This window comes from Crassaminicella indica (genome assembly GCF_019203185.1).
Classification (GTDB): domain Bacteria; phylum Bacillota; class Clostridia; order Peptostreptococcales; family Thermotaleaceae; genus Crassaminicella; species Crassaminicella indica.
Genome location: NZ_CP078093.1, coordinates 230,687 through 288,357 on the forward strand (window position 1 = coordinate 230,687; position 57,671 = coordinate 288,357).

At 30.2% G+C, this 57,671-nt stretch carries 45 protein-coding genes, 2 CRISPR repeat arrays and 2 riboswitches (2 of these 49 running past the window's edge); of the genes, 12 read left to right on the plus strand and 33 right to left on the minus strand.

Annotated elements, in window-relative coordinates:
* Together KVH43_RS01250 and KVH43_RS01255 are read right to left on the minus strand one after the other, a co-directional pair.
* A protein-coding gene (locus KVH43_RS01250; protein ID WP_218283126.1) for a chromate transporter crosses the window boundary here: on the minus strand, nucleotides 1–493 show its 5' portion. It extends 29 nt beyond the left edge of the window; only the first 493 of its 522 coding nucleotides appear in the window; it begins with the start codon at nucleotides 491–493; its stop codon lies beyond the left edge, outside the window.
* On the minus strand, nucleotides 477–1,046 hold the full coding sequence (locus tag KVH43_RS01255; protein WP_338028368.1) for a chromate transporter: 570 nt from the start codon (nucleotides 1,044–1,046) through the stop codon (nucleotides 477–479). Before KVH43_RS01255 ends, KVH43_RS01250 begins: the two co-directional genes overlap by 17 nt.
* Nucleotides 1,047–1,264: 218 nt before the next feature.
* Between KVH43_RS01255 and KVH43_RS01260 the strand changes: the two genes are divergently transcribed.
* The 3 genes from KVH43_RS01260 (at nucleotide 1,265) to yihA (ending at nucleotide 5,700) form a co-directional block, all read left to right on the plus strand.
* The gene (locus KVH43_RS01260) at nucleotides 1,265–2,152 is read left to right on the plus strand and encodes a DMT family transporter (protein WP_218283128.1); all 888 of its coding nucleotides are present in this window, start codon (nucleotides 1,265–1,267) and stop codon (nucleotides 2,150–2,152) included.
* A gap of 601 nt (nucleotides 2,153–2,753) precedes the next feature.
* The gene (gene lon, locus KVH43_RS01265; RefSeq protein ID WP_255547779.1) at nucleotides 2,754–5,087 is read left to right on the plus strand and encodes an endopeptidase La; all 2,334 of its coding nucleotides are present in this window, start codon (nucleotides 2,754–2,756) and stop codon (nucleotides 5,085–5,087) included.
* Nucleotides 5,077–5,700 carry a ribosome biogenesis GTP-binding protein YihA/YsxC gene (gene yihA / locus KVH43_RS01270; RefSeq protein ID WP_218284046.1) on the plus strand — a complete coding sequence of 208 codons (624 nt, stop codon included), beginning with the start codon at nucleotides 5,077–5,079 and terminating at the stop codon, nucleotides 5,698–5,700. Before lon ends, yihA begins: the two co-directional genes overlap by 11 nt.
* 25 nt (nucleotides 5,701–5,725) lie before the next feature.
* On the opposite strand, the gene KVH43_RS01275 is transcribed toward yihA, so the two are convergent.
* On the minus strand, nucleotides 5,726–7,405 hold the full coding sequence (locus KVH43_RS01275; protein ID WP_218284047.1) for a M3 family oligoendopeptidase: 1,680 nt from the start codon (nucleotides 7,403–7,405) through the stop codon (nucleotides 5,726–5,728).
* Between the two features lie 248 nt (nucleotides 7,406–7,653).
* Nucleotides 7,654–7,763: riboswitch (TPP riboswitch) on the plus strand.
* Nucleotides 7,764–7,860: 97 nt separating this feature from the next.
* Here KVH43_RS01275 and thiD point away from each other — a divergent pair.
* The 3 genes from thiD (at nucleotide 7,861) to KVH43_RS01290 (ending at nucleotide 10,792) form a co-directional block, all read left to right on the plus strand.
* Nucleotides 7,861–8,661: a bifunctional hydroxymethylpyrimidine kinase/phosphomethylpyrimidine kinase gene (thiD, locus tag KVH43_RS01280; protein ID WP_218283130.1), complete on the plus strand. Its 801-nt coding sequence runs from the start codon at nucleotides 7,861–7,863 to the stop codon at nucleotides 8,659–8,661.
* A gap of 1 nt (nucleotide 8,662) precedes the next feature.
* Nucleotides 8,663–9,301 carry a thiamine phosphate synthase gene (gene thiE / locus KVH43_RS01285; RefSeq protein ID WP_255547780.1) on the plus strand — a complete coding sequence of 213 codons (639 nt, stop codon included), beginning with the start codon at nucleotides 8,663–8,665 and terminating at the stop codon, nucleotides 9,299–9,301.
* A 300-nt stretch (nucleotides 9,302–9,601) separates the two neighbouring features.
* Entirely contained in the window at nucleotides 9,602–10,792 is a 1,191-nt protein-coding gene (locus KVH43_RS01290; RefSeq protein WP_218283131.1) for a dicarboxylate/amino acid:cation symporter, read from the plus strand.
* Between the two features lie 31 nt (nucleotides 10,793–10,823).
* On the opposite strand, the gene KVH43_RS01295 is transcribed toward KVH43_RS01290, so the two are convergent.
* The 3 genes from KVH43_RS01295 to glnA all read right to left on the minus strand — a co-directional run bounded on the left by KVH43_RS01295 (nucleotide 10,824) and on the right by glnA (nucleotide 14,334).
* Nucleotides 10,824–12,134: a Na+/H+ antiporter NhaC family protein gene (locus KVH43_RS01295; RefSeq protein WP_218283132.1), complete on the minus strand. Its 1,311-nt coding sequence runs from the start codon at nucleotides 12,132–12,134 to the stop codon at nucleotides 10,824–10,826.
* 68 nt (nucleotides 12,135–12,202) lie between these two features.
* Nucleotides 12,203–12,306, minus strand: a riboswitch (SAM riboswitch).
* A 99-nt stretch (nucleotides 12,307–12,405) separates the two neighbouring features.
* Nucleotides 12,406–12,975, minus strand: coding sequence for an ANTAR domain-containing response regulator (locus KVH43_RS01300; RefSeq protein WP_218283133.1), 570 nt, complete (start codon nucleotides 12,973–12,975; stop codon nucleotides 12,406–12,408).
* A gap of 24 nt (nucleotides 12,976–12,999) precedes the next feature.
* Complete coding sequence (glnA, locus tag KVH43_RS01305; protein WP_218283134.1) at nucleotides 13,000–14,334, minus strand: type I glutamate--ammonia ligase; 1,335 nt, start codon at nucleotides 14,332–14,334, stop codon at nucleotides 13,000–13,002.
* A gap of 329 nt (nucleotides 14,335–14,663) precedes the next feature.
* On the opposite strand from glnA, the gene KVH43_RS01310 reads away from it, so the two are divergent.
* A complete protein-coding gene (locus tag KVH43_RS01310) occupies nucleotides 14,664–15,896 on the plus strand; it encodes an LL-diaminopimelate aminotransferase (RefSeq protein WP_218283135.1) in 1,233 nt (410 codons plus the stop codon).
* Between the two features lie 51 nt (nucleotides 15,897–15,947).
* Here KVH43_RS01310 and KVH43_RS01315 read toward each other — a convergent pair whose 3' ends face one another.
* Nucleotides 15,948–18,524 carry an FAD-dependent oxidoreductase gene (locus KVH43_RS01315; protein ID WP_218283136.1) on the minus strand — a complete coding sequence of 859 codons (2,577 nt, stop codon included), beginning with the start codon at nucleotides 18,522–18,524 and terminating at the stop codon, nucleotides 15,948–15,950.
* 25 nt (nucleotides 18,525–18,549) lie between these two features.
* Nucleotides 18,550–19,536, minus strand: coding sequence for a DMT family transporter (locus KVH43_RS01320; RefSeq protein ID WP_218283137.1), 987 nt, complete (start codon nucleotides 19,534–19,536; stop codon nucleotides 18,550–18,552).
* A 371-nt stretch (nucleotides 19,537–19,907) separates the two neighbouring features.
* Here KVH43_RS01320 and KVH43_RS01325 point away from each other — a divergent pair, with 371 nt between their 5' ends.
* Nucleotides 19,908–21,278, plus strand: a complete 1,371-nt coding sequence (locus tag KVH43_RS01325) for a sigma-54 interaction domain-containing protein (protein ID WP_218283138.1) — start codon at nucleotides 19,908–19,910, stop codon at nucleotides 21,276–21,278.
* Between the two features lie 33 nt (nucleotides 21,279–21,311).
* Here KVH43_RS01325 and clpX read toward each other — a convergent pair whose 3' ends face one another.
* The 4 genes from clpX to KVH43_RS01345 all read right to left on the minus strand — a co-directional run bounded on the left by clpX (nucleotide 21,312) and on the right by KVH43_RS01345 (nucleotide 24,962).
* Nucleotides 21,312–22,586, minus strand: coding sequence for an ATP-dependent Clp protease ATP-binding subunit ClpX (clpX, locus tag KVH43_RS01330; protein WP_218283139.1), 1,275 nt, complete (start codon nucleotides 22,584–22,586; stop codon nucleotides 21,312–21,314).
* 20 nt (nucleotides 22,587–22,606) lie between these two features.
* Nucleotides 22,607–23,188 (minus strand): ATP-dependent Clp endopeptidase proteolytic subunit ClpP, encoded by a 582-nt coding sequence (clpP, locus tag KVH43_RS01335; protein WP_218283140.1) that lies wholly within the window; start codon nucleotides 23,186–23,188, stop codon nucleotides 22,607–22,609.
* A gap of 27 nt (nucleotides 23,189–23,215) precedes the next feature.
* On the minus strand, nucleotides 23,216–24,499 hold the full coding sequence (gene tig / locus KVH43_RS01340) for a trigger factor (protein WP_218283141.1): 1,284 nt from the start codon (nucleotides 24,497–24,499) through the stop codon (nucleotides 23,216–23,218).
* A gap of 322 nt (nucleotides 24,500–24,821) precedes the next feature.
* The gene (locus KVH43_RS01345) at nucleotides 24,822–24,962 is read right to left on the minus strand and encodes a hypothetical protein (protein ID WP_218283142.1); all 141 of its coding nucleotides are present in this window, start codon (nucleotides 24,960–24,962) and stop codon (nucleotides 24,822–24,824) included.
* A gap of 328 nt (nucleotides 24,963–25,290) precedes the next feature.
* On the opposite strand from KVH43_RS01345, the gene KVH43_RS01350 reads away from it, so the two are divergent.
* Complete coding sequence (locus tag KVH43_RS01350) at nucleotides 25,291–26,829, plus strand: ATP-dependent metallopeptidase FtsH/Yme1/Tma family protein (RefSeq protein WP_218283143.1); 1,539 nt, start codon at nucleotides 25,291–25,293, stop codon at nucleotides 26,827–26,829.
* A gap of 50 nt (nucleotides 26,830–26,879) precedes the next feature.
* On the opposite strand, the gene thrC is transcribed toward KVH43_RS01350, so the two are convergent.
* The 14 genes from thrC to KVH43_RS01415 form a co-directional block, all read right to left on the minus strand.
* Complete coding sequence (thrC, locus tag KVH43_RS01355; RefSeq protein WP_218283144.1) at nucleotides 26,880–28,376, minus strand: threonine synthase; 1,497 nt, start codon at nucleotides 28,374–28,376, stop codon at nucleotides 26,880–26,882.
* A 147-nt stretch (nucleotides 28,377–28,523) separates the two neighbouring features.
* Entirely contained in the window at nucleotides 28,524–29,102 is a 579-nt protein-coding gene (locus KVH43_RS01360) for a class I SAM-dependent methyltransferase (RefSeq protein ID WP_218283145.1), read from the minus strand.
* 13 nt (nucleotides 29,103–29,115) lie between these two features.
* Entirely contained in the window at nucleotides 29,116–31,515 is a 2,400-nt protein-coding gene (locus tag KVH43_RS01365; RefSeq protein WP_218283146.1) for a UvrD-helicase domain-containing protein, read from the minus strand.
* Nucleotides 31,516–31,673: 158 nt separating this feature from the next.
* Nucleotides 31,674–31,952: a DUF2357 domain-containing protein gene (locus KVH43_RS13150; RefSeq protein ID WP_420829641.1), complete on the minus strand. Its 279-nt coding sequence runs from the start codon at nucleotides 31,950–31,952 to the stop codon at nucleotides 31,674–31,676.
* 167 nt (nucleotides 31,953–32,119) lie between these two features.
* Nucleotides 32,120–33,853: a CRISPR direct-repeat array (repeat unit 30 nt; unit sequence ATTTCAATACATCTAATGTTTCGGTTCTAC).
* A 264-nt stretch (nucleotides 33,854–34,117) separates the two neighbouring features.
* Nucleotides 34,118–34,603, minus strand: coding sequence for a CD3072 family TudS-related putative desulfidase (locus tag KVH43_RS01375; RefSeq protein WP_218283148.1), 486 nt, complete (start codon nucleotides 34,601–34,603; stop codon nucleotides 34,118–34,120).
* Nucleotides 34,596–35,162, minus strand: coding sequence for a CD3073 family putative ECF transporter S component (locus KVH43_RS01380; protein ID WP_218283149.1), 567 nt, complete (start codon nucleotides 35,160–35,162; stop codon nucleotides 34,596–34,598). The genes KVH43_RS01375 and KVH43_RS01380 overlap by 8 nt, the downstream gene beginning before the upstream one ends.
* A 291-nt stretch (nucleotides 35,163–35,453) precedes the next feature.
* Nucleotides 35,454–36,770: a hypothetical protein gene (locus KVH43_RS01385; protein WP_218283150.1), complete on the minus strand. Its 1,317-nt coding sequence runs from the start codon at nucleotides 36,768–36,770 to the stop codon at nucleotides 35,454–35,456.
* A gap of 1,112 nt (nucleotides 36,771–37,882) precedes the next feature.
* A CRISPR array of direct repeats spans nucleotides 37,883–39,940; the repeat unit is 30 nt; unit sequence ATTTCAATACATCTAATGTTTCGGTTCTAC.
* Nucleotides 39,941–40,294: 354 nt separating this feature from the next.
* Nucleotides 40,295–40,780 carry a CD3072 family TudS-related putative desulfidase gene (locus KVH43_RS01390; RefSeq protein WP_218283151.1) on the minus strand — a complete coding sequence of 162 codons (486 nt, stop codon included), beginning with the start codon at nucleotides 40,778–40,780 and terminating at the stop codon, nucleotides 40,295–40,297.
* Nucleotides 40,773–41,093, minus strand: a complete 321-nt coding sequence (locus tag KVH43_RS01395; protein ID WP_218283152.1) for a hypothetical protein — start codon at nucleotides 41,091–41,093, stop codon at nucleotides 40,773–40,775. Before KVH43_RS01395 ends, KVH43_RS01390 begins: the two co-directional genes overlap by 8 nt.
* Nucleotides 41,094–41,471: 378 nt before the next feature.
* Nucleotides 41,472–42,401: an Rpn family recombination-promoting nuclease/putative transposase gene (locus tag KVH43_RS01400; protein WP_255547782.1), complete on the minus strand. Its 930-nt coding sequence runs from the start codon at nucleotides 42,399–42,401 to the stop codon at nucleotides 41,472–41,474.
* A 463-nt stretch (nucleotides 42,402–42,864) separates the two neighbouring features.
* A complete protein-coding gene (locus KVH43_RS01405) occupies nucleotides 42,865–43,599 on the minus strand; it encodes a site-2 protease family protein (protein WP_218283153.1) in 735 nt (244 codons plus the stop codon).
* 109 nt (nucleotides 43,600–43,708) lie between these two features.
* Nucleotides 43,709–43,885 carry a zinc ribbon domain-containing protein gene (locus KVH43_RS01410; RefSeq protein ID WP_218283154.1) on the minus strand — a complete coding sequence of 59 codons (177 nt, stop codon included), beginning with the start codon at nucleotides 43,883–43,885 and terminating at the stop codon, nucleotides 43,709–43,711.
* Nucleotides 43,886–43,943: 58 nt separating this feature from the next.
* On the minus strand, nucleotides 43,944–44,072 hold the full coding sequence (locus KVH43_RS13155) for a hypothetical protein (RefSeq protein ID WP_255547783.1): 129 nt from the start codon (nucleotides 44,070–44,072) through the stop codon (nucleotides 43,944–43,946).
* 140 nt (nucleotides 44,073–44,212) lie between these two features.
* Nucleotides 44,213–45,166 (minus strand): helix-turn-helix domain-containing protein, encoded by a 954-nt coding sequence (locus KVH43_RS01415; protein WP_218283155.1) that lies wholly within the window; start codon nucleotides 45,164–45,166, stop codon nucleotides 44,213–44,215.
* Between the two features lie 304 nt (nucleotides 45,167–45,470).
* Between KVH43_RS01415 and KVH43_RS01420 the strand changes: the two genes are divergently transcribed.
* From KVH43_RS01420 to KVH43_RS01430, 3 genes are all read left to right on the plus strand, one after another.
* Nucleotides 45,471–46,835, plus strand: a complete 1,365-nt coding sequence (locus KVH43_RS01420) for an MATE family efflux transporter (RefSeq protein WP_218283156.1) — start codon at nucleotides 45,471–45,473, stop codon at nucleotides 46,833–46,835.
* A gap of 223 nt (nucleotides 46,836–47,058) precedes the next feature.
* Complete coding sequence (locus tag KVH43_RS01425; RefSeq protein WP_218283157.1) at nucleotides 47,059–47,211, plus strand: transposase; 153 nt, start codon at nucleotides 47,059–47,061, stop codon at nucleotides 47,209–47,211.
* Between the two features lie 172 nt (nucleotides 47,212–47,383).
* On the plus strand, nucleotides 47,384–47,602 hold the full coding sequence (locus KVH43_RS01430) for an IS3 family transposase (protein ID WP_218283158.1): 219 nt from the start codon (nucleotides 47,384–47,386) through the stop codon (nucleotides 47,600–47,602).
* 276 nt (nucleotides 47,603–47,878) lie between these two features.
* Here KVH43_RS01430 and rlmD read toward each other — a convergent pair whose 3' ends face one another.
* The 7 genes from rlmD to KVH43_RS01465 form a co-directional block, all read right to left on the minus strand.
* Nucleotides 47,879–49,243: a 23S rRNA (uracil(1939)-C(5))-methyltransferase RlmD gene (rlmD, locus tag KVH43_RS01435; protein WP_218283159.1), complete on the minus strand. Its 1,365-nt coding sequence runs from the start codon at nucleotides 49,241–49,243 to the stop codon at nucleotides 47,879–47,881.
* A 218-nt stretch (nucleotides 49,244–49,461) separates the two neighbouring features.
* The gene (locus KVH43_RS01440; RefSeq protein ID WP_218283160.1) at nucleotides 49,462–49,887 is read right to left on the minus strand and encodes an acyl-CoA thioesterase; all 426 of its coding nucleotides are present in this window, start codon (nucleotides 49,885–49,887) and stop codon (nucleotides 49,462–49,464) included.
* A gap of 92 nt (nucleotides 49,888–49,979) precedes the next feature.
* Nucleotides 49,980–51,737, minus strand: a complete 1,758-nt coding sequence (gene pyk, locus KVH43_RS01445) for a pyruvate kinase (RefSeq protein ID WP_218283161.1) — start codon at nucleotides 51,735–51,737, stop codon at nucleotides 49,980–49,982.
* Between the two features lie 183 nt (nucleotides 51,738–51,920).
* On the minus strand, nucleotides 51,921–52,103 hold the full coding sequence (locus KVH43_RS01450; protein ID WP_218283162.1) for a hypothetical protein: 183 nt from the start codon (nucleotides 52,101–52,103) through the stop codon (nucleotides 51,921–51,923).
* A gap of 100 nt (nucleotides 52,104–52,203) precedes the next feature.
* On the minus strand, nucleotides 52,204–55,698 hold the full coding sequence (locus KVH43_RS01455; RefSeq protein WP_218283163.1) for a DNA polymerase III subunit alpha: 3,495 nt from the start codon (nucleotides 55,696–55,698) through the stop codon (nucleotides 52,204–52,206).
* A 13-nt stretch (nucleotides 55,699–55,711) separates the two neighbouring features.
* Entirely contained in the window at nucleotides 55,712–57,010 is a 1,299-nt protein-coding gene (locus KVH43_RS01460; RefSeq protein ID WP_218283164.1) for a DRTGG domain-containing protein, read from the minus strand.
* A gap of 71 nt (nucleotides 57,011–57,081) precedes the next feature.
* A protein-coding gene (locus tag KVH43_RS01465; RefSeq protein ID WP_218283165.1) for an HD-GYP domain-containing protein crosses the window boundary here: on the minus strand, nucleotides 57,082–57,671 show its 3' portion. The gene runs 481 nt beyond the window's last position; the window shows 590 of its 1,071 coding nt (coding positions 482–1,071); the start codon falls outside the window, past its right edge; its stop codon occupies nucleotides 57,082–57,084.

Sequence of the window (57,671 nt, forward strand, 5' to 3'; positions counted from 1 at the left end):
CCAAAACAATCCCTAATATAGGATGAAGCTTTAATTTATTTAAACCTAAAAATATAATAATCGCAATACATACACTTTTTATATCTATCAGAGCTGTTTTTCCAACTGTTACTGCCGCACTCAATACAAGTCCTAATACAGCAGGTCTTATCCCTTTAAATACAGCCTTTGTTTCCTTAGCATCCTTAATCTTAATAAAGTATTTTGCTAAAATAGTAATCAATATAAAGGATACCATAACAATTCCAAAGCTTCCTGAAAGACCACCTAAAATTCCTGCAACCTTATATCCTGCAAATGTTGAAGAATTTATAGCGATAGGACCTGGCGTCATCTGTGCAATAGCAATAATATCTATAAACTCATTAGATGTAATCCAATGATGTTTATCTACTATCTCCTTTTCAATAAAAGGAAGCATTGCTAATCCTCCACCAAAACTAAAAGCACCTATTTTCATAAATATAATAAATATTTCAACAATTATCTTCATCAGAATTTTCTCCTTTAAAAAGCATATATCCTAATATTCCTGAAAAAATAATTACAAGTATTGGATGTATATGAAATAATGTAATACACAATACACTCCCAATAACCCAGCCTATATTTAAAATACTTTTTGGCAATGTCTTTCCAAGCTTAATAACAGCTGCTAAAATAAGAGCTACTACAGCTGGTCGAATGCCTCTAAAAATGGCTTCAACCCATACATTGTTTTGAAATTGTAGAAAAAAAGCTGCAACGATCAAAATAATAACAACAGAAGGAAGCATCGTTCCTATACAGCCAAGCAAAGCGCCCTTAAAACCGAAAAGTCTATAGCCAATATAGGTAGAAGTATTTATGGCCAACGCCCCCGGTATAGTCTGTGCTAAAGCTATAATATCAATAAATTCATCTTCATCAATCCACTTGTTTTTTTCTACTATTTCATCTTGAATCAAAGGAATCATTGCGTATCCTCCACCCAAAGTAAAGGTGCCTATCTTCATAAAAATAAAAAACATTCTGAGCAGTTGATTCATTCTCTTTTTCCTCTCCATACATTTATTATATAAATTTTTACAAAAGTTAACTTTACTAAAAAGTTTATATAATTTATTCATTCCTGTCAATTTATACATAAACCTTATGATCATTGAAATTCATTATATAGAAATAGATGTATCAAAAGCTTCCATATAATATTCATGGAAGCTTTTGATAGTTTATGTTAAAATTATTGGGGGGAATTACTAGTATATCACAGGAGGAACACTTTATGAACAAGAAATATAAGGCAGATTTGGCATTACTTTTTGTTACCTTAGCATGGGGACTTTCTTTTATCCTTACAAAAAATTCATTAGATGCATTATCTACTTTTAATTTTTTAGCAATTCGATTTTTCATCGCCGCAATATCTGCTGCTGTAATTTTTTATAAAAGAGTTTTAAAATTAAATAAATCAACTTTAAAATATGGAATATTGATTGGTGTAATTATGTTTTCAGGCTATGCTTTTCAAACTGTAGGACTTAACTACACTACAGCATCTAAATCTGCTTTTATAAGCAGTTTATGTGTTGTTTTAGTTCCTATATTTTCATCACTTTTGCTGAAAAAAAGACCAAAGCCTGCTGCTATTTTTGGTGTTATACTTTCTACAATAGGATTAGGACTATTAACGCTCAATGGCAGTCTTAGTTTAAACCTCGGAGACCTTTTAAGCCTTTTATGTGCCTTTTGCTTTGCTTTTCAAATTTTAGCAATCTCAAAGTATTCAGTAAAGGTAGATACAATAAATCTTGCTATTATACAAATTATTGTTGTAGGATTATTAAGTATTATTGTAAGCCTTTTATTTGAAGCTCCTACTCTTCCTAGTAATAAAAAGGTATGGGTCGATATTTTATTTTTAAGCTTTTTTTGTACTTCAGGTGCATTTATTATCCAAAATACTGCACAAAAGCATACTTCAGCCACCCATGCAGCACTAATTTTTACAGGTGAACCTGTATTTGCAGCTATATTTGGATATTTCATATGTGGAGAAATATTGAGTGTTCGAGGCTTTATTGGTGGTTTCTTGATTGTTTCTTCTATGCTTTTAGCCGAGCTTGAAATAAAAATTCCTTTTTTAAAATCAAAAAAATACATGTATAAGTAAACAACTTTAAAATGAAATATAAAAGATAGTTCATTCCAGATAACTTTTGAAAAAACAAAACTTCATTCCATGAAAAAATACTAAACCTTCAAAACTCACTTCGTTCAAACAATGAAGGTTCTTAACGTATTTTTTATGTAATTTCAGTAAGTTTTTTTACAAAAGTTATCGAAGTCATTCACTTATCTTTATATATTTCTTTTTTTTTATGTTGATGTTGTTTACCTATAGATGAACAACGTCAAAATTAAATAATGAAGTGTAAAAAGATAAGAAAATACTACCTTCCATTTTTCACTTTTCATTAACAAATATCTCTCAAGGATAGCTTTGAATGTTGAAAAATCTTTTATAGTATACGATATGCTGCTTTATATAGCAATAACGGAATATATTGAAAAATAACTATGCTTTATATATAATAGTGTATTGTAAAGTCTTACATTGACGAAAAAAGTATTTTTTAAAAAATTATACATAACAAACAAAGACTTTGATATCAAGTATGTAACATAGTTAAGAGAATAAATTCCTTTTAATTACAAAAAATAATGTTGTTATTGTACAAAACAAGGAGTTGATAATCGTGGGAGGTAAAAAATTGAAAAAACGTGAATTACCACTGATTCCACTCAGAGGACTTTCGATTTTTCCATATATGGTACTGCATTTTGATGTAGGAAGAGAAAAATCAATCAATGCATTAGAAGAAGCTATGGTAAATAATCAATTAGTATTTTTGACAACACAAAAAGAAGCGGAAACAGATTTACCAACACCAGAAGATTTTTATCAGGTAGGAACGGTTTGCAAAATAAAACAAATGCTAAAGCTTCCTGAAGATGCAATCAGAGTGTTAGTAGAAGGTATTTCTAGAGCAAAAATTACAAAATTTTTGCAAGAAGACCCTTATTTTGAATGTGAAGTAGAAGAAATAATATACGAAGGTGAAATAGATATCGATAAAGAGCTTGAAGCATTAATGAGAACAGTAACAAATACCTTTGAGGATTACATAAGCGTTAGTAATCGTATTTCTCCTGAAGTATTTATGAATGTTACTACTATTGAAGAACCCGGAAGGCTTGCAGATGTTATGGCTTCTCATATGATTCTAAAAATAGAGCAAAAGCAAGAAATATTAGAAGCCTTTGATCCTAAAGAGCGTTTAGAAGTACTTTATAAAATACTTTTAAGAGAAATAGAAGTATTAGAGATTGAAAGAGATATTAATGTTCGCGTAAAAAAGCAAATCAATAAAGTTCAAAAGGAATACTATTTAAAGGAACAATTAAAAGCAATTCAAGAGGAATTAGGAGAAGAAGGAGATTTTTACGAAGAAACAGAGGAATACAAAGAAAGAATCAAAAAAGCAAAGCTTCCTAAAGAAGTTAAAAAGAAGGTAAATAAGGAGCTTAATAGGCTTTTTAAATTATCTCCAAGCTCCGCTGAAAGTGGTGTAATCAGAAATTATGTAGATTGGATTTTAGAGCTTCCGTGGGCAAAGGAAAGCAAAGACCGAATTGATATTAAAAAAGCAAAAGTCATATTAGATGAAGATCATTATGGACTAAAGGATGTTAAAGAAAGAATTTTAGAATATCTAGCAATAAGACAGCTGTCTAAAAGTATGAAAGGACCTATTCTTTGCTTGGTAGGCCCTCCTGGAGTAGGAAAGACTTCTATTGCAAAATCTATTGCGAGAAGTTTAAATCGAAAGTTTGTAAGAATGTCTCTTGGAGGTGTTCGAGATGAAGCAGAGATTAGAGGTCATCGCCGAACTTATGTAGGAGCTATACCGGGAAGAATAATGGCTTCAATCAAAGAATGTGGTTCTAAAAACCCTGTATTTCTATTCGATGAAATTGATAAATTGAGTCATGATTTTAGAGGGGACCCAGCATCTGCATTATTAGAAGTACTAGATCCTGAACAAAATAAAGAATTTACAGATCATTATTTAGAAGTTCCATTTGATTTATCTAAAGTAATGTTTATTACAACAGCAAATAGTTTAGGAACTATTCCAAGACCTCTACTTGATAGAATGGAAGTTATAGAGGTATCTGGATATACAGAAGAAGAGAAATTAAAAATTGCAAAAAAATACCTACTTCCTAAGCAAAAAAAAGAGCATGGGCTTGAAGAAAATAATCTTCAAATATCAGAACAAACACTTCGAGATGTAATTAACTACTATACAAGGGAATCTGGTGTTAGAAATTTAGAAAGACAAATTGCCACATTATGTAGAAAAGCTGCAAAGAAAATAGTTGAGAAGAAGATAAAAATTGTTCGAATAAATACCAGTAATCTAATTAATTATCTTGGAAGAAAAAAATATAGATATGAAAAGATTAAAGAAAATCATGAGATCGGTGTTGTAACAGGTCTTGCTTGGACAAGGGTCGGTGGAGATACTTTATCCATAGAAGTAACAACTATGAAAGGAAATGGCAAGCTTGTACTAACAGGTCAGCTCGGAGATGTAATGAAAGAATCTGCAAGAGCTGGAATTAGTTATATTCGCTCTAAGATTGAATCATTAAAGATACCAGAAGATTTTTATCAAAAGCTTGATATTCATATACATATACCAGAAGGAGCTATACCAAAGGATGGACCTTCTGCAGGAATTACTATGGCGACCGCAGTTATATCAGAGCTTACTAAAATACCTATTAACAAAAATGTAGCAATGACAGGAGAGATTACACTAAGAGGTAGAGTCTTACCTGTAGGTGGAATTAAAGAAAAAGTATTAGCTGCAAATAGAGCAGGTATTACAAAAATATTATTACCTATTGATAATGAAAAGGATATAGAAGATATCCCAGAAAATGTAAGAAAGAAATTAACATTTGTACTTGTAGAAAATATGGATCAAGTTTTAGAACATGCATTAGTTCGGAAGGAAGAAAATGATGAAGATTAAAAGTGCAGAAATTATTATAAGTGCAGTAAAAGAAGAACAATATCCTCAAGATGATCTACCAGAAATTGCTTTAGCTGGCAGGTCAAATGTAGGAAAATCATCTCTTATCAATCTTTTAGTAAATAGAAGAAAACTAGCTAGAACTAGCTCTAGCCCTGGAAAAACTCAAACTATTAACTTTTATGAGATAAATAAACAGTTTCGATTTGTAGATTTGCCAGGATATGGTTATGCTAAAGTAGCTAAAGCTAGCAAAAAACAATGGGGAAAAATGATGGATACATACTTAAATAATAGAAAAAATCTGATAGATGTTTTTCAGCTTGTAGATATTCGTCATGCTCCTACACAACAAGATAAGCATATGTATAGCTGGATTAAGCATTTTGGCTTTAATGGTATTGTTATTGCTACAAAATTGGATAAAATAAAAAGAGGCCAAAGACAAAAGCAGCTAAATATTATACGAAAAGAGCTTTGCATGGAAAGTGAAGATATATTATTGCCTGTTTCTTCAGATACTAGAGAAGGAAAAGAAGAGCTTTGGCAGTTCATTACTGAAATTTTTAAAGTAAATGGATTTGATTTTGAAGCAGAGCAGACAATTAAGTAAATCAAAAAACACTATGTATTTACAACTACATAGTGTTTTTTAAATATTTTTCTATTTCTTCAGCAACTGACTTTATACTTTCATCTTTAAAAGGAGAATCTAAATTGGCAAGGTCTACTAATTCTAAAAAGGATTTACTTCCTCCAGCCCTACAAAGCTTTAGATAATCTTTCCATGCTCTATCAAAATCATCTCTTGATTTTTTTAAAAATTGGAATGCACAGATTTCTGCTAATACATAATCAATATAATAAAATGGATTTTTAAATATATGTCCCTGTTGGTACCAATACCCCCCATTTTCTAAAAATTCATTTCCATCATAGTCCCTATGAGGAAGATATTTTTTCTCTATTGCTCTCCACATATTTTTCCTTTCCTTCGGTGTTGCATTTGGATGTTCATATACATAATGTTGAAATTCATCTACAACAACACCATAAGGAATAAACAAAAAAGCTTCGGTTAAATGACCAAACTTATATTTCTTCACATCTTCAAAAAATAGTTCCATCCACGGATAAGTAAAAAACTCCATGCTCATAGAATGTATTTCACAAGCATCTAAAGTCGGAAAATGATATTCAGGTATATCATACTGTCTACTTTCATAAACTTGAAAAGCATGACCTGCTTCATGTGTCAATACATCTATATCATCTCCCGTACCATTAAAGTTTGAAAATATAAAAGGAGCTTTATATTTAGCAATATATGTACAATATCCTCCTGGAGCCTTTCCACTCCTGCTTAAAGCATCTATCAATTCATGCTCCATCATGTATTCAAAAAATATTTTCGTTTCATTAGATAATGCTTCATACATTTTCTTTCCAGCTTGAAGTATCGCCTTAGCATCTCCTTTAGGTTTTGCATTCCCATCTAAAAATATAAGGATTTCATCATAATATTTCAAGCTTTCTAAATTTAATCTCTTTCTTTGCTTTTCTCTTAATTTTGTAGCCACAGGCACAATATATGCTTTTACTTGCTCTCTTAAAAATTTAACCATGTCTGCATCATAATCTGTTCTAAGCATACGAATATAACCAAGCTCCACAAAATTGTCATAGCCTAGCTTTTGAGCCATAGTTGTTCTTACCTTTACTAACTTATCATATATTTCATCAAACTTTTCTTCATTTTCCTTGAAAAAGTTATATTTTGCTTCATTAGCTCTCTTTCGCAGCTTTATATCCGATGACATTTGAAAAGGTCTTAACTGTGGAAGAGTTCTCTCTTTCCCTTCAAAATATATTTTAGCTGATGATAAAAGCTTAGTATATTCGCTCATCAGCTTATTTTCAAGCTTTAAATCATCAATAATCTCTGGTGAAAAGCTCTTCACCTTAAGCTTTGCAATATTAAAAAGCTGCTCTCCCCATTTTTCCTTTAAATGCTCTTTATATTTTGAATTCACTAATGCATCATAATATTTGGCAACTAATCCTTCATAAATAGGACTATTTTCATCAAAATAGTTTTGTTCCTCTTCATATGCTTTATCTTGGGTATTTATCGTATATCTGATATAAGCAATCTGCTCCATAGACTCAAATTCATTTCTTAATTCATTAATCTTTAGCATCAAAGCATCTTGTTCTTTGTAATTTTCTGCTTTAATAAAAGCATTTAACAATTGATTAAATTGTTCCTCAAAAGCTTTTATATCAGGTCTTTTGTATTCGTATTCACTGAATTTCATCATTTCACCTTCCTAACCAAAAACTGTATTTATTTTTTACACTCAACACTCATAAAAATAGTTCATTCCATGAAAAAATAATAAACCTTCAAAACTCACTTCATTAAGAAAATGAAGGTTATTATATTATACTTAACAAATATATTATAACATAATAGCTGATACAAAGATTATCTATCCACTTTTTATATATATTTCTAGCTTGTAAATTTTTTGTAATCGTAGTATCATAAAATCAAATAGAATATTCCAAAAGCTAGGGGAGCTGGTAAAACCAGCTGAGAGTAAGAATGTCGATTCTTTGACCCTTTCACCTGATCTGGATCATGCCAGCGTAGGGAAGCAATACATAAAGTAAAATGATTGCACTAATCCTTGTTGGATGAGTGCTTTTTATTTTTATCAATAAAATCGGAATGCTTATTTCTCTTCATTCTTAAGAAAGGAGCAATAATATGAAGCATTGTTTAACTATTGCAGGATCTGATAGCAGCGGAGGTGCAGGAATTCAAGCAGATTTAAAAACATTTTCAGCCCACGCTACATTTGGTATGAGTATCATTACAGCAGTTACTGCTCAAAATACACAAGGCGTCTTTGATGTACAAGATATTACCCCAACTGTAATTGCCAATCAGATCAAAGCAATTTTTGATGATATTCATGTTCACGGTATAAAAATTGGAATGGTATCTAAAACAGAAACTATTGAAATAATTGCCAATACCCTTAAAAAATACGACCTTCCACCATTAGTACTAGATCCTGTTATGATTTCAAAAAGCGGATATAATCTATTAAAGCCAAAAGCAAAAAAAGCACTCATTGAAAAATTACTGCCTATGACCACGTTAATTACGCCAAATCTTCCAGAAGCAGAGGAAATATTAGGCTACAAAATAGAAGATTTAGAAAAAATGAAACTAGCAGCAAAAGACTTACATTATCTAGGTCCTAATTTTGTATTAGTAAAAGGCGGACATCTTTCAAAAACAGCCACAGATGTTTTATATGATGGAAAAGAATTTTATTTATTTGATCAAGAAAGAATCAAAGCCACCCATACTCATGGTACAGGATGCACCTTATCATCAGCTATTACTGCCAATTTAGCAAATGGAATGCATATTTATAAAGCAGTAAAAAAAGCAAAAGAATATATCACAATAGCTATTAAACATGGATTTTCTATTGGTCATGGAGTAGGTCCTACACATCACTTTTATGAACTTTATAAAAAGGCAGGTGTTTTATAAAATGCAAAAATACAGCATATCAAAAACAATGCATAAAACCATTTATTTAGTAACAGATGATGCTAAAATGGATTTTGATACACTTTACCATAAAGTAGAAATGGCTCTTGACGGAGGTGTAAAGCTTTTACAATTAAGAGAAAAAAAATCTTCATCAAGAGAATTTTATAATAATGCTCTCAAAATGAAATATTTATGCAAAAAATATGATATACCACTGATTATCAATGATCGAGTAGACATTGCTCAAGCCGTAGATGCTGATGGTGTTCATTTAGGACAAAGCGATTTACCATTAACCGTTGCTCGAAAAATATTAGGTCCTGAAAAGATTATAGGTATATCAGCAAGAACTGTAGAAGACGCTATGCTTGCTGAAAAAAATAATGCTGACTATCTAGGTGTTGGAGCTGTATTTCCTACCAGCACTAAAAATGATGCAAAGGTCATATCAGAAAAAGTTTTTCACGACATTCAAGCTAAAGTATCTATTCCTATTGTAACCATTGGTGGGATCACATTAAATAATGCATCAACACTTATCAATAGAGGAGTAAATTGTATTGCTGTAGTTTCTGCAATATTAAATCAAGATAACCCAAAGGAAGCTGCAATATACTTGAATAATTTATTCAAATAACTCTTTCTTCATTTATATGAAATTAACATATTTTCTTCATAAAAAAAATCCCCAATATTTTGCATATTCGGGATTTTACCTTTCTTGAATATTTTTTCATTTTGTCTTTATAAAAAATATCTATTATTCAATGATGTTTTAATGATATTTCTTATATTATTACGAAATAGTTTACAATCAAGAAAATAAGTTGTATCATATGCATAGAAAAATAATATAAAAAGTAGAAAATGTTTTTCACTTCAGCTATTCACTTTTTTATTATATTTCTATCAGTATTTAAAAGGAGGTCTTGCAGAAATGAGTAGTAAAAAAGAACTTGGATTAATACCTAAATTATTAATAGGTATTATAGGTGGAATTATTTTAGGTCTAATGGTAAATGAACAAATCATGGGAATTATTACAACTATTAAAGAAATTCTCGGCTCATTTATTTTCTTTACTGTCCCTTTGGTTATATTTGGATTCATTACGCCAGCTATAACAGGGTTAAAAAACAATGCAAGCAAAATGCTAGGAACTTTTCTTTGTATATCCTATTTATCTGCAGTAGGTGCTTCTACTTTTTCAGCTATTGCAGGATATATCATCATCCCTCATTTACATATTGCAAGCCAAGCAGAAGCTTTGATAGAGCTGCCTAAAACAGCATTTGAATTAAATATTCAACCTATAATGCCTGTAATGACTGCATTAATCCTAGCAATTTTAACAGGTATATCAGTTATATGGACAAAGTCTGAAGCAATGGAAAAACTCTTAAATGAAATACAAAGCATGGTCTTATCCATTATTAATAAAATCGTTATTCCTATTCTTCCTTTCTTCATTTCAGCAACATTTGCAGGCTTAGCTTATACAGGTAGTCTGACAAAACAATTACCTATATTCTTAAAAGTGATTGTTTTAGTATTAGTAGGTCATTTTATTTGGTTAACCATTCTTTATTTGATCGCAGGAGCTGTTTCAAAGCAAAATCCTTTAGAAGTTTTAAAATATTATGGACCAGCTTATTTAACAGCAGTAGGTACTATGTCTAGTGCTGCTACATTACCTGTTTCATTAAGATGTGCCCATCGTTCAAAGGCATTAGTACCAGAAGTTGTTGATTTTGCGATTCCCTTAGGCGCAACAACTCATCTTTGTGGATCTGTATTAACCGAAACATTTTTCTGTATGACTATATCAAAAATCCTTTATGGTACATTACCTTCAGTCAGTACCATTATATTATTTACAGTACTATTTGGTATATTTGCAGTAGGAGCACCTGGTGTCCCTGGAGGAACGGTTATGGCATCTTTAGCTATTGTAACAGGTGTATTAGGATTTGATTCATCTGGAGTAGGATTATTAATTGCCATATTTGCATTACAAGATAGTTTTGGAACTGCTTGCAATATTACGGGAGATGGTGCATTAGCATTAATGCTAAGAGGTCTTTTCTACGATAAAACTGGAAAATCTAAAGCACATACAACTGCATAAAAAAATCCTCACTATTTGAGGATTTTTTTATCTATCTTTCAAAGCTTAAATTTTTAACCATACTTTTCTTAACCTTAGGAATACCAAATACAATTGCTAATAATGCACATATTCCCATTAAATATGGATAATATAAATATTTCATAATCGCAAAAGATGACGTTCCAGCAACACTTGCTGCAACCAGTAGCTGTGCTCCGTATGGAATCATACCTTGGCAAAAGCATGAAAAAGTATCTAATATGCTTGCTGCACGTCTTGGGTCTACATCATATCTCTCTCCTATATCTTTTGCAATAGGTCCTGCCATAACAATAGCAATAGTATTATTAGCTGTACAAATATCAACCACGCTCACTAGCATCCCAATACCTAGTTCTGCACCTTTTTTACTGTGAATTCTCTTTGTAATAAAAGCTAGCAAGAAATCTATTCCTCCATTATATTTTATCACTTCAACCATTCCACCAATTAAAAGAGAAATAATAATAATTTCAGACATTCCCATAATACCTTTTCCAACTGCTTGTACAAATCCCCATACATCAAAGGCACCCGTAGCGATTCCTACAGCTCCTGCAAATAATGTTCCTCCAACTAAAACAACCATCACATTTACACCAATCAGTGCTGCAATTAAAACTACTAAGTAAGTAAATACCTTTACAATGCTATAATCATAGCTTTCAATTAATACTGAAGCATCTCCAATTCGCATAAAAATAAATATGATTGCTGTAATAATTGCTGCTGGTACTACAATAATAAAATTCATCTTAAACTTATCTCTCATTTCACAGCCTTGTGTTCTTGATGCTGCAATAGTAGTATCAGAAATCATAGATAAATTGTCACCAAACATTGCACCACTCACTACAGCTCCTAATGCTAGTCCTACAGGAATTCCTGTTTTTTCAGCAATCCCTACTGCCATAGGAGCAATTGCCACAATAGTTCCCACAGACGTACCAATAGATAATGAAATAAAGCATCCTATCACAAAAACTCCAGCTATTAATATGTTTCCAGGTAAAATACTAAGCCCTAAATTTACTGTAGAGTCTACAGCTCCCATTTCTCTTGCTACCTGTGCAAAGCCTCCTGCTAAAATAAATATCAAACACATAATAATAATATTGCTATTTCCTGCACCTTTACAAAATACTTCTACCTTTTTATTAATACTTTCCTTTCTATTCATAGCTATTGCAACTATACTTGCAACTAAAAATGCTACACTCACAGGCATCTTATAAAAGTCCCCTATGATAATAGATGTTACAAGATACATGCCAAGAAAAACTACTAGTGGGAGTAGTGCCCATGGATTTCCTTTTTTCATTACATTTCCTCCTAAAATAAAATTAAAAATAAAAAACTTCTTGCAGATAAGCAAGAAGTAATAGACTATTCTCATCTGCCAGGTTAAACCTGCTGGAATTGGCACCACAAAACAAAATGTTTTAGGTTGCCGGGTTTCATCGGGCCAGTCCCTCCACCTCTCTGGATAAGATACTTATATTTAATTTTCTACACTCTATATATTATAAAAAAGTATTTCTATAAAGTCAATACAAAATTCGTTTCATACTGATATATTTCTTCTATTGCACTCATCTATATTTTTTAATAATTTTTTCAGCTATCACATTCATAGATACACAATCATCCATACTTTTCTTTCTTAAAAGCTTATACGCTTCGTCTTCAGTAATCTTTAAAGCTTTCATCAATAGCCCCTTTGCTCGATCAATCTTTTTCCTGCTTTCTAGCGTATTCTCTAGCTTTTCGATCTTTTTTGATAATAAATGAATTTTACTAGCATTCATAATTGAAAACTCTACCATTTGATAAAGCTGTTCAGGGTAAATCGGCTTCACTACATAAGCAAAAATATTCATATTTTTTAACTTCTCATAAAAAGCACTTGTTGGATTACTAGTAGCAAAAATTACTGTCGACAGTTTATCCTCTTCTATAATACGAGCAGCTTCATAGGCATTTATTCCCCAAAGGTTTGTATCCATAATCACAAGCTCTGGAAAAATACTTCTAGAAATCCTTATAGCTCCTGCTCCATCTGTTGCTTGATATGTCTTATAGCCTTTTTTATTTAATAACTTACAAATAAGCTTTCTAGAACCTTCACTACTATCTGCAACTACTATCCTATAACTGTCCATGTCACCACTCCGAGTTTAGCGATTTTAAAACTTTCTTAAATATCTATCAAGCTCCCACTGCGATACAAATTTTGAATACTCATACCACTCATAAAGGGCTGCATCTGTAAATTTTTCATATATATGCTTTCCAATAGCATCTTTTATAACTTCATCCTTCGATAGCTCACTAACAGCTTCATAAAGTGTTGCTGGAAGACTCTTTATTCCTTTTTCTTTCATTTCAACATCATCCATATGATAAACATTACTAATAACAGGTGCAGGTGGGTCTATTTTATTTTTAATACCATCTAATCCTGCTTTTAAAATAGCTGCTAATGCTAAATATGGATTAGCTGATGGATCTGGATTTCTAAGCTCAATCCTTGTAGAATTTCCTCTTTTTGCAGGTATTCTTACAAGTGGACTTCTATTGCTTGCTGACCAAGCTATTAAAACAGGAGCTTCATAACCCGGAACCAATCTTTTATATGAATTCACAGTAGGATTTGTTAAAGCTGCAAAGCTTCTCGCATGCTTGATTATCCCTCCTAAGTAATAATAAGCTGTTTTAGACAATTGAGTAGGATCTTTTTCATCATAAAAAGCATTTTTTCCATCTAGTGTTGCAAGAGACATATTAATATGCATACCTGAACCATTAATACCAAATTTAGGCTTTGGCATAAATGTGGCATGTAGTCCATGTCTTTGTGCAATAATTCTCACAGCCATCTTAAAAGTCATGATATTATCAGCAGTTGTTAATGCATCTTCATATTTAAAATCGATTTCGTGCTGTCCCGGAGCTACTTCATGATGAGAAGCTTCTATTTCAAAACCCATTTGCTTTAAAGTAATAGTCATATCTTTTCTTGCATTACCACCTAAATCTACTGGTGCTAAATCAAAATATCCAGCATTATCATGAGTTTCTAAGGATGGTTCTCCTCTCTCGTCTGTATGGAACAAGAAAAATTCACATTCAGGTCCTACATTCATAATATACCCCATATCATGAGCTTCTTTTAACACCTTCTTTAGTGTATTTCTTGGACATCCTTCAAATGGTGTTCCATCTGATTTATATATATCGCAAATTATTCTTGCTTCCTTTGCATGATTTGTCCACGGAAATACTACAAAAGTAGATAAATCAGGTCTTAAATACATATCTGATTCTTCAATTCTAACAAATCCATCAATAGATGAACCATCAAACATAATCTCATTATTTAATGCTTTTTCCAATTGTTCGATAGTAATAGAAACATTCTTCATAACACCCAAAATATCAGTAAACTGTAAATGAATAAACTCTAATTCCAATTCCTTTGCCTTTTTTAATAATTCTTCTTTGCTGTAGTTACAACTCATTTAAACTCCTCCTTATTATTTATAGTATTTACACTTATCATAAAAATCTAACAAAAAAAGCGCCCACAAACAAGGGACTTAAAAATCCCTTTTTTGTTGGACGCCATTGCCCGTTAATATATTGAATTTATTATAGATATTGTACAACATTTTTTTTATTTATGCAACAGCAATCCCTCTTAAATTTCCTAACCTTTCTACATTTTTTATTTTTTCATCCATCTCTTTTGCTTCTTTTAAAGCAACCTCTTCTATCATGAACAATTTATTTTCTTCAGAATAAAATATTGTATGAGTAATTTATCAAAATCCTTAAAGGAGGACGTACAATGAGCTTTATTACTGACATCATTGCTGATAGATTTAGGGATAAAAGCTTTGATATTGCAAAGCAGGATTATAAATTTATGAAAATAAAAAGAGCAAAAGAAGAAATAAAGAAAAAGTATCCAAATATTGAACTCATTGATATGGGAATAGGAGAACCTGACCTCCCTGCTGATAAAAATGTAGTAGATCTCCTTTCAAAAGAAGCTCCAAAGCCTGAAAACAGATGGTATTCGGACAATGGTATAAAAGAATTTCAGGAAGCTGCCGCAAAATATCTTGAAAGAGTTTATGGAGTAACAAATATCAACCCTTATACAGAAATTATGCATGGCATTGGTGCAAAATCTATTTTATCCATGATGCCTTTATGCTTTATAAATCCAGGAGATATTACCCTGACTACATTACCAAGTTATCCAATTATTTCAACCCATACAAAATATTTGGGTGGAGTAGTTTATGGACTTCCTTTAACAAAAAGCAATGACTTTTATCCAGATTTTTCTAATATATCAAATATAATATTATATCGTTCAAAGCTCTTATATATTAATTATCCAAATAATCCTACAGGTCAAATTGCAACAAGAGATTTCTACAAAAGAGTAGTAGAATTCGCACATAAGAATAGAGTCATGGTCGTAGCTGATTCTACCTACGCTCCTATAACCTTTGATGGTGTAGAACCTATAAGTTTTCTATCCATTGATGGAGCAAAAGAAATAGGTGTTGAAATTCATTCTTTATCAAAAGCTTTTAATATGACAGGATGGAGGCTGGCATTTATTGCCGGTAATGAAGCTGCTATCAATATATATGGTATCGTTAAAGCCAATTCAGACTCAGGTCAGTTCAGAGCTATTCAAAAAGCAGGCATTTATGCATTAAATCATACTGAAATTACAAAGGAAAATTGTAAAAGGTATTCAAGAAGATTTGATCTTTTAATAAAAGCATTAAAAGAAATAGGCTTTGACATAGAAAAACCAAAAGCAACCTTTTATTGTTATTTGCCTATTCCAAAAGGAACAAAATCTGGTAAAATATTCAGAAATGCAGATGATTTTTCTCTATATCTTCTAAATGAAGCCTTAATCTGTACTGTTCCCTGGAACTTTCCTGAAAGCTATGTCAGACTTTCTGTTACCTTTGAAGCAAAAGATTATGAAGATGAAAAAAGAATCATCAATGAATTGAAAAAAAGATTATTAAAGCTTGAATTAGTATTTTAAAATGAATCAAAAACACCTTCCAACTTTAATTTGTCAGAAGGTGTTTTTATATTATTTATATTTATTAAGCCTTTCCTTTGTCTCAAGTCTATTTTTTAAAGCTTGATCCCCTACTACACTTCTTTTCTTCGAATCTTTTTTCATATATGTTTTACCATGAATTAAATCTAATATGTGAAGGGAATCAAGTCCACCTATCTCCATAGATCCTCTACATGATCCACAATAAGAGATTATATGATCCTGTGTTGCATCTTTGATTCTTCTATTCAATACTTTTTCCTGTAAATCAGGATTTACACAACCAATCATACCCCCTACACCACAGCATCTTGTATTTTCTCTTATATTTTTCATCTCTTCTACTTTATACCCTAATTCCTTTAAAATCCATCTTACACTTTCATGATGAGATGTTACATGTCTAGTCGGACAAGAATCGTGAATATTAAATACCACATCAGAAGTCTTTCCTATTCCTTTTTGTCCTTTAGGAAGACCAATTTTTTTATGGATTAAATCCCAATAAGCAATAACCTCTTGTTTTGCATATTTTTTATAGGTTAAATAACAAGATGGACAAAGAGTTATAATCACATCTGCACCTGTTTCATCAATTGATTTTTGAACCATTTCAAATCTTTTCTTAAATTTTTCTTCTTCCCCTACCATAGCTGTAGGTATCGCACAGCACTGAAGCACAGCCCCTACTTCTCCATCTAATGATTCTTTCAAGTGTACTAAAGTCTTTTCAACTAATTCTGGACTATATACAGGTACTGTACACCCTGGTATAAGAACGTATTTTGTTTTTTTACCATTTTTAGCTTTTACATATGTTGAAGTTTTTTCACTACAATCCAGTTCAATTGCTTCATCTAATGATTTATGTCCCTCAAGAGGTGAGTTTCCACCATTTTTCCTAACATATTCTTTTCTTATTTCATCAAATATAGGCTTAATTTCAAAATCATTTGGACATTTTATTGTACATTGACTACATTGATTACAAGAATATGCAATCATTGGATCCATATTTTCATATCCTTTTTCAAGGTATTCTTTAAATAAAGTCTTAGGGCAATCCGTAAACTGTCTTAACATCAAACACTCTTTCATACAAAGCTTACATTCACACTGAAGACATCTTGATGCTTCTTTTTCTGCTTCTTCTTTTGTAAATCCTAATGAAACCTCATCAAATGATTTTATTCTCTCAGCTGGATCTATTTCTTTCATTTTTTTTCTTTCAACTTTTTCTATTGTATCCCAATCAAGAGGCACATTTAATTTCGTTTTGTATGAATCTTCTTCATCCATACTTCTACCAATCTTTAAATCCTCTTCATTTAAAAATCTAGCTACAGATTTTGCTGCACGTCTTCCTGTTGCCATAGCTTGTACAACAATAGCAGAATATCCACTTGCATCTCCTGCTATAAATACTTTTTCATCAGAAATAGATTGGAGTGTTAGTATATCGCATTCAAAGGTTCCATTACTTCTTTTCTCTAAAGAATCTTTTTCATCAAAGGATGCATCTACTCCTTGTCCTATTGCAAATACTATTGTATCAACTTCAATTAATTTTGTTTCACCTTCATCAAATTTTGGAGCAAAATTTCCATTCTCATCAAATATAGATAAACATTTTTTTAGCTCAATTCCTTTTACTCTCTTATTTTCATCCACTAAAATATTTTTGATTGCAGATGCATGATTAAATTTAACTCCTTCTTTTATAGAACCCTCTATTTCATGCATAGATGCCATCATTTCATCAAAATCCTTCTCTAAACATACAGCGTAAACTTCTTCTACTCCATCAATTCTTAATGAAGATCTTGCACAATCCATTGCAACATCTCCACCACCTATTACAGCAACTTTTTTACCAGCACTTTTAACATTTCTTGTTAGAGAAATTTCTTTTAAATATTCTGCTGCACTAAATATTCCTTTCGAATCATGATTTTCTAAAGATCTATCTATTCTTCCTACATGTTTTCCAACAGCTACCACAACTGCATCAAATTCTTCTTTTATATCTTCAAAGCTTATATCTTTTCCAACTTCAATGCCCATTTTGAAATTTATCCCTATTTTTTCCAAATAAGAATACTCAAGGTCAATAATATCTCGTGGAAGTCTATATTCAGGAATACCTACTCTCATCATTCCTCCATAAACTTCTAATTTATCAAATACCGTTACTGAAAAGCCTTCTTTTCTTAAATCTAATGCTGCTTGTGCCCCAGCTGGCCCTGCACCTATTATTGCTACTTTTTTTCCATTTTCATGTTTTATAGTTAAATCCCAATCATTAGGATTATCAAAATGATCAGCTGCATATCTTTTTAATCCTGCAATAGAAATTGGATTATTACCTTCGTTCCATTTGCAATTCTGCTCGCAAGGATGAGCACAGACTCTTCCTAAAGTTTTTGGCATAAATAATTTTTCTCTTATCACCTTAATTGCTTCTTTTCCATTACCTTCTCCAATAAGCCTTACATATTCTTTTACATTTGTATGCATTGGACAGCTTGCAACACAAGCAGGATTTGAATCACCCATACAGTTATCCACAATGTGCTTCATATTATCTATAATTTCTTTTCTTAACATAATTGTTCCTCCCAACATTCTATACTTATGAATTTTTACTATTTAAACCAAATACTTCTTTTGGATCTACTGCAAATATCATTACGCCTAATACGATTACAAAACACCAAAATGCTAAATATGGTGTAATCTTCATTCCCATTAATCCGCTAAAAATTACAGACCAAAATGCTGCTGTCGAGTTTAGTGCTGTTCCCATAGCAGCTCCTATTAAATCAACCGCCTTATACCATGCTAAATAAGTAATTGCTCCTAATGTAGCAATTCCAGCTAAATATAATACAGTACCTGTACTAATAACTTCTCCAGCTAATCCATATCCTTTAACAATTGGTAATACTACTAGACCATAAGCTAAAAATGATACTAAATATCTTATTGTTAAGAAATGTATAGGCTTAGCCTCAACATCATCTTCTTCATTCGTTTTAATCTTTTTCATAGCATATCCTATAATTACACCTTCTGATGCCCATCCCATAACTGCTAATAATGCAAATGCTATACCTTTATAGAACTGTGGATACATATTAAGGTCAACCTTTGAATACCCTAATGCTGCTGAACCTACTATACTAATAACAATACCTATTACCGCTCTTAATGATAATTTTTCCTTTAAAATAAAATATGATATTATAGCACCAACACCTGGATAAATAACAGAAATACTTGATGCATATGGTGCTGATGCATATTTAACACCCATTAGGTAACCACTCATGCCAACTGGTGCACCCACAAGAGCAGCTATCATAGTAACTTTACCCTTCTTGGTTTTCATCAATTGAAATACCTTTGTTAAATCTTTGCTAAACAATAATAATAATGCTAACCATATAAAACAAAATCCATCATGAAAAAAAGCTTGTACTAATGGAGTTGTCTTTGAATTTAAAAATATTTTAAATCCTCCAATTTTCCCCATTAAAACAGTGTCTAATCCCCAGGCCAGACCAACTAAAATACCAAACATTAACCCTTTTTTAAAATTTTTTTTACTGATTTCCATATTAACATTCCTTTCATTTTTTTATTAAGCACTCGTGTCTTTTTACAATATCCATATTTATTTGTGAATGTTTTAACACAAATGCTTTTGTTTCATATAATAGCAATTACCATGCCAACTTTAAAAACAGCATAAAAAGCACATCTTTGTTAAAGTTAAAACAATAACCAAAACAAACCGTCCTAAAACTTAACACTTTTACAGATATAAGTGTTAAGTTTTAGGACAGTTGTCATGTTTTTGAGCATCTCTTTGTCGAATACTATCGTTTTCAAATTGAGAAAACAACAACTTTCATATATAATTTATTTATATCAACTCATATATACATTTTTTATTCAAGTTATATTTACTATTTAGGAGGTATTTTAATGAGTGATTGTAATAAAGTATGTATGTATATGGAATCAATTGTAAACTCCATACCTTTTGGTATTTTAGCTATATCCACAAATGGAAACATAAATTTACTAAATGATAAAGCTAGAAAAATGCTAGAATTAGAAGATTGTTCCTTAGACAGCATAAACTTAAATAGTATTCTTCCAAATTGGAAAGAAATGATAAATACAGCAAAAAAAAATAAGGATGCTTTTGAAGAAAATATTTTAATTAATAGAAAAAAATATAGACTTAGTCTCGAAATAAATTGTATTGAAAAAGATAATAACTTCATAGGACTCGTAATTCTAATAAGAGATATGAAAAAAATTATAAATATGGTAAATAAATATTCTTTCTCTGAAGCTATATATACATTTGATCATATCATTGGCAAAAGTCCTCAGATGAAAAATATTATCCAACAGAGTAAAGAAATAGCAAATAGTCCATCTACCGTTTTAATAACAGGTGAAAGTGGAAGTGGCAAAGAATTATTAGCTCAAGCTATTCATAATGAGAGTGATAGAAAAAATGGACCTTTCATAGCAGTAAATTGTGGTGCCATTCCTAAAAATTTAATCGAAAGTGAATTATTGGGTTATGAGGAAGGTGCATTTACAGGGGCAAAAAAAGGAGGTCGTGCTGGTAAATTTGAACTTGCAGATGGAGGAACTATTTTTTTAGATGAAATAGGTGAAATGCCTATTGCTATGCAAGTAACACTTCTAAGGGTTCTACAAGAAGGGTATATAACTAGAATCGGGGGAAAAAAGCATATACCTATTAATGTAAGAATCATAGCCGCTACAAATAAAGATTTGAAAAAAGAAATAAAAAAGGGGATGTTTAGAGAAGATTTATTTTATAGATTAAGCGTAATCCCTCTAAAAGTACCCCCTCTAAAAGATAGATTTGGAGATATTCCTATATTAATAGATTATTTTTTAAATATTAAAAGTAATAAATTAAAAAAAGAAATCCCTACCATATCTAAAGATTTATATCAAAAAATGATTTCTTATTGTTGGCCAGGAAATGTTAGAGAATTAGAAAATTGTGTAGAGAATATTGTGAATTTAAATGGAAAAACAACTTATGAAATAAACTTTGATGAATGTACTTGTATGACTAGAGATAATTTAGGTAATTTGATAAATAAAGATACAGCTACAACAAATAAAAATAATTGTTGTACAGATGATCAAACTGAAGAAATTATTCCATTAAAAGAATTGGAAAAAGATGCTATCCAAAAAAGCATCATTTTATGTGAAGGGAATATAAGCAAGGCTGCATCAAAATTAGGTATTAGCAGAAATACTTTATATAATAAAATGAAAAAATATAATATATATTGACAGTTAAAAAGACGAATCAATTGATTCGTCTTTTTAAGATGCAGTTTCTTCTTTTTTCTTTTTCGTTGTTCTTTTCTTTCTTTCAGAAAGCACCAAAGTAGGTGTAGTTGAATTTTCAACTGTTTCTTTTGTAATAACACATTTTTTAATATCTTTTCTTGAAGGGATATCATACATAACATCTAACATTATCCCTTCCATAATACCTCTTAAGCCTCTTGCTCCAGTTTTTCTTTCGATTGCCTTTTTCGCAATAGCTTTTAGTGCTTCTTCATCTACTTCTAATTCTACGCCGTCCATATCAAACAGCTTCTTATACTGCTTTACTAAAGCATTTTTTGGCTCATTAAGTATTTTAACAAGTGCTTCTTCATCTAATTGATGAAGCGTTACTACTACTGGTAATCTTCCAACAAATTCTGGAATCAATCCATAACGAAGCAGATCCTCTGGTTGAATTTTATCTAATAATGCACCTATATCCTTTACTTCTTTGCTTTGAATATTAGCTCCAAAGCCCATAGATTTTTGACCTATACGCTTTTGAATTACTTTTTCTATGCCATCAAAAGCTCCGCCACATATAAACAATATATTTGTGGTATCGATTTGGATAAATTCTTGATGTGGATGCTTCCTTCCTCCTTGCGGTGGAACGCTTGCTACAGTACCTTCTAATATTTTAAGAAGTGCCTGCTGTACACCTTCACCACTTACATCTCTAGTAATAGAAGGATTATCTGATTTTCTAGCAATTTTATCTATCTCATCAATGTAGATAATTCCTTTTTCTGCTCTTTCTATATCATAATCTGCTGCTTGTATAAGCTTTAACAAAATATTTTCAACATCTTCTCCTACATATCCAGCTTCAGTCAATGATGTAGCATCAGCAATTGCAAAAGGAACATTTAAAATTTTAGCTAAAGTTTGAGCAAGCAATGTTTTACCAGACCCTGTTGGTCCAATCATCACTATATTACTTTTTTGTATTTCTACATCATCAGCTCTTCCCTGATGATTGATACGCTTATAATGATTATATACTGCCACAGCGAGTGCTTTTTTCGCTTTATCCTGTCCTATAACATATTGCTCTAACACATTTTTAATCTCTTGTGGCTTTGGCAGATCTGTTATTTCAATATCTATATTCTCATCAAATTCTTCTTGAATAATTTCCTGACAAAGTTCAATACACTCATCACAAATATATACGCTTGGACCTGCAATAAGTCTTCTTACTTGATCTTGAGATTTTCCACAAAAAGAACACTTTAACTGCTTTTTTTCATCAAATCTTGACATTCCCTCACCTCTCTTTCCTATTATCTAGAAGTGATCACTTTGTCTATTAAACCATATTCAACAGCTTCTTTTGCATCCATAAAATTATCTCTATCAGTATCTTTTTGAATTCTATCTAGTGGCTGACCTGTTCTTTCACTTAAGATTTTATTTAATTTTTCACGCATCTTAAGAATTCTTTCAGCATGAATACGAATATCTTCTGCCTGGCCTCTTGTACCACCTAAAGGCTGATGAATCATAATTTCTGAATTAGGTAATGCATAGCGTTTCCCCTTAGCACCAGCAGCTAATAGAAAAGCTCCCATACTTGCTGCCATACCAATGCATATTGTAGAAACGTCTGGTTTTATATATTGCATTGTATCATAAATTGCCATTCCAGCTGTGATACTTCCCCCTGGACTGTTAATATATAGCATAATATCCTTATCAGGATCTTCAGCTTCTAAAAATAAAAGTTGTGCCACTACTAAACTTGCAGTATGGTCATTGACTTCTTCTCCTAAAAATATAATTCTATCCTTTAAAAGTCTAGAATAGATATCATAGGATCTTTCTCCTCTATTTGTTTGCTCCACTACCATCGGAATTAAAGCCATAATCTCAATCCCTCCTCAACTTAAAGTTTATGCAATCTTAGCATTTTCTACTAAAAAGTCAATTGTTTTTCTTACTCTAATGCTATCTTTTATGCCTTCGATCTCATAAGGTCTTAATGTCTTTTTAAATTTATCTAATTCCATATTAGATTGTGTTGCATATTTTTCTATTTCTTTGTCTATTTCTTCTTGAGCTACTTCTATATTTTCTGTTTCTCCAATTGCCTCAAGTATTAGTTGAGTTTTCACTCTATTATATGCTTCTTCCTTCATTTGTTCTCTTATATCTTCCATCTTTGTTCCTGTATATTGAAGATATGTATCTAGATTTAATCCTTGGAATTGTAATTGATAATTAAATTCATGAAGCATATCATCTATTTTATTCTCTACCATCACATCAGGTATATCTATTTGTGTGTTTTCTACTACTTTCTTAATTACAGCATCTTTTAATTCTTCTTCTTCTCTCATTTTTGCTACATTTTCTTGCTTCTCTTTAATATCTGCTCTTAAAGCTTCTAATGTATCAAATTCACTAACATCCTTTGCAAACTCATCATCAAGCTCAGGTAGTTCTTTTTCTTTGATTTCATGCACAGTTACTTTGAATACAGCATCTTTTCCAGCTAAATCTTCTGCATGATATTTTTCTGGGAAAGTTACTTTTACTTCTACTTCCTCTCCTATCTTTGCACCAATTAGCTGCTCTTCAAAGCCTGGTATAAATTGTCCTGATCCAATTACTAGCGTTTGCTTTTCAGCAGTACCGCCTTCAAACTGCTCATCTCCTACAAAGCCTGCATAATCAATGATAACAGTATCCTTATCTTGAACAGGTCTTTCTACAGAGATCAGTCTTGCATTTCTTTCTCTTAATCTTTCAATTTCCTTTTCTACATCCTCATCAGTAACATTATACTCTTTTTTCTCTGCTTCTATACCTTTATACTCACCAAGAGTTACTTCAGGTTTTACTGTAACTGTAACAGTAAATACAACATCTTGACCTTTAACGATCTCTTCAACATCAAGTGAAGGTCTATCTACTGGCTCTAATTTATGCTCATCGATAGCATCTTCATATGCTTTAGGGAATATTGCATTAATCGCTTCTTCATAGAAAACTTCTGCACCATAATTTAATTCTATAATCTTTCTTGGTGCTTTTCCTTTTCTAAATCCAGGAATGTTAAATCTTTTCTTCATTTTGTTGTATGCTTTTTGTATTCCTTGTTCAAAATCTTCTGCACTAACTACAATCTTTAAAGTTACCTCATTATTTTCTTTTTTTACTACAGTTGAGCTCATTTTTTTCCTCCTCTATCACTTTAATATTCTTCATAGGCTATTTTAATATGTAGACTTTTTAACCTATATATTATACCATAAATTTTATGTGTCAAGCATTTTTTTGCCCTATAAATATATTTAACCAATATGGCTTTTTAAAAACTTCACACGCACAATTCATAATATTCTTTGATGATTTTTGCCAACGTTTGATAAATATATTCAACACTTTAAAGACCAATGGACAATCCATTGGCCTTATTTATTTACATTATATCATTATCCCCTAAAAAGTAAACCTTATCTGGCTTTTTTTAATTTTTCTTTTGTATCCTATTTATTAATTTTCCTGCATCAAAGTTCTCTCATATAAATCGCATTGATCACAGCGATCACAATATCCACCTATACAATGGATACATGTAATCACACCACACTCTTCTAAATGATCCATTACCTCTTCATTATAACTTCTTTGCATATTTTTATCCCCCTTCTCATATATAAATTCTTTACCTATCTTTTATAAAATTCTCCAACCCTTTTCTATAGTATTTTTATCTCAATTTTACATTCTTGTATTTATTTATATTATAATACACGTATACAACTTTGTCAATTGTATACGTGTTTTTGATCACCTCTTTGCAAAAATCTGTATACATATATAAAATATCCAATAAAAATTATTTCACTAGAAGGTATTTGCATACAAATTGTAGAATATATTAAAATAAATATTTGAATATTTTGAATAATTTAATAATTAATACGCTATATTTTTATACAATCTTGAAGGGGGTAAACTTATGAAAAAAAGATTATTTTATGCTTTATTATTTCTTTGCACAGCTATATCTATTGTGGAAATCTATTCTATAGAAAAAAAAGTAATCTTCTTTCCCTTTCTGACTAGAAAAATTCTAGCCATTTGTATGACCATTGTATTTTTTCAATTCCTCTATCTTTTTGGAAAGAAGGATGCATCAAAGGCTTATGCAAATGTTCCTAAAAATGAAAAAAGCAATGAAAATCAAAGCTTAAAATCTTCTGTTAAATTAGCTGATGTAGCTGGTCTTGAAGAAGTAAAAGAAGAAATAATGGAAATTGCTGATTTTATCAAGCATGCTGAAAAGTATAAAAAAATGGGCGCTAAAATTCCAAAAGGAATTTTGCTTTATGGACCTCCTGGAACAGGAAAAACTTTATTAGCATCTGCACTAGCAGGTGAAACAAATACAGCTTTTATTGTTGCAAGTGGCTCTGAATTTATGGAAAAATATGTAGGAGTTGGTGCTAAAAGAGTAAGAGAATTATTTGAAAGAGCAAAAGAAAAAGCCCCTTGTATTATCTTTATTGATGAAATTGATGCTATCGGAGCCAAAAGAAATGAAGAAGGTCAATCAGAATGCAATCAGACACTGAATCAGCTCTTAACTGAAATGGATGGTTTTAAGCTTGAAGATGAAAAAATCATCGTAATAATCGGTGCTACAAACAGAATTGATATATTAGATACAGCTCTTTTACGCCCCGGAAGATTTGATAAGCACATCTATATTGGCAATCCTAATAAAATCGCAAGAAAACAAATCCTTAAAGTTCATACTAAAAACAAACCCTTATCTAAAGAAGTAAGCCTCGAAAAAATCGCTGTTAAAACCCATGGATTATCTGGCGCCCATATATCTAGCATTGTAAATGAAGCTGCTTTATTGGCTGTAAGAAATAATAGAGAGCATATCACACAATTAGACTTTGACAACGCTATAGAAAGAGTTATTGCTGGACTGAAAATGAAAAATTCAACCGTCAGTGAAAAAGAGAAAAAAATTGTTTCTTTTCATGAAGCTGGTCATGCCTTAGTAGGAAAGCTCCTTAACGTCCATACTATTGAAAAAATATCTATCATTCCTACAAGTCAATCATTAGGATATGTGCTTAACGCTTCATCAGAAGACCAATATCTTTATACAAAAAACGATTTATTAAAAAGAGTACAAAGCATACTTGCAGGAAGAGCAGCAGAAGAAATTATATTTGGAGAGATTACAACAGGTGCAAAAGATGATTTGAATAAAGCAACAGATATTATACTAAGTATGATCTGTGAGTACGGCATGAGTGATTTAGGAAATAGAACATTTCATACAAAAATGCTCTATGGAAATATGGAAAAAATCAATAATGAAGCAAAAAAAATGATGGATCATTGCTATGAAGATACTTTAAGAATTCTTAAAGAAAATAAAGCCTGTCTTACAGCTATTGCTGAACAATTATTTAAAAACGAAACTCTCTCAGGAGATGAATTAAATAATCTTATAGAAAATAACATTCACAGATAACTCTATATGAGTACAGTCTTATAGCCAAGACTGCACTCATTATCACCAAATTATTTTCTTTTTTCAATATGTAAAATATCTTTTACAACAGTTTTCATTTCCTGCTTTTCACATTCTGTAAAATGTAAAATAGGTTTTTGATCAATATGCTTTATAGGTTTTGGAATGTCCAAGCCTGTAATTTTTGATAAAAGCCTGATCATTTCAAATTCATTTTCTTCATAATTTTTATCCATTAATCCATCTAGTACACTCTTTGTAAACTTATAAGGACTAGCAGTAGATACAATTACTGTTTTTGTTTTATCCTTTGTCTCTTTCTTATATTGTTCATACACATTATAAGCAACTGCCGTATGGGTATCTATCACATAATTTGAAGAATCATATACCTTCTTTATAGTTATTAAAGTTTCATCATCTGTTGCAAAGCCTCCATAAAAATCTGATAGATTTTTTTGCATATTAGGTGTGATCTTATATTGCTTTTCTTCACTCTCTAACTGCTTCATCATTGTGCGAATCAATCCTTCATCATGATTGCTGATTTCATACAGCAGTCTTTCTAAATTGCTTGAAATCAAAATATCCATAGATGGAGACTTCGTCAAAGTAAATTTTCTATTGACATCATATACTCCTGTACTCAAAAAATCTGAAAGTACATTATTTTCATTTGATGCACATATTAATTTATTAATAGGCAGTCCCATTCTTTTAGCATAATAACCTGCCAGAATATTCCCAAAATTCCCTGTAGGCACAACAAAATTTATTCTTTCTCCTACCTTTATTGCTCCCCTTCTTAATAATTGAATATAACTATAAACATAATAAACAACCTGAGGAACTAATCTTCCTATATTAATAGAATTAGCAGATGAAAAAACATAATCACAATCAGCCATTATTTCTGCAAATTTATCATCATTAAATATTTCCTTTACCCCCCTTTGGGCATCATCAAAATTTCCATTAATCGCCACAACATGCGTATTATTTCCTTCTTGTGTAATCATTTGTCTTCTCTGAATTTCACTAACCCCATTTACTGGATAAAATACAATAACTTCAGTATCCTTAACATTTGCAAAACCTTCTAAAGCAGCTTTTCCTGTATCTCCTGAAGTTGCTGCCAAAATAACAATCTTTTTATCTTCTCCTAATTTTTTTGCAGCTTTAGTTAATAAATGTGGAAGAATCGATAATGCCATATCCTTAAAAGCAAGAGTCTTTCCATGATAAAGCTCTAAAAAATATATTCCGTTTTTTTCTACTAAAGGTGCAATTTCCTCTGCTTCAAATTTATTATCATAAGCTTTTTCAATAGCATCTTTTAACTCTTCATCACTAAAATCATCTAAAAATTTTTTCAAAACATAAAAAGCTACTTCCTTATAATTCATATGAACCATTTCACTAAAATCAATATCTATTACTGGAAACTCTACAGGTACAAATAAACCTTTATCCTTAGATAATCCTTTTAAAATTGCTTCTGCTGATGTTATATATTCATCATTTCCTCTTGTACTTTTGTATTTCATAACCATTTATCCTTCACCTCAAACTTTCAATATTATTATATAGGTTATAGTATACCAAATATTATCGTCTGAGTCTTTTGTTAATTTGAAATTTTAGGTGATTTTCACTAAAAAAACAACTCAAGTATATGCACTTGAGTCATTCCTTCATTTTTTTATAATCATATTTAACCAAAACTCATCCTCTCTTCCTTTTCGTACATCTTTAGTCTTCCATGTTTCTATAATATTAAGATAAGGAAATTGATCAATCAAACGTTTAAAGCTTGTTTCATTGTAATAATTAAAAAATCTTTCATTTCTCCATTCTTCCTTATCACCATATTTAAAGGATAAATAAAAAATCCCACCATTCTTTAATGCCCTCTCACAATTTCTAATAACATTATTAATGTCCTCTCTATTTATATGAAGAATAGAAGCACAAGCCCAAATGGCATCAAACTCCTCATAAAAATCCATCTCTCTCATATCAAGAATAATTACTTCCTTGTTTAAAAGCTTACTAGCTGACTTTACAAGTTCTTCTGAATAATCAACAGCTAAAACATCATACCCCTTATTCATAAAGTATAAGCTATCTCGCCCTGAACCACAGCCAAGATCTAAAATGCGATCACCTTTTTTCAAATACTTTTCAAATTTTTGATAGATTTTTGTCATATCTGCTTTTATGGTGTTTTCAATGAATATTCTTGCGTTTTTATTGTAGTAGTTTTTAGTCATTTTACTATTTCACCTACTCATATATCTCTTCATAAATCCCAATAACCTCTCCAATATATCGCATATCTTCTTCTTTTACAAAAATATCTTTATAACCTTTCTTCTCATTTAAAGAAGTCAAGCGATAATGGCCATTTTCATAAGTAATTTTTTTACAAGTAGTCCCCCACTCATTCTGATCTTTTATATTCACAATACCAATAACACCACTTTGAAAATAAGTCCCTGTTTTTACCAACACAACACTACCATCCTCAATCCCAATATCCATCATACTATCTCCTTTAATCTTTACAGCTACAATTCTTTCATCCTTAGCAAAACTTTCTGGGATGAAGATATTTCCATCAAACCTTTCTTGAGTATTTAAAGGACTTCCTGCTGCACTATAATTCACAACCGGCACCTGAAAACCTAATTTTGATCGATCAAATACATTCACACGTATTATAGGAATCTTTGTCTTCTTTGTAAATGGAAGTTCTATTGTTTCCTCTTCAAGAACTTCTGCATATGTAGGTAAATCTTTAATAGAATGGGCAACAATTTTTCCAGCTACTACTCTTTTTTCATAAACCTTCATAAAATGACCATTGGTATACACCCCATATTTCACACTTGCATTTGAGCTAAAATAGCTAAGCAATTGATGCTCACCACTATCTACCCCTCTGCTTTTTATTTCGACTGCAATATAAGGTATACGTTTCCCATCCACATTATGATAAACCATTAAATCCACATAGCCATTTCTAGTCCCAAAAGATACTTTAAATTCCTTTTCTATATCCAATGCAGAATACCCATAGATTTCTATCAGTTCTTTTTTAAACCATTCTCTCACTTTTTCATGCTCATTTTTTATAATAGTTATATCATAAAAAGGTCTGCATATTACCCCATCATCTACTGAAAAAAGAGTATAATCAATACGATCCTTCACTAAAAAAGGAGAAGGATATCCACAATAAGATGAAATATAGAGTCTTTCCTTTGCCCTTGTCATACTCGTATATAAAAGCTTTAAATCCATTTTGTTTCTTTCTATATTTTCCTCTTCTTCAAAAGGCTTTTTCCCTAATTGATTTTCATTAATCCCTACAATAAATACAACAGGAAATTCTAATCCTTTGATAGAATGCATGGTGCATAAAGAAATATGATTAGGTTGAAAATCGCTTTTATTTCCACTAATCAACTGAGTAGGATATCCCATTTTATTTAATACACTCTGAATCTCATTCAAATAACTTTTCGAAGGACTTAAAATTACAATGTCTTCATTAGAAAATTCTTTTGATGCAATTAATGCTTTGATCTTTTTGCAAATATACTTTTTTTCTTCATATTTATAATCAGTTTTTCCCTCTCCTATCCTCCAATGAATAAAATGATTAAGGACAGGTTTTTGACCACATCGAGTTGAGAATTCTGGTTGAATAAAATCCTCTTCCCTTGTAAGATCCTCATCTTGTTTCAATATCTCTACAGCAGCCCTTGCAATTTCTACAGTGTTTCGATAATTTTTCCTAAGAATATAAGCATGTCCTACTGCATCAAGCCCTATAGACTTCCAAGTATACTGATTTTTATAAATACGCTGTGCTACGTCGCAAATAATAATAATATTGCTATTTTCTGCTTCTTTGTTCCAAAGATTAATAAGAAACTTCATCTGTACCTTAGATAAATCTTGTGCTTCATCTATAATCATATAGTTATAAATAGGCTGAAAAGTTCCTGATCTTTTTTTCTTCATTTGATATTTTAACGCTTCATAATAAAAAGTAGGATAATCTAGAAGTTTATTTTTAAGAAGCTTATGATAATATTCTATATACATATCCCAAATAATCTGTCTTGCTTGTTCTCTAAAATTTCTTATCTCTCGTCCACTTCTTATAATGGATTTATATTCTTCAAACTCTTTCATCAATTCCTTTTGTTTATCTTCATGATAACAACAAATATTACTTTGAATAAATTCAAATTCGTCTAATACAAATTGGATATCCTTTGAAAACACAATAGATTGCTTATTTTGTTCCTTATGTTTTTCATAAATAGGTAAGAGTATTTCTCTTCTCTTTTGTTGATCCACAGGTACTTTATATTTGTTATTTCTCCTTAAAAAATTTCTATATATTTCATACACTAGCTGAATATTTAACTTTGGTAAACCAAGAATCTGTTTTTCATTGAAAAGCTTCAGCATATATTTCGTTAGCGAATTTGTAAAGCTAATGATCGTAGCTTCTTCCTGCTCTTTTATATAATCCAAAAGAAGTGTAGAAAATCGTTCTACTGCAACAGTAGTTTTACCACTTCCTGCAACGCCCTTTATAATCATCAATCCATTTGGCTTAATTTTTACAATTCTTTTTTGTTCTTCGTTAAGGATGATATCTGCCATAAGTACACCTTCCTTCACACATTCATTATTTATTACAAATTTCTATCTTTTCTGGGAATTTCCTTCAATTTTTTAGCACAATAAAATGTATAACATAAAAAAGATATTCGCTTGTAATCTGTGCAAATATCTTTTATATATATTTATGAAAAACTTTGTCAAATCATTTTTACCATTCTTTTTGGATTTTTTCTAAAATCTTTTATCTCGTATTCTTCATATTTCTCATCTTTAATAATTCTGATCTTACCATTAACAAAGTACATATACTTATCGCCTACTTTAAACCCTTGTATCAATTTCATATATATAACCCTTAAGATACTATAATACTCTGTAAGACTATTTCCTTCCTTTTCACTTTTAGTCACATTCATATAAGTATGCCTTAAGAACTCAAAAGATAGATTGTAGATTTGGAAGAACAAGTATTTCAATACATCTAATGTTTCGGTTCTACCTTTTACAGTTTCATTAGTGAATCCTATAGGCTTATTTCAATACATCTAATGTTTCATAAGGGTCGTTTGATCTTCAAGTCCCTTAACGATTTCAATACATCTAATGTTTCATAAGGGTCGTTTGATCTTCAAGTCCCTTAACGATTTCAATACATCTAATGTTTCGGTTCTACTACCTAATTCACCAACAACAAAAAAGATTAGAAGCAAATTTCAATACATCTAATGTTTCGGTTCTACGTGCATGGTATTAAAAGTTTTTTATTAGATAAGTTAAAATTTCAATACATCTAATGTTTTGGTTCTACCAGAGTGAAAGATTTAGATGTTATACCAACAAACTATTTCAATACATCTAATGTTTTGGTTCTACACTTCCCTGAATGCCGAGGGCTTAGGGAAGTATCCATTTCAATACATCTAATGTTTTGGTTCTACAGATTCTCCTCATGGTTTTAAGCCTAATATTTCTCATTTCAATACATCTAATGTTTCGGTTCTACTTAATATCTTAGCAGTTATAAGTGTCCGAGATTTCAATTTCAATACATCTAATGTTTCGGTTCTACTGTTATTCTTCGAACATATCGTTCTGTATGGAAGATATTTCAATACATCTAATGTTTCGGTTCTACTGAAAGACAAATTAAAAGATTTGGTCCTGATATATGATTTCAATACATCTAATGTTTCGGTTCTACAAAGAAAGCGAATGGGTAGAAGATAAATTTATTATATTTCAATACATCTAATGTTTCGGTTCTACTATGTTGGAAAAGTTGGAAAAACACTCTTGTTTGAATTTCAATACATCTAATGTTTTGGTTCTACTTAAAGTAACTTTATCAACAACCTCAATTTTAATATTTCAATACATCTAATGTTTTGGTTCTACAAATTATTTTGTTCTAAACAAATAACGATCTTAACTATTTCAATACATCTAATGTTTTGGTTCTACCCGACTGCTTTTGAAGCATTTTCTTGAGGCTTTCAAATTTCAATACATCTAATGTTTTGGTTCTACATGTTCTGTAGCTTTTCTTGTGCCATTCCTATCTATTTCAATACATCTAATGTTTTGGTTCTACATGGTATCCGATAATATTTCCATTGCACCAACAATATTTCAATACATCTAATGTTTCGGTTCTACCGAGTGGTGGCTTGGATGTATTTGTTTAAAAATTAATTTCAATACATCTAATGTTTCGGTTCTACTTCTCTATCACCAATTTAGTTCCTGGAATGAAATTAATTTCAATACATCTAATGTTTCGGTTCTACTCTTGATAAATCTATTAGTATTGGCTCTATTGACAAATTTCAATACATCTAATGTTTCGGTTCTACTCTAAAATATTGGGAACACTTTTCCTCTATCTGATATTTCAATACATCTAATGTTTCGGTTCTACTTGGGTCTGATTATATAACAATAATAAATAATGAATTTCAATACATCTAATGTTTCGGTTCTACAGAAAGTTTAATATCAATAATCACTACAGCAGGTTTATTTCAATACATCTAATGTTTCGGTTCTACTCTTATTTCTTTTATTTTTTTTCCTAGTCTTAAGTATTTCAATACATCTAATGTTTCGGTTCTACGTATGGAATCATTTACAAAGAATAGGAGGCTTGAAAATTTCAATACATCTAATGTTTCGGTTCTACCAACGGGGCTTGCAATTTTACTCTCAAAATGCTCTAATTTCAATACATCTAATGTTTCGGTTCTACTATCGCTATCCGTTGCAACACTGTTGCTCGTTTCACATTTCAATACATCTAATGTTTCGGTTCTACATAAGAAACAGTCCTTTTTTATTGCATAATTTACATATTTCAATACATCTAATGTTTCGGTTCTACCATTGAAAAATAAACATTTATTAATTTTAGTATATACAAACTTTTGTGTATTTTCAATTCTTTTAGCCATTTCTTCATAATGATTTTGCTTTTAATAAATTCCATAATAAAATCATCTGAAAAATTAGTAATTTCAAGTATTATACGGTTTTAAACAATTTTAATCTCTATGAAATCATATTAATTTATTGCAAGTAACCCCTTGAACTTTATTGAATGAAGATATCATAATCCTTAAACTCAAGAATCAAAGCATTGCAGTCACTATCTTAAAAAATCATCAAACTTACTCAATATATCTTGCTTTTCACCATCTTCAATATAGTTAGTAGGTATTTCAAAAGTTCTTATATCTATCTTTTCATCATCAAGAAGTTTCAGTAATTCTTCCATTAAAATACCTGTCTGTCCACTAATACTACAAGTTGGACTACAATGAATCCCTACTATCCCAACAATCTTATATTCTTTATTGATGTACTCTTTTATTATTTGCATATTCATTAACACAATTTCTCTACATATTTTCCTATATTCATATGAATCATACTCTTCTTTGCTCATAGGTTTTCGATCTAGTCCTAAAAACAAGTACTCTGGACAAGGTAATTGATGTATACCAATGCCTGAATCTAATATTTTTTTTATAATACTGGTATATGCTCCCTTTGCTCTTGCTAGAGGTTTTACTACTGTATTTTGATTTAATATACAGTGTGAAATAAGAATAACTTTTTTAGATCTATTCATTGGTACTTCTTCCTTTAATAATACTATTTGGAATACGATTGATTAATAATGCAACAAGAAAACAACTAACAAGCTTATCCAAAATATTGCCTGTAATTCTAGGAATAAATGCTGCCGTAAAAATGGTTTTTCCTGATTGTGCTAACCAAGTAAAAATAACATCATTTCCATCGCCTGTTATTCCCCCATAAATCCAAACAGCAATAGGTGTACCAATAAGAGGTGCTATAACAGCTAAAATACATCCAACAATCATTGCCATTCTAACATTAAATTTATATTTTCTTGCAATAAAACCTACAATTAATCCAATAGTTATATTTACCAATGCAAAAGGAATACCTTTAGGATTTGTTAAAATCCCTTGTATTACATTTGTTAATCCCCCAGTCAAAGCTCCATGCCACGGTCCTAAAACAACTGCCGTAAAAATTGTACCTATTGTATCTAAATATAATAATGGCAAATGTAGCATTTTTACAGCAGTACCAAATACAATGTTGATAACTATCCCCATTGCTACATAAGTTAATGCAAATGTATTTCCCTTTGAACCCATTAAAAATCCTCCTAACACTATTGTTTTGTAATTATTATAATGGATAACTTTGTAAAAGTATAATTAAAATAATCTATAGCATTTTGTTAATATATAGATTTCTTACATTCTCTATAAACAATTACTTTCATCATTTTAGTCGTTTTTATGTTATTTATAGATAAATATTTTTTAAGCTTAATACTTTTTGACTATCACTTAATTTTCATAAAATAAAAAGAAGATATTTCCTCCATCCCGAAGTACTCTATCTTCTATTTAATAGCTTTTTAATTTTCTTGTTATAACATTTTATTTCAAATAATCATTCTTCTTATCCCTAACATAGGACATAAGATTTCCATATTCTCCATTAAATACTGCTTCATACAAAGTATCTTTGTATATCAGGTACACCACATATTCTGCTTCTCCTTTATTATTTCTTCTTATGATACAATCTTTTATTGTTGCTTCTTGATTGATCTTTCCTAATATTTCTTCTTTGGTGATAGTTGGTAATATGAATTTTCTTTCTCTTGGGTATATAATCTCAAATTCACTTAACCGTCCATCTGCTTTTAATTCTATATTAATTGCTTTCATAGCATCATAAACATCATTATTTTTTTCCATGTATGAATATTTCATATATACTAGGTTTCCCTTCTCATCATATTTTCCTTTTTTCTTACAACAATAAGGTTCTTTATTAAATTTCATCATAATATTTTTAGCAATTTGATCTAATTCATCTTGTGTATATTTTTTTGTTGTACTTACTCGCCATCCCGTAGCTATTATAACAATCTTATTGGTTTTTTTATTATATGTTACATAATAATCTACATCTGGTTTATCCTTTTTTACAGCAAAAGTATCTTTGTAAGAATTCCCCTCTTCATAAGTTTTAAAAATATATTCTTCCTGAATCATGTCATCTTCTTCTTGATATTTTAAGGTTTGATCTGGTACTATTTTTGAAAAAACTTCTTTACAATAACCCTTTGCCTTTTCAACGTCTAGATCTTTAAAATCCCCTTTGTATATTTTTAAAAAACTATATTGTTTGCTCTCTAATAAATCTTGTGCATTTTTAGAATAATCATTATATATATCTACAATTCTCTTTTTTAATTTTTTCTTGTTTTCATAATCCCATTTAGACCGAACATCTTTTACTATAATCCTATATTCTTTTATTAGGTGATCTGTATAATCATATAAATTTTTTAGGTATTTTTCTTCTGATGGAGTAATCTTGCCATCATACAATATATTTTGAATAACATCGTTGACATCATAATACATCCAATCACATTCATAATCTCCATGATAGCGTACTTTACCTATACTTCTAGCATCACAATTTGATAAATGAAAATTCCATACTATATTTTTATTGATAAATACCTTTTCTTTATTAAATCTATGTTCTTTTAAAACTAATATATTTGATAATTCATCATTAAAGTTTTCTAGCTCTACCCCAAAAGCTTCAAAATCATTATACATTCTATCTTTTAAACCACAATAACCATTAATAACCATTTGTCCATAGTAACCCCCTATTACATATATAATAACGCATAAAATTATATATATAATCGCTTTATGTGCTTTTTTCATTTTTATTCCCCTTTTGATTTATAGATTATTTTTAAATATTTATTTAATCCTTTCAAATCGTATTTATCTATATTTTTCCATATCTATAATCTATACTTAAGATTTTGTACTGTTGCCTTTAAAACATACTTATTAAGATCAACTGCCACCGAGACATTAAGCGGTGGCTTGTTCCTAACCAAGTAGTGCCAACGATACTTAATATTTCTTTTGAGATGTACTCAATTCCTTTTCTCTAAAGGTTCATAGCACCTATTCTATCATCATTAGAAGTATAAATGCAATTTTTGCAACAGAAGGTAGGTGTTTTCTTGTTTCTGTTATTGTTAGTGTATTTCCTTCTATTGCATTAAAATTATATGTTAACTATACATCATAATATTTCTTTAAATTATCTATTGCAGTTTTTGAAAAAGGTCTTTTACTATCTAATGGTTTTTTCTTTTCATCTATTTTTTCAAACATAAATTCCACCTCATTAACTTTGTTAAATATAATTTTATCATACATATAATTATTTTATCTTCTAATATCAATCTCTGGTATCCAATTTTTTATAAAATTAAAAGCCATGACATAATCCTTCTTCAATATATCCCTATGATATAGTAAAATAATCATATACTTCCGTATCTTTATTAAACATATTTTCTAAGTCTTTTTCCCCGCTCTCTAAAACATCTTTTTCTAATAAATCTCTATTAAAAATAAATGCTAATGGAATTTCTTTACCAATTAATTAGCAATATAATTTTTGATAATATTATATTTTTACAAAATTTGTCATTGGGCATCAAAATAAATATTGAATTTTCAAAGTCCAGTAGAAAATATCTTATCGATATCTACTGGACTTATTATATCATGGCATATTTATGATTTATATACGTCGAATTTTTGATGCTTACATTGCTATTCAATAATAGGGACACTTTATTGTCAAAAATCTGTCCCTATCATACTTAATTGAGCAAATTTTGGATCTATGTCAATATATTAGACACAAAAAGTTGAACTTTTTATGCAATCTTTCTAGCCAACTCTTCACATTTTTGTGGAGATATATACCCAATACTACTATGAATCCTTTTTCTGTTGTATATGGAGCTTCTATTTCAATACATCTAATGTTTTGGTTCTACACAGCTCTACCCCACTTTTCGCAAACGTAAAAACAGATTTCAATACATCTAATGTTTCGGTTCTACTGTATTACGCGAAACACTTATGACAGCTGCATTAATATTTCAATACATCTAATGTTTCGGTTCTACTCTTGAAAAATATCAAAGGGATTATCCAGTACACATATTTCAATACATCTAATGTTTCGGTTCTACCAATAGGAGCTAAAAATGGATATGATGCTGAATGCGATTTCAATACATCTAATGTTTCGGTTCTACCCAAATCTGTTTTTCAATTAGATCAGTATTTATATATTTCAATACATCTAATGTTTTGGTTCTACTGGCTTAGCTTAGGGGGCGGAACATTCAAAAAAAAATTTCAATACATCTAATGTTTTGGTTCTACAATACTTGTAGAGTATCCTGAAGCAGCTATTGGCAATTTCAATACATCTAATGTTTTGGTTCTACTAGCATCTATTAATCCTGGAGCCTTCTTTTCTACCATTTCAATACATCTAATGTTTTGGTTCTACTTGAGAGGAATTACAATAAAACTAGAGAAGTAATATTTCAATACATCTAATGTTTTGGTTCTACGATTATCCAGCGCATCTGGGACGCATTGCCATTCACTATTTCAATACATCTAATGTTTTGGTTCTACTCATTTGGAGCAGCGACTTTCATATAATTCTTATGTATTTCAATACATCTAATGTTTTGGTTCTACTTTTTAAAAGAATTTTCAAAAAGACTTAAATAAAAAATTTCAATACATCTAATGTTTTGGTTCTACTCTGCCCAATATCACGCCATTTTTTTGTTTGTGTAATTTCAATACATCTAATGTTTTGGTTCTACACATTTTCACCTGCATGAAAAGTTGCCTTATTAGCAATTTCAATACATCTAATGTTTTGGTTCTACATTATTTACCTCCCTCTAAGTATTTTTCTATTTCTTATTTCAATACATCTAATGTTTCGGTTCTACTAAACATAACGCTAAAGAAAATCAAATAGAATTAAAATTTCAATACATCTAATGTTTCGGTTCTACAAAGGGGGCGAAAAAGAAAGTGAGTTTAGGCGAAAATTTCAATACATCTAATGTTTCGGTTCTACTCGTGTCTAATTCTTTAAGCTCAACTCTTATCCCTATTTCAATACATCTAATGTTTCGGTTCTACGCAAAAGTATCTCTGCCAATCGTATGTGCTTCTATAATTTCAATACATCTAATGTTTCGGTTCTACTAAGATTTATTAACTTTGTCAAAATATCATAGTCTTATTTCAATACATCTAATGTTTCGGTTCTACTCTTCAATTCTATTCCATAATTTCATACATTCTTCAATTTCAATACATCTAATGTTTCGGTTCTACGTTTTAGGTGCTTTTAATTGGCTTTTTCCAGTTGCATTTCAATACATCTAATGTTTCGGTTCTACACCAAATAAATTTCATCTATATCCAATCTATGCCATATTTCAATACATCTAATGTTTCGGTTCTACTTGGGTCAGTAAATACTCTGTTAATAGTCCTTCGAATTTCAATACATCTAATGTTTCGGTTCTACGTTTCTTTGAGTCAACTTGAGAGACAATTTGTCCTATTTCAATACATCTAATGTTTCGGTTCTACGCTAAGCGAACTAAAGAAGAAAGTAAAAAATATAATTTCAATACATCTAATGTTTCGGTTCTACAGAGACAATGGGTTATGCAGATTATGTTTAGCTAAATTTCAATACATCTAATGTTTCGGTTCTACAAAAAATGACAGCTGAAGAAATTGCAAAGAAGTAATTTCAATACATCTAATGTTTCGGTTCTACAGCTCTAGGAGATAAAGTTATGGAACTTTCTGGTTTATTTCAATACATCTAATGTTTCGGTTCTACAACTTCTGCTTTAAGCTTTTCTTCTAATTGTATTTATTTCAATACATCTAATGTTTCGGTTCTACAATAGAGAGCTTTTTTATTTTTAGGTCTTATTACAATTTCAATACATCTAATGTTTCGGTTCTACCATTGAAAAATAAACCTTTATTAATTTTAGTATATACAAACTTTTGTGTATTTTCAATTCTTTTAGCTATTTCTTCATAATGATTTTGCTTTTAATAAATTCCATAATAAAATCATCTTAAAAATTAGTAATTTCAAGTATTATACGGTTTTAAACAATTTTAATCTCTATGAAATCATATTAATTTATTGATAATTTTGCACTAACTTTTTGAATAATTATCTTAGTTTTTCTAATAGCTATTTTAACTTATTTCCTAATTATTCCAAGTGAATTTTTTGCAAGTAACCCCTTGAACTTTATTGAATGATGATATCATAATCCTTAAGCTTAAAGATCACGTCCTTGCAGTTACTATCTTAAAAAATCATCAAACTTACTCAATATATCTTGCTTTTCACCATCTTCAATATAGTTAGTAAGTATTTCAAAAGTTCTTATATCTATCTTTTCATCATCAAGAAGTTTTAGTAATTCTTCCATTAAAATACCTGTCTGTCCACTAATACTACAAGTTGGACTACAATGAATCCCTACTATCCCAACAATCTTATATTCTTTATTGATGTACTCTTTTATTATTTGTATATTCATTAACACAATTTCTCTACATATTTTCCTATATTCATATGAATCATACTCTTCTTTGCTCATAGGTTTTCGATCTAGTCCTAAAAACAAGTACTCTGGACAAGGTAATTGATGTATACCAATGCCTGAATCTAATATTTTTTTTATAATACTGGTATATGCTCCCTTTGCTCTTGCTAGAGGTTTTACTACTGTATTTTGATTTAATATGCAGTGTGAAATAAAAATAACTTTTTTAGATCTATTCATTGGTACTTCTTCCTTTAATAATACTATTTGGAATATGATTGATTAATAATGCAACAAGAAAACAACTAACAAGCTTATCCAAAATATTGCCTGTAATTCTAGGAATAAATGCTGCCGTAAAAATGGTTTTTCCTGATTGTGCTAACCAAGTAAAAATAACATCATTTCTATCGCCTGTTATTCCTCCATAAATCCAAACAGCAATAGGTGTACCAATAAGAGGTGCTATGACAGCTAAAATACATCCAACAATCATTGCCATTCTAACATTAAATTTATATTTTCTTGCAATAAAACCTACAATTAATCCCATAGTGATATTTACCAATGCAAAAGGATCTTGTTATAACATTTTATTTCAAATAATCATATACTTCCGTATCTTTATTAAACATATTTTCTAAGTCTTTTTCTAATAAATCTCTATTAAAAATAAATGCTAATGGAATTTCTTTACCAATTAATTAGCAATATAATTTTTGATATTATTATATTTTTACAAAATTTGTCATTGGGCATCGAAATAAATATTGAATTTTCAAAGTCCAGTAGAAAATATCTTATCGATATCTACTGGACTTATTATATCATGGCATATTTATGATTTATATACGTCGAATTTTTGATGCTTACATTGCTATTCAATAATAGGGACACTTTATTGTCAAAAATCTGTCCCTATCTATCATACTTAATTAATTTCTCTTTTTATTTTTTCTATATCTTCTTTACTTAATTCTGATGCCTTTATAATTTTTTCAACATCTACTCCTAATAGCAATAAATTCCTTACCATTTCTTTCTTTCCTTGCTGTATTCCCTGCTGTATTCCACATTGTATCCCCTGTTGCATTCCCTTTTTTTCTCTATGCTTAAATTCTTCTTCTAGCTTTCTTCCTAAATTGCTTACCATATCATCCACCTCCATTTCTGATACTTCTACCAGTAATCTATATATATTCTCTTTTTTCTCTCCTTCAAACCCATTCTTAAATATATTTAAAAGCCAACTTCTAAATGATTTTTCCTGCTCCTTTGTTGCACTACTTCTTATTATTCTTCCTATTAATTTAAGTCTTTTTATTATTTCTTCTATTTCTACATCTTGATCTAATAAAAATACACTACTTACTACATTTGCTATATTAAATAATTCTTCCTTATCCATTCTATTTACATCAAATAATAAATATTTAAAGTCTACAACATTTTCTTCGAATAATTCATATCCATTTAATATTTCTTTAAAGCTTCTTACTGCTGTCCATGTATTCTTTCCATTATATAATACTATCGGCACTATTACTGGTAATCTATAATTTTTTCTCTTCTTGATATTTTCATCTGTATTTTTAAGCTCATCTCTCCATATCTCCGTCATATACATCAAGAGCCTTATTGGCATTCTAAAGTCTACTCTCGATTGTAGCTCTAATAATACATAAAATATTACATCTTTTCCATCTATATTCACTTTATATACTATATCTGCTTCTTCCTCTTTAAAATCTTCTTGTATAAATTCTTTATCTATTAGTATTAAATTTTCTTCTTCTATTATATCTACCCATTCTTTTTTTACAAAACTTCTTAAAAAGTCTATAAACTTCTTCTCTATCAACACGACCGTCTCTACATGTGTTTTGATAGAAAAGTGATAAATTTTCGCAAAAAATAAAATTTACCTCCTTTTACCCCCTCTGCATTTAGAAATTTTTCTATATTTTGATTCAATAGAAAACACCTCATATATTTTTTGTATAAAGTGTATAATTTAGATATCTAAGGTCTTCAATATTATGAAAATTTGTGAAACATAATCCTTTTATTAGAATATACTCATTATCTAACCATTCTATATGAGAATTATCACCTTCGTCCCAACTCCAATATAATAATAGCCAAGTAGAAGGACAAGTAAGTAAATTAAAGCGAATTAAACACTCAATGTATGGAAGGTCAAAAATAGACTTACTTAAAAATAAAGCTATATTTCAAAGCTTATTTAACAACATAAAATAAACTATTTATCGGAAGAACCATTTTAGACTTGTAATTTATAAGTGCAAAAGTTGAGTTAATAATTATTTAAATCTCGTAATACTTTTAATTAATTCATGGCAGTTACTTATACTACGAAAGTATAATGCACTAAAAATTAATAACAATAATAATATACTATATATACTTATAAACTTTATTTTATCATTTCTTTTCAATTTAAAATAAGATTTATTTTTATATTTCTTAGTGAAATCATAGGTTTGATATATACTTATTGCGAAAATAATACATAACATAACCTTTCCTTTTAAACTTTTTGCTAATATAAACAAATATAATAAAAATGGCAATCCTAAATAACATATGATAGGAGATATTGTTTCTGCTATATAACCTCCATCAAGAGGTTTTACAGGAATTAAGTTTATTAGATTTAACATTATTGAAATAAAGCTTAACACAAAAAATGTAGTCTCCCCTGTAAACCAATAAATTACATAGTAAATAAATCCAAGTAGCCCTCCAAGCAAGGGGCCTCCTATTGCAACAATCGCATTTTCTTTGCAATTTTCAATATTTTCATGAAGTATATATGCTCCAAAAGGAGTAAATCCTCCAAAAACAACTTTTCGGTTTAAAAATCTTGCTGCAAAGTAATGTCCTAATTCATGTACAATAGGAATTAAAATATATCCTACTGCATAATAAAAATTAATAGCACCACCTAATACTACTATTGTTAAAAGAATTGTTAAAACATTAAACATTATCTTTTTAAGGCTTGCTTTCTTCGTTAAATTCATATTATCTTTCATATTATTAACTTCCTTTTCTAAATATTAGTTCATGAATTATACAACGATCCTAACACAAGGAGAAACACTAACATTATACTACATATACGTGAACTCTCCCTCCACTTGCTCACACTGAAGTGGGGGTTTCTTGGTGTATCCAAGAACTTTTCCTGCCTTCCATAACATCCCCACATTCACTACAAGTTTTTGATGATGGATACCATCTATCTATTTTATGAAGTTTTCTTCCATACCACTTTGCTTTATATTCAAGTATAGTAACAAATTTATACGTATCCGTCAAAAAATAGATGCATAGAAAATAAATTTAATACCTAATAAAATTTAATCCAGTATGAGAATTATCTCTTACTGGATTGATCCTTTTTTAGTTCAATTTTTAGTTCTTTTGGGAGTTCAATGGCCCAAGGAAAAAGCTTACCATGCTCTTCTCTAAGCTTTTTTTCGATTTCATAAATCTTCCCAGTCAATAGCTGGTGATTCTTCCTTCATAACAGATAACTCCTACTATACAATAGATTTTGTTATCTGTTATTCTAGCAAAGTAAAGTACAAACTACTAGGCAGAAAATCTTTGACGGTTACAATTATTTAGTGCGACAGCACCTTTTCACTTATTAGAAAAGCAGTTCTGCATTCTATATTTATTAGGTGTTATACCATAATAACTTTTAAATATACCAGAAAAATGCCCATTATTTTTATAACCGAGTTGCTTTGCAATGGAAGTAATAGTATCTTCTGTATTAAGTAATAATGTTAAAGCTGCATTCATTCTCAAATCTTTTAAATATTGATATGGAGTAGTTCCGAAATATTGTTTAAAAGCAAGTAAGAATCTAGAAGTACTCATTTTAGCTATAGTGGATAATTCATCAAGAGATGGATAATTCCCTATATTATTTTTTAAATACTTTTCACATTTTACCAGTAATCTTTTATCTGTTTTAGTGAGTCTCACAGAAATATGTTTTTTTTCCCACTTCTCTGTACAATCATGTGTCACATTATATAATATTTCTAATATTTTACTTTCTGTGTATATCAATTGCGGTATTCCTTTTACTGTACAATTTCTAATCTTATTAAATATAAAATTCAGTTCTGGTGAGGAAGGAATACGAGAAAGGTATTTAAAAGCTGTTTTAAAATCTTTATAACTTCCATAACGTCTTTTAAGAAATTTATCAAAATATTCTTTTGTTAAAATAATTTTAGTAAATTTCACAGGTTGATTTTTTGAACAATAAACATGAACTAATTTATTTGTATTAATAAAACAAAAAATGCCTGGAACTACTTTTTTTAGATTTCTTTTTCCAACTTTGTATAAGCTTGAAGTAGTATAAAATTTGCTGATTTCAATATAATCTTGTTGAATTTCTGAAACTTTTTCAAAATTATAATTTGGTTTATAATCGGCATTTAAAATAATAAAATCTCCCTTAGATGCAAATATACGAAGAAATCCTTTTCCAAAACTTGAATCCATGCAATAATATTTTTCAAATTCTGTTGAAAGTTCAGGGACTAGTACAAAGTTCATATTTGGTAGTGATTTCAAAAAATAATCCACAATGCTATTGATAATTATTATCACCCCTTATAGTTATATTAACACAAATAAATATCAAAATAAAGTATATTTTAATCACAAAATAATAAAAAAAGTTTATTTACTCATGCCTAAAATCATTGAAAATAAAGCTTTTACACAGAAGTACACAAAACACAATTTATAAATTTAAATTACTTTCAATATTTTTTAATTGGATATAAAATGTAGGATGAATAGATGAAAACTTTTAGATAAGATTTCTATTTTGGAGTGTTTTACAAACTATATTATACAAGGAGGTTTAAAACAAATGAAAGAAAATCCAAGGATTTTAATGATGAAAAAAGGAGATATTACAAAAACTTTATTCAAATTAGGAATACCAATGGTAATAACTATGTTTGTAATGGCATTGTATAATGTTGTTGATACTTATTTTGTATCTAATTTGGGAACTCAACAATCTGGAGCTGTATCTGTAGCTTTCCCAATATCTTTTTACTTTTCAGGGGTAGGATTAACTTTTGGTGTAGGAGCTGCATCTTATATTTCTAGACTATTAGGTGCTAAAGAATTGAAAAAAGCAAATCAGGTCGCATCTGTAGCATTTTATACTACTGGAATAATAGGAGTTATTCTAATGGCAATGTTCTTTATTTTTGTAGAAAAAATATTGATTTTTATGGGAGCAACTGAAACTATATTACCATATGCACTTAAGTATGCACATTTTTTTATAATAAGTATGTTATTTACAACAATAAATGTATGTTCAGGAAATTTGGCAATAGCTCAAGGTGAGGCAAAAATTACACTTAAAGCTATGATTCTTGGGTCAGTTCTTAATATTATACTTGATCCTATTATGATAAAAAATATGAATATGGGAGTTAGAGGAGCTGCATTAGCAACTCTTATCTCACAAATTATAACTACTTTTGTTTATTTTAAATTTTTCTTTAGAAAGAAAAGTTGTGTTAAAATGAAGTGGAAAGAATTTAAACCAAGCTCTGAAATATATGGACAAATTATTAAAGTTGGTATTTCTATGTTACTTTTACAAGCACTTACTGGATTTTCAATGTCTTTGATTTCAAAAAATGCAAGTGCTTTTGGTGATGCAGCAGTATCAGCTATGGGAATTGTACTTAGAGTAATAATTCTTGGTACCAATGTTATTTTTGGATTTATGAAAGGATATCAACCTTTTGTAGGTTATAATTATGGAGCGAAAAATTATAATAGAGTGAAAAATATTACAAAGAAAGCAATTAAGATATCTACAATATATTGTATAGTATGGATGATAATTATAATATTGTTTTCAAAAAATATTATGAGTATTATGATTAATGATCCTGAGGTCATACGTATAGGAACAAAAGCTTTAAAGATTAATACAGCAATGTTTTTTACTTTTGGATTTCAGTTTACTTATGCTACTCTTTATCTTTCTATGGGAAGAGCTTTAGCTGGGGGAATATTAAATATTGGAAGACAAGGATTATTTTTAATACCTATAGTTATGATTTTGCCTAGATTATTGGCACTAGACGGAGTTATTTATGCACAACCTGCAGCAGATATAATTTCTACACTAATAACAATTCCTCTAGCTATTAAGGTTAAAAATGAGTTGAATATTAGCAATAAATTAAGTATTAAAAATAATTAACAATGTTAATTTAAAGGGGTTTATTTTAACTAATAGACTGACACTAAATAAGAAAAAAAAGAAATTTAACTTTGGTACAGTTAAAGATGGTAGTACTGGTAAAATAGAAAATGGCTATAATATTTTTAAACTTACCTTCAAAGGAAAAGTGGTGTTAGTATAATATTGTAGACTCGAAAAGCCGAACACTTTAAAATAAAGATAAGAAAAGGAAGTGTTAATAATGGCTAGAGGTCAAAAGAGATATACAGATAAATTCAAGAAAACAATTGTAGAACTTTATAACTCTGGAAAGAGCCTGGCAAAGTTAAATAACGGATATGCCGTATCAAAATCAACAATGACTGGGTGGATAAAAAAAATAAATCTGTGCTAGTAGATAAAGATAATACTATAACTGTGTCAGAGTATAAGGATTTACTTAAGAAAAATGCAAAACTTGAAGAGGAAATTGAAATATTAAAAAAGGCTATGGACATATTCGCAAGGAAGTAGGTAGCATATTTGAATTCATAACTAATAACAAAAAACATCATGATATTAAGCTAATGTGCAAGGTTTTAAAGGTATATAGAAGCTCCTATTACAAGTATTTAAAGAAAAAATCAAGTAATAGAGAGCTAGAGAATAAAAAGATAGAGAAAGAAATACTAAATATTTATAAAGAAAGTAGAAATCGCTATGGAGCACCTAAAATAAATGAATCACTGAAAACCATAGGTATAACTATTAGCTTAAAGAGAACCCAACTTTTAATGAAAAATTAGGTATAAGGTATAAGTGCAAAGGGATGCCCTATGATAATGCATGTATAGAATCTTTCCATGCCTCTTTGAAGAAAGAGGAAGTTCATCTAGTTAAATACTTAGACTATGACACTGCAAGGTTAGCTATATTTGAATATATAGAATCCTAGTACAACAGAAAAAGGATTCATAGTAGTATTGGGTATATATCTCCACAAAAATGTGAAGAGTTGGCTAGAAAAATTTCATAAAAAGTTCAACTTTTTGTGTCTAATATATTGACATAAATCCAATATATTATTTTCTCTTTAGCGACACACAGCACTCAACATGCGCCGTATGTGGAAACATGTCAACAGGCTGTACTTCTACTGTTTTGTATCCTTTATCATCAAGATATTTTAAATCTCTAGCCAAAGTACTTGGATTGCAAGAAACATATACTACTCTCTTCGGGTTCATCTTTACAATAGTATTTAATACCTTCTCATCGCATCCTTTTCTTGGTGGGTCTACAACTACCACATCTGCTCTAATACCTTTTTCATAAAGCTTTGGTACTACCTCTTCCGCTGCTCCAGTATAGAAATCTACATTTTCGATTCCATTTATTCTTGCATTTTCTTTGGCATCTTCTATAGCTGCACCTACTAGTTCAATACCATATACTTGCTTTGCTTTTTGAGCTAAAAATAATGAGATCGTACCAATCCCACAGTAAATATCAAATACAGTTTCATCTCCATTTAAATCTGCATATTCTAAAGCTTTTTCATATAAAACTTTAGTTTGTATAGGATTAACTTGGAAAAATGATAAAGGAGAAATATGAAATTTCAAATCTCCAATATAATCTACAATTTTATCTTCTCCATATAAAATGATACATTCTTGTCCAAGAATCCTATTTGTTTTTTGTTTGTTAATGTTTTGTATAATACTCTTTATTTCTGGTATTTCAGTTTTAAGCAATCTAATAATCTCATCTTTGTGTGGTAAATTCCTTCCATTTGTAATGAATACTACCATGATTTCGCCTGTGGCAAAACCAATCTTTGTTAAAATATGACGTATCAAGCCCTTACCTGTTTTTTCATCATATGTAGATATTTTATATTGACTTATATAAGCTTTTACAATCTTTATAATCTTATCATTTATCATTTTCTGTATATAACATCTTTTTATATCTACAATATCATGCGTCTTTCTTTTATAAAATCCAATAATAGCTTCATTATTTTCTGTTCCTACTGGAAATTGTGCTTTGTTTCTGTAGTGATAAGGATTCTTCATTCCCAACGTCTCATGAACAATGACATTTTCTAACTTTCCTATTCTTTCAATATTTGCTTTTACTTTGTTGGTTTTTAATCTTAGCTGTGCCTGATAATCAATATGCTGCGTTTGACATCCTCCACAAATATTTGCTACTTCACAAATAGGTTTGATTCGATCAGGAGATGGCTTTTCTAATTTTATAATTTTTCCTATGGCATAATTCTTTTTTACAATTGTAATCTTAACCTTCACTATATCTCCTGGTACGCCCCCATCTGCAAATACCGTAAAGCCTTCTATTTTCCCAATACCTTCTCCATTATGCCCCAGATCATCTATCTTCACCAAATAAACTTCATCTTTTTTTACTCCATTTATCATCTAGTTTACTCCTTATTTTATTAAATTATTGTATAAATCACTTATAATGGTATTATAAGTGATTTATCAGTCAAATTTCAATATACAAAAATATAAAAAAGAGGACACCCCTTAGGTGTCAACAAAAATAAAATAGAATCAGTTAATCCCTATTCTTTCAAAGCCTTATTTAAAGTATAATACATAATTTTAAATTTTATACTATAAAAATTTATATTTTACTCTTCCTCTTTGCAGCAGTCCTTAAGGGCTTTCCATACTTCAGGATTTAATTTTTTAAAATTTACAGGCTTTAACGCTGTATTTACAAATGCATGAGTAGTACTTCCTTTTGCTAGCAATACATCATCCTCTTTTCTTATCACTTCATACTCAAATTTAAGCCTTACTCCTTTTAATTCCTTTATGCTTGTTCGAATAGCTAATTCATCATCATACCTTGCTCCTATCTTATATACACAGTTACTTTCTATAACCGGCAAGATAATTCCTTCTTTTTCTAATTGCACATAAGTATATCCTAATGATCGAAAAAAAGAAGACCTTCCTACTTCAAACCATGTATAGTAATTTCCATGATAAGCAACCCCCATCTGGTCTGTTTCTTCATATCTTACACGAACATATCCATCGTTAATATACATCTATTTTGTCCTCCTTTTAATTTTTCTTTATAAAAAATTTTATCTGTTTTTACAAAATAGCAAAAAGCCAAGCTTAAAAGCTTAGCTTATCTTTATAGTACATTGACTTTCCCATTATATACAAGACCTCTTATGCTATCCACTGTTACAACATCTCCGCTTTTTAATACCTTTGTAGCATCAGTAGCACCAACAATAACTGGTTTATGAATATTCAATCCTACAATAGCTGCATGTGAAGTAATTCCTCCTACTTCTGTAATAACAGCTGAAGCTTTTTCCATAAATGGAACCATATCTTTATCTGTTGAAATAGTTACAAGAATATCCCCTTCTTTAAACTTTTTCTCAGCATCTGTTAAATCCTTCACAACACAAACATTTCCTACAGCAAAAGTATTACCAATCCCCATACCTTTTACTAAAATACGCCCTGCAATATGAACTTTGATAATATTAGTTGTACCTGCAACACCTACTGGTACACCTGCTGTAATAATTACCAAATCTCCACCCTTTATGTATCCAGCCTCTAGCGCTTTATTTACTGAAAGATCAAACACTTCATCTGTAGAATTTCCCATCTCTATAAGCAATGGATATGTTCCAAAGGATAAAGCCATCTTTCTCATAACCTTCTCACTTGAAGTTGCAACAATAATAGGCGTTTTCGGTCTAAATTTTGATACCATTCTTGCTGTATATCCTGATGCAGTTGCAGTAATAATAGCTGACGCACCTAAATCTTGTGCACTGCTGCATGTTGCATGACTTATAGCATCTGTAATACTTTTTTCCTTTCCTACGCTTTTTTCTCTTAAAATTGCTTCATAATCTAATGCTTTTTCTGTAGTTTGTGCAATATTTGCCATTGTTTTTACTGCATCTACTGGATATTTTCCAGCAGCAGTCTCCCCTGAAAGCATAATAGCATCTGTGCCATCAAATATAGCATTAGCAACGTCTGTTACTTCCGCTCTAGTAGGTCTTGGATTTCTTATCATAGAATCTAGCATTTGTGTAGCAGTAATAACAGGTTTTCCTATACTATTACATTTTTTTATAATCATTTTTTGTACAAGTGGAACTTTTTCTGTTGGTATTTCAACACCCAAATCTCCTCTTGCAACCATAATACCATCAGAAACTGCAATGATTTTTTCTATATTGTCAACACCCTCTTGATTTTCAATCTTAGAAATGATTTGAATATCCTCTGCGTTGTATTCTTCTAAAATTTCTCTTATAGCTAATACATCCTCCGCTTTTCTAACAAAAGAAGCAGCAATAAAATCTATACCATTTTTAATACCAAAAATAATATCATCTCGATCCTTCTTCGTAATAGCAGGAAGATTGATTTTTACTCCAGGTACATTTACACCCTTATGATTCTTTACCACACCTGAATTTCTAATCGTACATTTTATATCTGTTCCATCAATAATATCTAATACCTCTAAAGCAATTAAACCATCATCTATCAAAATAATATCGCCTTTTCTTACATCTTTAGGAAGATCTTTGTATGTAATACTTCCTATAGTAGCATCTCCTAAAATGTCCCTTGTTGTTAGCGTAAAATTTTTCCCTTCTTCTAAAAAAACTTCCCCGTCTTTAAAATTACCTGTTCTAATTTCTGGTCCCTTTGTGTCTAATAAAATTGCAACTGGTAGATTAAGCTCCTCCCTAACTTTCTTAATGGTATCAATCCTTTTTTGATGTTCTTCATGACTTCCATGAGAAAAATTAAGGCGTGTTACATTCATCCCCATCTTCATAAGTTTCCTTAACGTATCTTTGCTTTCACTTGCAGGTCCAATAGTACACACAATTTTTGTTTTTCTCATAAATTCATCTCCTCCGTTTATATAGCCATACTACTTTCTTCTCATCTAATAATTCTCGCATAACCCTGATTTTTTTCGTATTGTCCCTCCTTTATTAGTATTGATTAAGTTTAATAAAATATTCTTTACATATTTTATAGGGGAAAGTCCCTTGTTTTGGATCCTTTCCCCTATAATTTCTTATTATATATTTACTAAAACTTCATGAGCTTCCTTTGCTTCACCATTAGGAACTAAAATCTCAAAAACACCGTCCTCTTTTTTTCCGATCGGTTTAAGTTTTACTAAAAATCCTTCATTTACTAAAAGGTTTTGAATGCTGTGAGCATCTGCTTGATTGTGTGCCATATATACTACTGTCCACATAAACTGCTCCTCCTCTTGGAGTATTGATTTGATTTTATTTTATTCTAATTTTAAGTAAATTGCAATATACACTTATGATTAAATTACTTTTTTTCTATTACTAGCATATTTTTACACATTCTTCTCCTAATAAAATATTCAATTCTTTTATTAAACCATCATTCAAGCTTACCCATAAATGCTTATCCGCTCTTAGCTTTTTATTTCCTTCTTCTAAATATAAATATACAGGTACATTTCCTTTGTAGCTCGTTAGAATTGGTTTGATCTTTTTGAATACAGCGTTCACATCTTTACCTTTACTAATTTTTAGATATAACTTCTGATTCTCTTTTTTGAAATCCTCTCCATCTTTTTTCTTCATAAGAGGAAGTATTTTTTCAGCAATAATTTTAGGCTCTTCATCTTCTCTCATACTTATTTTCCCTTCTATAATTACAACACTATCTTCATATAATAAATTTATATATTTATCAAAAATTTTAGGAAAAACCAATACTTCTACACTACCAAACAAGTCCTCTAAGGTTATAAAAGCCATCATATTATTGTTTTTAGTTATCTTATTCTTTCTATGTCCAATAAGTCCTCCTATTCGAATGTAAGATCCATCTTTTAGCCTATTATCTTCTTGTTGATTTTCACTAAGCTCTAATAAATCACCTGTATTCATAGTAGAAATCTCCTTGATTTCTCTTTCGTACTCCGAGAGAGGATGTCCACTAATATATAGTCCTAAGACTTCCTTTTCCATGATTAAAAGGTCTTTTTGTGGAAACTCTTTTATATCAGGTAAATCATCTCTTTTAACATTCTCAGGAATAATCTCTTCAAAAGCTTGAAATAAAGATACTTGTCCTTCTAGATTTCTTTTTCTATCCTGCTGAATCCCATCCATCGTCTTTTCATATATAGCAAGAAGCTGTGCACGATTCGCTCCTAAATTATCAAAAGCACCTGCTTTTATAAGGCTCTCAATAGCTCTTTTATTCATTTCTTTCATGTCCACTTTATCACAAAAATCTGTAAAGCTTAAAAATTTGCCTTTTTCTTCTCTTGCTTTTACAATTGCATCTATAACACCTGTTCCAACGTTTTTCACTGCCAAAAGACCAAATCGAATTTTTCCATCCTGTACAATAAACTTATCTCGACTTTCATTTACACTTGGAGGTAGTATTTCTATATTTCTTTTTTTGCAATCCTCTATATATTGTGCAACTTTTGCAGCATTTCCCATAATACTAGTAATGAGTGCTGCCATAAATTCTACGGGGTAATATGCTTTAAGATACGCTGTTTCATAACCTAACACTGCATATGCCGCCGCATGAGATTTATTAAAGGCATATTTTGCAAATTCTATCATTTCATCATAAATTTGATTTCCAATCTCTTCTGGTACCCCATTTCTTATACACCCTGGAATTTCAATATTTCCTTTTTCATCCTTTTTCCCATGAATAAAATACTGTCTTTCCTGCTCCATTACCTCCATTTTCTTTTTACCCATAGCACGACGAACTAAATCGCTTCGTCCATAAGAATATCCTCCAAGCTCTCTTACCACCTGCATTACCTGTTCTTGGTATATTAAACATCCATAAGTTACATTAAGGATAGGTTCAAGCTTTGGATGTAAATATTCTATTTTTTCCGGATTGTTTTTGTATTCTATATACTTAGGAATAGAATCCATAGGTCCTGGTCTATAAAGAGAAATACCAGCTACAATATCTTCAAAACAGTCAGGCTTTAATTCCTTCATAAACTGCCTCATACCTGCACTCTCTAACTGAAACACACCTAACGTGTCTCCTTTACTGATAAGCTCATAAACACGAGGGTCATCATACTTGCTATTTGAAAAATCTATTTTTACCCCATGATTTTTTTCTATGCTTTCAATAGCATCTCTTATAACCGTTAGATTTCTAAGGCCTAAAAAGTCCATTTTTAGAAGGCCCAACTCTTCTAAAGTTGTCATAGTAAATTGAGTTGTAATGCCTTCATTGTGCATATACAAGGGTACATATTCATCAATGGCCTCTTTAGCGATAACAACCCCAGCTGCATGAGTAGATGCATGTCTTGGCATTCCTTCTACAGCTCTTGCAGCATCAATTAAGTATTTTGCGTTTTTCTCTTTTTCATATATTTCTTTAAATTGCTTATCAATTTCTAATGCTTTATCAATAGAAATTCCAAGCTGCATCGGAATTTTTTTTGCAATAGCATCTACTTCTGCATAGGACATATTAATTGCCCTTCCCACATCTCGTATGGCAGCCCTTGCAGCCATTGTTCCAAAGGTAATAATTTGTGCCACTTTTTCTTTTCCATATTTTCTGACTACATAATCAATCACTTCTTGTCTTCTTTCAAAGCAAAAGTCAATATCAATATCTGGCATACTTACACGTTCAGGATTTAAAAAACGCTCAAAAATAAGATGATATTTTATAGGATCAATTTCTGTAATCCCTAATGTATATGAAACTAAGCTTCCTGCCGCTGATCCCCTTCCTGGACCTACCATAATATTATTTTCTTTTGCATATCTTATAAAATCCCATACTATTAAAAAATACTCTACATATCCCATATTTTCTATTGTTGTTAATTCATACTGAAGTCTTTCTAAAAGTTCATCAGTAATTTCTTTATATCGTCTTTTCAGTCCTTCATTACATAACTTTCTTAAATATTCCTTAGCACTATAACCTTGAGGAACATGATACTTTGGTAAATGCATCTGATGAAATTCAAATGTTACATTACACATATTTGCAATCTTAACTGTATTTTCTAAAGCTTCCTTTGCATAAGGAAACAATTCTTTCATCTCTTCCTTAGATTTTAAATAAAACTCATTTGTAGGAAATTTTAGTCTATCTTCATCCTCAATTGTCTTCCCTGTTTGAATACAAAGAAGTATATCATGAATCTTTCCATCTTCTCGCCTTAAATAATGGATATCATTTGTTGCAACCAAAGGAATACCTGTTTCTTGACTGAGTCTTATTAATTGGGTATTTACCATTTTCTGCTCTTTTAAGCCATGATCTTGAAGTTCTAAATAAAAATGTCCTTCTCCAAATATACTTTTCATTCTTAATGCTTCTTTTTTAGCTCCTTCATAATCATTTTGAAGAAGCTTCTGTTGGATATCTCCTGCAAGACAAGCACTAAGTGCAATAATCCCTTCACTATACTTTTCAAGGACTTTAGTATCAATACGAGGCTTATAATAAAAACCATCTGTATATCCTAAAGATACAATTTTTATAAGATTTTTATAGCCCGTATTATTCTTTGCAAGAAGCACAAGATGTCCCTGCCTTTTGTCTTTTACTGGATCTTTATCCAGCATACTTCTAGCCGCTGTATACACTTCACATCCTATGATTGGTTTAACCCCCTGCTTTTTTGCTTCTTTATAAAAGTCAATAACACCAAACATAGAACCGTGATCAGTTATAGCTATAGCTTTCATCCCTAACTCTTTTGCTGCTTTAACGAGTTCTTTAATTCTTACTGCACCATCTAATAAGCTATACTCTGTATGCACATGTAAATGTACAAAATCCTCCATATGTGCCTCCTTCCTATCTTCTTAACTGCTTTGCTGACATCATCGCTTTTGCTACAATCTCATCATTATGATAAGCTGTAATATCTACTTTATAAAATTTCCTACTCACATTAATAATATCTGCATAAATTTCAAACTTGTTCTCAAGCTGCAAAGGCTTAATATAATAAATCATAAAGCTATCAATAACACTATCTAGATTTTTTTGCTTTTTTATAGCAGTGCAACCTGCAGTAGACATAAGTAATACCAAAACCCCTGCACTAGCAATCCCTCGATCATTTAGCATCATAGGAGTAACTTCTCCTATAAACTTTATTCCTGTTTGTGTTTCCTCTACACTACATTGATTTGTAATCATATCTTCAAAAGGCTCTGCCACATGGGGCTGATTTCTCATAACTTTCAATCCTTTTATTACATCTTGCCTAGTAATCACACCAATGAGCTTCTTTCCTTCTATAACAGGAACCATTTTTATACCTTCCCAAATCATTACATGAGAAATATAAGCTACAGATGTATTAAGCGATACTGTAATAGGATTTTTTGTCATAATATTTGCAATGGGTTCATCATTATCTGCTCCTGCAATATCTCGTGGAGATACAATACCTATAACATACATATTCTCATCTACTACTGGAAATCTACTATGTCCTGTTCTTTTTATGAGCTTTTTCATATCTCCTACCCTTTGATGCTCTTTTAAATAATAAAGATTATGCGGCATAATATCCTCTGTTAAAAGGATTTCTTTTTTGATAAGCCTTTCATGTAATGCACGATCAATCATAGTTGTTATAGTAAAGGTATCGTAGCTTGTAGATAAAATAGGTAGCTTCTTTTCATTGGCTATTTTTTTTATTTCATCTTTACAAGAAAGTCCTCCTGTAATCAAGATTGCACACCCCTTATCTAATGCAAGCTTGTGTACATCATCTCGATTTCCTACAATCAGTAAATCTCCCTGCCTGATATATTTTTCAACTTCATCAATAGACATAGCACCAATCACAAATTTATTGACAATCTTGTAAATACCTTCATGTCCTCCTAATATTTGTCCTTCTACAACATTTAATACTTCAGCAAAAGTTACTTTATCAATTTGCTTTTTCTCAACCTTCTCAACCCGTATAGTTCCTACTCTTGGAATTGTACTAACAAGCTCCATTCTTTCTGCATCTTTAATCGCTTTATATGCTGTTCCTTCACTCACGTCTAAATCTTGTGCAATTTTTCTTACAGATATTTTGCTTCCAACAGGTAACTCTTTTATATACTTGATAATATGTTCATTTTTTGTCATTTCATAATCACCTCATATAGAGCGCTAAAAAAGGTATGAACAAATTGTCCATACCTTATTATATCAAAAAACTATTCAAGTTTCTCTAATACCTCTACAATTCTAATAGAAGGTAAATTCACAAGATTAACCTCTGCTTGATTCAAATATTTATCTCCTTTCTTATTCCAAAAGCACCTAACCTTTGGTCTATTAGGATGGTTTTTATGTACATCTACAACTATTCCTTTAATACCTGTACTTAATTTTACAATAGTTCCAACAGGATAAGCTGCTACATTTGCTACAAACTTTTCTACAACACAAGGATCAAATTGTTTACTGCTCATAGACTTTAAATATTCTAAGGCTTCATGAGGTAAAATTTTATTTTTATAAATCCTATCAGAAGTCAATGCATCATATACATCTGCTACTGCTACAATCCTAGAAAACTCATGAATTTCTTCTTTTTTTTTGCCTAATGGGTATCCTGTTCCATCATATCTTTCGTGGTGAGTCAATATAATCATAGCACTAATACTACTAATACTAGAATGTTTTTTAATTAAATCATATCCTAACCTAGGGTGTCCTTGAATTATTTTATATTCATCATCTGTCAATTTATCTGGCTTATTTAATATCTCTCTAGGAATTGCAACCTTCCCTATATCATGTA

Bases quoted from the DNA above. Each gene is read 5' to 3' on its own strand.
- KVH43_RS01255 (WP_338028368.1), bottom strand. From the start codon at position 1,046: ATGGAGAGGAAAAAGAGAATGAATCAACTGCTCAGAATGTTTTTTATT.
- KVH43_RS01260 (WP_218283128.1), top strand. From the start codon at position 1,265: ATGAACAAGAAATATAAGGCAGATTTGGCATTACTTTTTGTTACCTTA.
- yihA (WP_218284046.1), top strand. From the start codon at position 5,077: ATGAAGATTAAAAGTGCAGAAATTATTATAAGTGCAGTAAAAGAAGAA.
- KVH43_RS01275 (WP_218284047.1), bottom strand. From the start codon at position 7,405: ATGAAATTCAGTGAATACGAATACAAAAGACCTGATATAAAAGCTTTT.
- thiD (WP_218283130.1), top strand. From the start codon at position 7,861: ATGAAGCATTGTTTAACTATTGCAGGATCTGATAGCAGCGGAGGTGCA.
- thiE (WP_255547780.1), top strand. From the start codon at position 8,663: ATGCAAAAATACAGCATATCAAAAACAATGCATAAAACCATTTATTTA.
- KVH43_RS01290 (WP_218283131.1), top strand. From the start codon at position 9,602: ATGAGTAGTAAAAAAGAACTTGGATTAATACCTAAATTATTAATAGGT.
- KVH43_RS01295 (WP_218283132.1), bottom strand. From the start codon at position 12,134: ATGAAAAAAGGAAATCCATGGGCACTACTCCCACTAGTAGTTTTTCTT.
- KVH43_RS01300 (WP_218283133.1), bottom strand. From the start codon at position 12,975: ATGGACAGTTATAGGATAGTAGTTGCAGATAGTAGTGAAGGTTCTAGA.
- glnA (WP_218283134.1), bottom strand. From the start codon at position 14,334: ATGAGTTGTAACTACAGCAAAGAAGAATTATTAAAAAAGGCAAAGGAA.
- KVH43_RS01310 (WP_218283135.1), top strand. From the start codon at position 14,664: ATGAGCTTTATTACTGACATCATTGCTGATAGATTTAGGGATAAAAGC.
- KVH43_RS01315 (WP_218283136.1), bottom strand. From the start codon at position 18,524: ATGTTAAGAAAAGAAATTATAGATAATATGAAGCACATTGTGGATAAC.
- KVH43_RS01320 (WP_218283137.1), bottom strand. From the start codon at position 19,536: ATGGAAATCAGTAAAAAAAATTTTAAAAAAGGGTTAATGTTTGGTATT.
- KVH43_RS01325 (WP_218283138.1), top strand. From the start codon at position 19,908: ATGAGTGATTGTAATAAAGTATGTATGTATATGGAATCAATTGTAAAC.
- clpX (WP_218283139.1), bottom strand. From the start codon at position 22,586: ATGTCAAGATTTGATGAAAAAAAGCAGTTAAAGTGTTCTTTTTGTGGA.
- clpP (WP_218283140.1), bottom strand. From the start codon at position 23,188: ATGGCTTTAATTCCGATGGTAGTGGAGCAAACAAATAGAGGAGAAAGA.
- tig (WP_218283141.1), bottom strand. From the start codon at position 24,499: ATGAGCTCAACTGTAGTAAAAAAAGAAAATAATGAGGTAACTTTAAAG.
- KVH43_RS01345 (WP_218283142.1), bottom strand. From the start codon at position 24,962: ATGCAAAGAAGTTATAATGAAGAGGTAATGGATCATTTAGAAGAGTGT.
- KVH43_RS01350 (WP_218283143.1), top strand. From the start codon at position 25,291: ATGAAAAAAAGATTATTTTATGCTTTATTATTTCTTTGCACAGCTATA.
- thrC (WP_218283144.1), bottom strand. From the start codon at position 28,376: ATGAAATACAAAAGTACAAGAGGAAATGATGAATATATAACATCAGCA.
- KVH43_RS01360 (WP_218283145.1), bottom strand. From the start codon at position 29,102: ATGACTAAAAACTACTACAATAAAAACGCAAGAATATTCATTGAAAAC.
- KVH43_RS01365 (WP_218283146.1), bottom strand. From the start codon at position 31,515: ATGGCAGATATCATCCTTAACGAAGAACAAAAAAGAATTGTAAAAATT.
- KVH43_RS01375 (WP_218283148.1), bottom strand. From the start codon at position 34,603: ATGAATAGATCTAAAAAAGTTATTCTTATTTCACACTGTATATTAAAT.
- KVH43_RS01380 (WP_218283149.1), bottom strand. From the start codon at position 35,162: ATGGGTTCAAAGGGAAATACATTTGCATTAACTTATGTAGCAATGGGG.
- KVH43_RS01385 (WP_218283150.1), bottom strand. From the start codon at position 36,770: ATGAAAAAAGCACATAAAGCGATTATATATATAATTTTATGCGTTATT.
- KVH43_RS01390 (WP_218283151.1), bottom strand. From the start codon at position 40,780: ATGAATAGATCTAAAAAAGTTATTTTTATTTCACACTGCATATTAAAT.
- KVH43_RS01395 (WP_218283152.1), bottom strand. From the start codon at position 41,093: ATGGGATTAATTGTAGGTTTTATTGCAAGAAAATATAAATTTAATGTT.
- KVH43_RS01405 (WP_218283153.1), bottom strand. From the start codon at position 43,599: ATGAAAGATAATATGAATTTAACGAAGAAAGCAAGCCTTAAAAAGATA.
- KVH43_RS01420 (WP_218283156.1), top strand. From the start codon at position 45,471: ATGAAAGAAAATCCAAGGATTTTAATGATGAAAAAAGGAGATATTACA.
- KVH43_RS01425 (WP_218283157.1), top strand. From the start codon at position 47,059: ATGGCTAGAGGTCAAAAGAGATATACAGATAAATTCAAGAAAACAATT.
- KVH43_RS01430 (WP_218283158.1), top strand. From the start codon at position 47,384: ATGTGCAAGGTTTTAAAGGTATATAGAAGCTCCTATTACAAGTATTTA.
- rlmD (WP_218283159.1), bottom strand. From the start codon at position 49,243: ATGATAAATGGAGTAAAAAAAGATGAAGTTTATTTGGTGAAGATAGAT.
- KVH43_RS01440 (WP_218283160.1), bottom strand. From the start codon at position 49,887: ATGTATATTAACGATGGATATGTTCGTGTAAGATATGAAGAAACAGAC.
- pyk (WP_218283161.1), bottom strand. From the start codon at position 51,737: ATGAGAAAAACAAAAATTGTGTGTACTATTGGACCTGCAAGTGAAAGC.
- KVH43_RS01450 (WP_218283162.1), bottom strand. From the start codon at position 52,103: ATGTGGACAGTAGTATATATGGCACACAATCAAGCAGATGCTCACAGC.
- KVH43_RS01455 (WP_218283163.1), bottom strand. From the start codon at position 55,698: ATGGAGGATTTTGTACATTTACATGTGCATACAGAGTATAGCTTATTA.
- KVH43_RS01460 (WP_218283164.1), bottom strand. From the start codon at position 57,010: ATGACAAAAAATGAACATATTATCAAGTATATAAAAGAGTTACCTGTT.